General features: G+C 51.0%; 43 protein-coding genes and 2 pseudogenes (1 of these 45 running past the window's edge). 14 read left to right on the plus strand and 31 right to left on the minus strand.

Annotation, left to right across the window (positions count from 1 at the left end):
• The first annotated feature begins 222 nt into the window (after positions 1-222).
• Entirely contained in the window at positions 223-834 is a 612-nt protein-coding gene (locus tag JET16_RS20160; RefSeq protein ID WP_199619592.1) for a TetR/AcrR family transcriptional regulator, read from the plus strand.
• A 302-nt stretch (positions 835-1,136) separates the two neighbouring features.
• On the opposite strand, the gene JET16_RS20165 is transcribed toward JET16_RS20160, so the two are convergent.
• The 5 genes from JET16_RS20165 to JET16_RS20185 all read right to left on the minus strand — a co-directional run bounded on the left by JET16_RS20165 (position 1,137) and on the right by JET16_RS20185 (position 8,869).
• Positions 1,137-2,366 (minus strand): epoxide hydrolase family protein, encoded by a 1,230-nt coding sequence (locus JET16_RS20165; RefSeq protein WP_199619594.1) that lies wholly within the window; start codon positions 2,364-2,366, stop codon positions 1,137-1,139.
• Between the two features lie 98 nt (positions 2,367-2,464).
• Complete coding sequence (locus tag JET16_RS20170) at positions 2,465-2,911, minus strand: MarR family winged helix-turn-helix transcriptional regulator (protein WP_233531967.1); 447 nt, start codon at positions 2,909-2,911, stop codon at positions 2,465-2,467.
• Positions 2,912-3,407: 496 nt separating this feature from the next.
• On the minus strand, positions 3,408-3,623 hold the full coding sequence (locus JET16_RS20175) for a hypothetical protein (protein ID WP_199619603.1): 216 nt from the start codon (positions 3,621-3,623) through the stop codon (positions 3,408-3,410).
• A gap of 162 nt (positions 3,624-3,785) precedes the next feature.
• Positions 3,786-6,161: a glycoside hydrolase family 95 protein gene (locus JET16_RS20180; protein WP_199619605.1), complete on the minus strand. Its 2,376-nt coding sequence runs from the start codon at positions 6,159-6,161 to the stop codon at positions 3,786-3,788.
• Between the two features lie 41 nt (positions 6,162-6,202).
• A complete protein-coding gene (locus JET16_RS20185) occupies positions 6,203-8,869 on the minus strand; it encodes a glycoside hydrolase family 2 protein (protein ID WP_199619607.1) in 2,667 nt (888 codons plus the stop codon).
• A gap of 150 nt (positions 8,870-9,019) precedes the next feature.
• Between JET16_RS20185 and JET16_RS20190 the strand changes: the two genes are divergently transcribed.
• Positions 9,020-9,898: a helix-turn-helix transcriptional regulator gene (locus JET16_RS20190; RefSeq protein WP_199619610.1), complete on the plus strand. Its 879-nt coding sequence runs from the start codon at positions 9,020-9,022 to the stop codon at positions 9,896-9,898.
• A 9-nt stretch (positions 9,899-9,907) separates the two neighbouring features.
• On the opposite strand, the gene JET16_RS20195 is transcribed toward JET16_RS20190, so the two are convergent.
• The 10 genes from JET16_RS20195 to JET16_RS20240 all read right to left on the minus strand — a co-directional run bounded on the left by JET16_RS20195 (position 9,908) and on the right by JET16_RS20240 (position 26,930).
• Positions 9,908-12,775, minus strand: a complete 2,868-nt coding sequence (locus tag JET16_RS20195; RefSeq protein WP_199619613.1) for a type 1 glutamine amidotransferase family protein — start codon at positions 12,773-12,775, stop codon at positions 9,908-9,910.
• A gap of 91 nt (positions 12,776-12,866) precedes the next feature.
• Positions 12,867-14,354: an ABC transporter substrate-binding protein gene (locus JET16_RS20200; protein WP_199619622.1), complete on the minus strand. Its 1,488-nt coding sequence runs from the start codon at positions 14,352-14,354 to the stop codon at positions 12,867-12,869.
• Between the two features lie 150 nt (positions 14,355-14,504).
• Positions 14,505-15,527: a carbohydrate ABC transporter permease gene (locus JET16_RS20205; RefSeq protein ID WP_199619624.1), complete on the minus strand. Its 1,023-nt coding sequence runs from the start codon at positions 15,525-15,527 to the stop codon at positions 14,505-14,507.
• 8 nt (positions 15,528-15,535) lie between these two features.
• Positions 15,536-16,435, minus strand: coding sequence for a carbohydrate ABC transporter permease (locus tag JET16_RS20210; protein ID WP_199619626.1), 900 nt, complete (start codon positions 16,433-16,435; stop codon positions 15,536-15,538).
• Position 16,436: 1 nt separating this feature from the next.
• Complete coding sequence (locus tag JET16_RS20215; RefSeq protein WP_325176738.1) at positions 16,437-18,617, minus strand: DUF5696 domain-containing protein; 2,181 nt, start codon at positions 18,615-18,617, stop codon at positions 16,437-16,439.
• 21 nt (positions 18,618-18,638) lie between these two features.
• The gene (locus JET16_RS20220) at positions 18,639-20,711 is read right to left on the minus strand and encodes a YIP1 family protein (RefSeq protein ID WP_199619630.1); all 2,073 of its coding nucleotides are present in this window, start codon (positions 20,709-20,711) and stop codon (positions 18,639-18,641) included.
• Between the two features lie 35 nt (positions 20,712-20,746).
• Positions 20,747-21,619 (minus strand): carbohydrate ABC transporter permease, encoded by an 873-nt coding sequence (locus JET16_RS20225; protein ID WP_199619632.1) that lies wholly within the window; start codon positions 21,617-21,619, stop codon positions 20,747-20,749.
• Positions 21,620-21,652: 33 nt separating this feature from the next.
• Complete coding sequence (locus JET16_RS20230; RefSeq protein ID WP_325176739.1) at positions 21,653-22,606, minus strand: carbohydrate ABC transporter permease; 954 nt, start codon at positions 22,604-22,606, stop codon at positions 21,653-21,655.
• 44 nt (positions 22,607-22,650) lie between these two features.
• Complete coding sequence (locus JET16_RS20235; RefSeq protein ID WP_199619634.1) at positions 22,651-25,587, minus strand: extracellular solute-binding protein; 2,937 nt, start codon at positions 25,585-25,587, stop codon at positions 22,651-22,653.
• Positions 25,588-26,012: 425 nt separating this feature from the next.
• Positions 26,013-26,930: a LysR family transcriptional regulator gene (locus tag JET16_RS20240; protein WP_199619636.1), complete on the minus strand. Its 918-nt coding sequence runs from the start codon at positions 26,928-26,930 to the stop codon at positions 26,013-26,015.
• Positions 26,931-27,189: 259 nt separating this feature from the next.
• On the opposite strand from JET16_RS20240, the gene JET16_RS20245 reads away from it, so the two are divergent.
• A complete protein-coding gene (locus JET16_RS20245) occupies positions 27,190-28,341 on the plus strand; it encodes an MFS transporter (protein WP_199619638.1) in 1,152 nt (383 codons plus the stop codon).
• Entirely contained in the window at positions 28,332-28,823 is a 492-nt protein-coding gene (locus JET16_RS20250) for a GNAT family N-acetyltransferase (protein ID WP_199619640.1), read from the plus strand. The genes JET16_RS20245 and JET16_RS20250 overlap by 10 nt, the downstream gene beginning before the upstream one ends.
• Positions 28,824-29,062: 239 nt before the next feature.
• Here the strand turns inward: JET16_RS20250 and JET16_RS20255 are convergent.
• A pseudogene (locus JET16_RS20255) lies at positions 29,063-30,613 on the minus strand (TSCPD domain-containing protein); the annotation flags it as partial.
• Between the two features lie 254 nt (positions 30,614-30,867).
• Positions 30,868-31,923: pseudogene (locus JET16_RS20260) on the minus strand (ribonucleotide reductase N-terminal alpha domain-containing protein); the annotation flags it as partial.
• A 442-nt stretch (positions 31,924-32,365) separates the two neighbouring features.
• On the opposite strand from JET16_RS20260, the gene dat reads away from it, so the two are divergent.
• Positions 32,366-33,208 carry a D-amino-acid transaminase gene (gene dat, locus JET16_RS20265; protein ID WP_199619642.1) on the plus strand — a complete coding sequence of 281 codons (843 nt, stop codon included), beginning with the start codon at positions 32,366-32,368 and terminating at the stop codon, positions 33,206-33,208.
• Positions 33,209-33,399: 191 nt separating this feature from the next.
• Here the strand turns inward: dat and JET16_RS20270 are convergent, their stop codons facing one another.
• Both JET16_RS20270 and JET16_RS20275 read right to left on the minus strand, forming a co-directional pair.
• Positions 33,400-34,296, minus strand: coding sequence for a glycine-rich domain-containing protein (locus JET16_RS20270; RefSeq protein ID WP_199619644.1), 897 nt, complete (start codon positions 34,294-34,296; stop codon positions 33,400-33,402).
• An 83-nt stretch (positions 34,297-34,379) separates the two neighbouring features.
• Complete coding sequence (locus tag JET16_RS20275; RefSeq protein WP_199619896.1) at positions 34,380-35,222, minus strand: lipoate--protein ligase family protein; 843 nt, start codon at positions 35,220-35,222, stop codon at positions 34,380-34,382.
• Between the two features lie 567 nt (positions 35,223-35,789).
• Between JET16_RS20275 and JET16_RS20280 the strand changes: the two genes are divergently transcribed.
• From JET16_RS20280 to JET16_RS20290, 3 genes are all read left to right on the plus strand, one after another.
• The gene (locus tag JET16_RS20280) at positions 35,790-37,616 is read left to right on the plus strand and encodes a DEAD/DEAH box helicase (RefSeq protein WP_199619646.1); all 1,827 of its coding nucleotides are present in this window, start codon (positions 35,790-35,792) and stop codon (positions 37,614-37,616) included.
• Between the two features lie 4 nt (positions 37,617-37,620).
• Complete coding sequence (locus tag JET16_RS20285) at positions 37,621-38,607, plus strand: YqhG family protein (protein ID WP_199619649.1); 987 nt, start codon at positions 37,621-37,623, stop codon at positions 38,605-38,607.
• Between the two features lie 118 nt (positions 38,608-38,725).
• The gene (locus tag JET16_RS20290) at positions 38,726-39,634 is read left to right on the plus strand and encodes a hypothetical protein (RefSeq protein WP_199619651.1); all 909 of its coding nucleotides are present in this window, start codon (positions 38,726-38,728) and stop codon (positions 39,632-39,634) included.
• Between the two features lie 58 nt (positions 39,635-39,692).
• Here JET16_RS20290 and JET16_RS20295 read toward each other — a convergent pair whose 3' ends face one another.
• The 4 genes from JET16_RS20295 to JET16_RS20310 form a co-directional block, all read right to left on the minus strand.
• Entirely contained in the window at positions 39,693-39,905 is a 213-nt protein-coding gene (locus JET16_RS20295; RefSeq protein WP_199619653.1) for a YqzE family protein, read from the minus strand.
• Positions 39,906-39,951: 46 nt separating this feature from the next.
• A complete protein-coding gene (locus JET16_RS20300) occupies positions 39,952-40,215 on the minus strand; it encodes a hypothetical protein (protein ID WP_325176740.1) in 264 nt (87 codons plus the stop codon).
• Positions 40,216-40,285: 70 nt separating this feature from the next.
• On the minus strand, positions 40,286-40,618 hold the full coding sequence (locus JET16_RS20305) for a hypothetical protein (RefSeq protein WP_199619655.1): 333 nt from the start codon (positions 40,616-40,618) through the stop codon (positions 40,286-40,288).
• 117 nt (positions 40,619-40,735) lie between these two features.
• Complete coding sequence (locus JET16_RS20310; protein WP_199619664.1) at positions 40,736-41,311, minus strand: xanthine phosphoribosyltransferase; 576 nt, start codon at positions 41,309-41,311, stop codon at positions 40,736-40,738.
• Between the two features lie 307 nt (positions 41,312-41,618).
• On the opposite strand from JET16_RS20310, the gene JET16_RS20315 reads away from it, so the two are divergent.
• The 3 genes from JET16_RS20315 (at position 41,619) to JET16_RS20325 (ending at position 44,738) form a co-directional block, all read left to right on the plus strand.
• Positions 41,619-42,392, plus strand: coding sequence for a hypothetical protein (locus JET16_RS20315; protein WP_199619667.1), 774 nt, complete (start codon positions 41,619-41,621; stop codon positions 42,390-42,392).
• Positions 42,393-42,513: 121 nt separating this feature from the next.
• Positions 42,514-43,557: a YkvI family membrane protein gene (locus JET16_RS20320; RefSeq protein WP_199619670.1), complete on the plus strand. Its 1,044-nt coding sequence runs from the start codon at positions 42,514-42,516 to the stop codon at positions 43,555-43,557.
• Positions 43,558-43,976: 419 nt separating this feature from the next.
• Entirely contained in the window at positions 43,977-44,738 is a 762-nt protein-coding gene (locus JET16_RS20325) for a glucose 1-dehydrogenase (RefSeq protein WP_199619899.1), read from the plus strand.
• 11 nt (positions 44,739-44,749) lie between these two features.
• Here the strand turns inward: JET16_RS20325 and JET16_RS20330 are convergent, their stop codons facing one another.
• Positions 44,750-45,955, minus strand: a complete 1,206-nt coding sequence (locus JET16_RS20330) for a glycosyltransferase family 4 protein (RefSeq protein ID WP_199619672.1) — start codon at positions 45,953-45,955, stop codon at positions 44,750-44,752.
• Positions 45,956-46,207: 252 nt separating this feature from the next.
• On the opposite strand from JET16_RS20330, the gene JET16_RS20335 reads away from it, so the two are divergent.
• From JET16_RS20335 to JET16_RS20345, 3 genes are all read left to right on the plus strand, one after another.
• Positions 46,208-47,404 carry a GGDEF domain-containing protein gene (locus tag JET16_RS20335; protein ID WP_199619675.1) on the plus strand — a complete coding sequence of 399 codons (1,197 nt, stop codon included), beginning with the start codon at positions 46,208-46,210 and terminating at the stop codon, positions 47,402-47,404.
• Positions 47,405-47,760: 356 nt separating this feature from the next.
• On the plus strand, positions 47,761-48,291 hold the full coding sequence (locus JET16_RS20340; protein WP_199619678.1) for a hypothetical protein: 531 nt from the start codon (positions 47,761-47,763) through the stop codon (positions 48,289-48,291).
• A gap of 68 nt (positions 48,292-48,359) precedes the next feature.
• Positions 48,360-48,518 (plus strand): hypothetical protein, encoded by a 159-nt coding sequence (locus tag JET16_RS20345; protein ID WP_199619681.1) that lies wholly within the window; start codon positions 48,360-48,362, stop codon positions 48,516-48,518.
• Between the two features lie 416 nt (positions 48,519-48,934).
• Here JET16_RS20345 and JET16_RS20350 read toward each other — a convergent pair whose 3' ends face one another.
• The 7 genes from JET16_RS20350 to JET16_RS20380 all read right to left on the minus strand — a co-directional run.
• Positions 48,935-50,251, minus strand: coding sequence for a S8 family peptidase (locus JET16_RS20350; RefSeq protein ID WP_199619683.1), 1,317 nt, complete (start codon positions 50,249-50,251; stop codon positions 48,935-48,937).
• Positions 50,252-50,352: 101 nt separating this feature from the next.
• Entirely contained in the window at positions 50,353-50,844 is a 492-nt protein-coding gene (locus JET16_RS20355) for an RNA polymerase sigma factor (protein WP_199619686.1), read from the minus strand.
• Positions 50,823-51,776, minus strand: a complete 954-nt coding sequence (locus JET16_RS20360; RefSeq protein ID WP_199619689.1) for an ABC transporter ATP-binding protein — start codon at positions 51,774-51,776, stop codon at positions 50,823-50,825. The genes JET16_RS20355 and JET16_RS20360 overlap by 22 nt, the downstream gene beginning before the upstream one ends.
• Positions 51,777-51,782: 6 nt before the next feature.
• The gene (locus JET16_RS20365; RefSeq protein WP_199619692.1) at positions 51,783-54,578 is read right to left on the minus strand and encodes an ABC transporter permease; all 2,796 of its coding nucleotides are present in this window, start codon (positions 54,576-54,578) and stop codon (positions 51,783-51,785) included.
• Complete coding sequence (locus JET16_RS20370; protein WP_199619695.1) at positions 54,578-55,639, minus strand: efflux RND transporter periplasmic adaptor subunit; 1,062 nt, start codon at positions 55,637-55,639, stop codon at positions 54,578-54,580. Before JET16_RS20370 ends, JET16_RS20365 begins: the two co-directional genes overlap by 1 nt.
• Positions 55,596-56,294 (minus strand): ABC transporter ATP-binding protein, encoded by a 699-nt coding sequence (locus JET16_RS20375; protein ID WP_199619697.1) that lies wholly within the window; start codon positions 56,292-56,294, stop codon positions 55,596-55,598. Before JET16_RS20375 ends, JET16_RS20370 begins: the two co-directional genes overlap by 44 nt.
• Positions 56,291-57,671 carry the 3' portion of an extracellular solute-binding protein gene (locus tag JET16_RS20380; protein WP_199619699.1) on the minus strand. It continues 71 nt past the right edge of the window, so 1,381 of the gene's 1,452 nt are visible here — the last part of the coding sequence; the start codon falls outside the window, past its right edge — the gene reads right to left on this strand; it ends in the stop codon at positions 56,291-56,293. The genes JET16_RS20375 and JET16_RS20380 overlap by 4 nt, the downstream gene beginning before the upstream one ends.

The following is a 57,671-nucleotide window of genomic DNA, read 5'->3' on the forward strand; positions in this document are numbered from 1 at the left end:
GTAAAACCGCTGCGCTCGAAAGTTGAGCTTGTGACTCCATGTAATTCGGACGGAGTTCCGGGGAACTTGACATTAAAAAGCCTCCTTATAATGTACCGAACGGTATGTTATTTTAAAACATATTTACTCATGAATATTCATTAATGTCAACACAACATTGACCTGTACGAAATGTTTCGGTATCATAATTATGTACTAAAAGGTATTTTATAGGGGGGCGTTATGTCTAGAATCCGCGAATTCGACGAACAAAAGGCATTAACAGAGGCTATGCATGTTTTTTGGGAAAAAGGGTACGAGGCTACTTCACTAAGTGACTTAACATCTCGCATGGGGAGTCAGAAACCTAGATTATATGCTGCATACGGCGACAAATTGTCTTTATTTGAATCGGCTCTTCGAAATTATAAACAATTACATGCTAACTCCGTTCGCTTGAAGCTAAACAAAATTACGAGTGTCAAGACTGCCTTCAGGCTCCTGTTTCTGGAGGGGGCGTTCCCTAACGGAACGCCTGAGCGGAGTGGCTGCTTTTGTATTAATACAATGGTGGAGCTGGCCCCGCACGACTCGAAGTTTGAAATTTTGACAAGAGAGCATCAACAATATTTGGCGGCGGTATTTGAAGAGACGCTTGAACGGGGTGTAACCTCAGGAGAGATCGATGGATCGGTCAACTGCCGGGCAATAGCTCAGTCCCTTGTGGTAGCTTTCATCGGTATAACCGTATTGAAGAAATCAAATCCTAATCGGGAATGGATCGATAATTGCATCGACTCAGCGCTGTCGTTACTCACAGCGCCCCCACGTACAGAACCTGAAGTGGCTGATTAAATGAAAGGAACACAGTTCATATTTGATCTGTGTTCCTTTGTTTTTGTAAATGTGTATTTCCTTTGACGTGATCCAATAAACCACTAAAGCTCTTTACAGAGAACATCCAACTATTGCTGCCCGTTCGTAGCTGTCAGTCTAATTCTTTATGATAATTATCAAGACCTAAACTTAAGAAAATCAAATAACATAAAGAGTTCCACATATTATGCATGACTACTATGTGGAACTCTTTATGTTTAATATCGTAAACGACCAAAGAACCGCGATCCTTTATTGAAAGCTTGATCCTGTTGAATCTCTTATCGACGTCCTCGGAAGGTGCGGCGCAAATCCTCAACCCACTTGTCCGGAATTTCCCAGGGGATGAAATGTCCACCATGTTCGTGGGCTGTGATGTTGACATGGTTATACCAAGGAGCGCGATCGCTGTCGAGAAAATTCCGTACGCGATTTTCAGTCGTAATACCCGGTGGATTTTCGTAGCCCACGAAGGTTATACCGGTTGGTGCCTCAATTACGGGCCAGCGATCATGAGCGGGTGTCCATGGATAACGGTTATTGTTCGCATAGACGCGCATCGAGGTTTCGATGGCGTTGTTTACCCAGAAGATTGTTGCGTGCGTAAGGATGTCGTCCTTTGTAAAGACATTCTCGACGTTGCCGTTATTGTCACTCCATTTGGCCCATCGTTCTAGGATCCATGCGAGCATTCCAACTGGCGAGTCGCTCAGTCCGAATGCGAGTGTGCTGGGATCAAGAACGTGTACGGCGAGATGCGATGCAAAGCGGCGATCAAGCTCCAAAATCTTCGATCGGATACTCTCGGGGATATTGTCGGGAAGAGGACGGCCTCCGGCAAGATCCCAGGCGCGATCCCCGTTAAAAAAGCTCAGTTTTAGAGCAGAGCCGATATGAATGGCGTAAAGCTCGTCACTATATTTGTGTCCCAGTTGACCGGTCACGAGAGCGCCTACATCGCATCCACCTGCCGCGTATTTATCATAGCGGAGTGTATCGGTCATAAGTGTATGCCAGAGATCGGCTATTTTCCAAAAGTTCATATCCGGGTTGTCTGCAAGTGGCGTAGAAAATCCGAAGCCAGGCAGTGAGGGCACGATGACGTCGAAGGCTTCAGCCGGATCGCCCCCGAATGCGCTAGGGTCCGCTAGTGGATCAATGACCTTGGACCAATGCCAGAATGTCCAAGGCCAACCATGGGACAGGATCAATGGTATAGGGTTCGGCCCCACGCCCGGTTTACGCATAAAATGCACAGGGACTCCGTCAACATGTACGTTATAATGTTCGTAGGCGTTGATCGCCTTCTCGGATTTGCGCCAGTCAAACTCATTAATCCAGTAGTCGACGAGCCCCTCAAGATAGCTCCGGTTAACTCCGTAAAACCAGTCATCATTACCGGCATCGAGAGGCCATCTAGTGGACTTTAGACGATGTTGAAGCTCAGCAAGCACCTCATCCGATACATGAATCGGACTGGGTTCAAGCACGAAAGGAACTGTTGTTGTCATAAGAGTGTCTCCTGTACGAATGGAATGTACTTCCTTGAATTCATTTGTTTCGTTCGACCACCCGGGTATGAACAACGGAAAAGGCAACCTCGGCGGAACTATGAATCATTTCCCAGTTCGACCAGACGCCTCAATGCGGGTATTGCGGATGCAATTGCTTGTTTTTCTTCCAGAGTGAGCCCTTCCATGAATTTCGAGAGTTGCGCAATGCGATCCAATCGACGCGAATCAATCACATTTGCACCCCGTGCGGTAATATGTACCTGAACCACTCGGCCATCATTCGGATCTGATCGGCGTTCGACGAGTCCGTCTCGTTCAAGTCGGGTCACCAACTGTGTGATTGCCGACTGCGTAATTTGCTCATTAGCTGTCAACTCCGTAAGCCGCATGGGGCTCTTGCGAGACAATGTGTGCAGGACGGAAAGCGTAGTGAAGCTGAGTTTTTCAATTGACGGCAACCGGATGATAATCCTAGTTAAATCTTCGAACACCATGGCGAAGTCGCTAACGTTCAACTCAGTCATGTTATTTTTAGGTTCCATGAATAAAACTATATCACAAACTTATATAAGTGTCTAATGTAAATTTAGTTGGCCAAGACTCCAAACCAACTTAATCCGCAGCAGCCCATCATATTTGGAAATGACGTCGCGGAAATCGAGGCATTCCAGCAATACGCAGCCAGGTTCAATGCAATGAATTCCTCCTTTAACCCGTTTTTTACAAAAAAAGGGCCGAGCTATCGGCTCAGACCCCTTGAATATTTATAAATAATAATGCATAAATCATTTTATGGTTTATGTGAAACAAAACCTACAACATATTGTGAAAAATTTACAAATTTTGATGAAAAATCACAAAGAGTGTGATGTTTCACGAAATATTATAAACCGGAGCCCAAAAAGTCGCGTGGCTCCGCAGTTGTTGTTTCAAAATTATGAAAGTGACCGGGATAGTCGTCTTCTCATTCGTCTTTGTTTCACCATATTTTACAGGTTATTTTTCGTATAGTTGGAACCATATTCAGGCGTTGTATAATTATTCACTGTCAAACCTCTCTTGCCCAACATTCAAACAGCGCTTGCCGCCCGGTAAGAAATGCAGTAGTTTTTTTCCAGCTTCGATCATTACCTCATAACAGCCGTCAGCACCTGCTTGTATCTCGCCTTCGTTGCAGACCGGGCGTTCCGCGCTGGCGAACGATAGAATACCTGTGCCCGAGGTGCTTTGGACACGAATCGCGGATAAGTCCATTTCGCGATCGATACTTCCTCGGCGTCACTCCAGCCTCTCCCGGTTACGGGACGTACCGGATCGCGCCGAACCTGCGCGCTTACAAAACTGGCGGCCAGTCCTTCCATTTTCTCATCAATTCAAAAGCGGTTGGACAGGAATGGCGCCTGCCCAACGCTTAGTTTAAACAACCGTTACGACGTAGCGTTTTCCGCTTTCTACATGGAATCCGACACGTCCGTTCTCCATATAAGACACATTCTCTTCATCACCGTCTTGGGTAACCCGGATCGTCTGCTTGGTAAAGACTTCGCAAGTCTGTGTCTTTGAAGCTGCGATGACTGCCTTGGACAATGCGCCGTTCGTCCACTCCAAATCGACTTCATACCCTCCTCTGCCGCGCAAGCCTTTGACATATCCGTCTTTCCAGGCATCGGGCAACGCCGGGAGGAGCTCCAAATATCCTTGATGCGATTGCAGCAGCATCTCTGCGATCCCCGCTGTGGCCGCGAAGTTGCCGTCGATCTGGAACGGGGGATGCGCATCAAACAGATTCGCGTATACTCCGCCTTTGTTATGATTTATCGGCTCGTCACCCCTTACGAGTGTCAACAAATTCGATATTAATCGCTCTGCACGGTTGCCGTCTTTGAATCTTGCCCAAAGGCCGATTTTCCAGCCGAGACTCCATCCCGTCCCCCCGTCTCCTCTTATTTCAAGCGATGTCTTCGCTGCATGGAAGAGGTTGGGAGCGGACTGCTCCGTAATGAGCTTCCCCGGATAAACTCCTACAAGATGGGAGACGTGACGGTGGTGGACATCCTCGCCTTCGAAATCCTCGGACCATTCTTGCAATTGACCGTGCTTGCCGATTTGGAGCGGCAGCAGCCTTTGTTTCGTCTCCGATAGTGTCTTCGCAAACTCTTGGTCGATCTTGAGCCGTTCCGCCGACATGATGCAGTTGTCGAACAATTCGCCGATCAAAGACAGATCCATGGTTGTCGCCGCGCTTACGGCGTGGCGCTTGTCGCCAATCATGAATTTATGCTCTGGGGAGGTCGAAGGCGAAGTAATGAAATAACCTTCCTTATTTTCTACTAGCCAATCCAAGCAAAATAACGCGGCTTCCTTCATGATAGGGTACGCCGTATTCCGCAAAAATACTTCGTCCCCGCTAAACGCGTAATGCTCCCACAGATGCTGAGTCAGCCATACGCCGCCCATCGGCCAAAATGCCCACACCGGGTCTCCGTCTCCAAAATCGCCCACCGGCGCCGTTTGCCCCCACAAATCGGCATTATGGTGCGCCACCCATCCTCTTGCGCCATAGTTCGTTTCCGCCGTCTTCTTTCCATTTTCCGCCAGTCTGCCGATGAAATCGATCAACGGCACGTGAAGTTCCGCCATATTGCAAGTTTCCGCAGGCCAATAGTTCATCTCCGCATTAATATTCAGCGTATAATTGCTGCTCCACGGCGCCCGCGTCTCTTCATTCCATATGCCTTGCAGATTGGCAGGCTGCGTTCCCGGGCGCGAGCTCGCAATTAACAGGTAGCGTCCATAATGAAACAAGAGCTCAACCAGCCCCGGATCGCTGCTTCCGTATTCGGCAATTCGCCGATCCGTAGGCATTTCCTGCGGCGCTTTGCTTTCTCCCAGATGCAGGGCAACCCTGCCGAATAGCCTGCTGTGATCCTCAAGATGACGTTGAAGAATAACCGTATACTCCATCTCACGTATGGCATTGATCGCCTCTGCGGTCATTTGTTCCGGATCGCGCTTGGAACCGCTCGCTCCAATGCTCGGGTCAAAGCTGGTCGCCGCGCTGAAGTACAAGATTGCGACGGTCGCTCCCATGACGTGCAAACCGTCCGCATCTGCCTTCACCGTTCCGCCTTCATGGACGACCGCCAGGCGTCCGTGGAATTTCAAGCCTCTGGACGATTCGGGATCGCCGTATCGCACAGGATTTTCCGCATCGCGGTAACTGGGCTCGACGTGCTCCGGCGCTGTGCCGGATATCGTGAAGTGGCCGTCAACCGCTTTCGTTGCATAGCGGAGCGGGCTATCCAGCTTGGCCCGGAAGCTGAGGAAGCCCCTCATGCTCGCCGTTAACCGCACAACAATCGCCTGATCGGGATGCGTTGCGAATATTTCGCGGGTGTACTGAACGCCGCCGACGCTATAGGCAACGGTCACGACGCCGGTCGATAGATCGAGCTTCCGGCTATACCCGCGGCGGCTTATCTGGCCGTGATTCATCACAATATGCAGATCGCCGAAAGGCAAATAGGATTGAGTATAAGGCCCCATCATTTCCTTACAGAGCCGATCCGCTTCCCCATACTTTTCTTGTGCGATTAGCTCCCTTATCCTTGGCAAGACTTCCTTCGCCCCCGGATTATTCCAATCCTTGGGGTACCCTGACCAAAGCGTATCTTCATTCAAAGCGATGCGTTCTTTCTCTACACCGCCAAAGACCATCGCGCCAAGTCTGCCGTTCCCGACAGGAAGGGCTTCCGTCCAATAGACGGCGGGGGACTGAAATTGTATATTCATTCTGATTTCCTGTCCTCTCTTCAATAGATATATTGACGGAGTCACTCGTTGTTAACGCCAAACAATCCGAACGATTTCAGATTGGCCGCTTCTCCTGCCGGCAAGACTGTGAAAACTATCTTCACATAACGGCTGGCATTCGGGGGGAGCAGCTCGTTAACGGAATCAATCTCTTCTCTGTTAAGATGATAATCAAGCAAGGTGCTCCACCTGTTTCCGTCACTGGATCCTTCAATGACAAACTGATAAGGTCCTTTGCAATCAAACTCAAGTTCGATCCGTTTCGGATACTTGATCCCTTCCAAATCGAGCATCCACCATTCACCGGAGATTGTGCTGCTTGCTCTCCACGAGGTGCTCCGATCGGCGTTATTAGCGTTGCTCTTGCCATATCCCTTGGCTTCGCTGCTGGCTCGGGTGGGCCTGTGAGTTGAGAGATCCAGCAATTCAGCACTGAACTCGGCGTCACGCGGGATGCTCGTCTGAATCCGAGGTATCGTCATGTCCGGTTCCTTATCGGTACCGTCACCAACCGTCTTGATGAGTAAGGCCGCTCCTTGCAAACCGGGCGAGTTCGCCGAAATGATCGTTTCGCCTGCATGGTAAGAACGGAATGTAATCGCCCCCAGTCCTTCAATGATGTCGAGTCCCGTCTCGGAGGTAATGCGTTTGGGATCGTAAGACGGGAATTGTCCGGGGCCGGATATGACCGACAGCGCCACATCTGCGGTCGCATCGACCCGATTCCCGTATTCATCTACAAGTTCTACAACAATTTGAATATCGTCGGTACCGTCGTTTTTGATCGTCGTTTTACTTCCGACGCCCGGATAAAGCTTGATCCGTACAGGCGTTCCCGGTTTCGGCCATTCAGGTTCAGAGCTGCCGGCAGCAGGCGGTCGGATGCCTAAATAACCAAGGTCGTCAACACTCGCGCCGGTTTGCTTGGCATAATAATTAAAACGGTACCAGTACCAACTGCGCAAAGGAAGACGATAGTAGTCGATGATCCCCATGTGTCCCATATCGTTGGCCAGACTGCCGTGATGGAATCCGCACCACACCGCTTGACCGCTGCGCCATGCGGGTGCGGCGAATCGATAAGGATCGGTTCGGCTTGCAGAGACGTGATCGTAATACGGCCGGTACTTCCCGGGCCGATCCATCACTTCGCTTCCATATTCGGAGATCAATTGCGGGCATCCCGGACGATCCGACTCCGGATCCTCGACTCGTTCATCGCCGTCCCACTTCAAATAGAAGCTTCCGCCGTCGCCGTTCAGACCCGCGACATCCGATATATCCGGCCGGTCCAAATTCCACCTTTGCGCGCCGCCGGCTGCCGCTTTGCGCGTCGGATCTTCTTCATGCGCTACTTCCACCATTTTCTTGATGAGCCCAATCGCCTTCTCCTTAACGGATTCATGGCTGAAGAACGGCTCGTTGCACATGCTCCAGACGATAATGCTCGGGCGGTTCCGATTGATGCGGATCATTTCGCGCAATTGCCGAATGGCGCTTCGTTCAAATCCGCTTTGATCCTCTTCCAATACCGGATATGCGCTGGCCCGCCAGTCTTTTCTCTCTCCCGTATCGCCCGCTCCGCCTCCCATTCCCCAGAATGTCGCTTCCGACCAGAACAGAATGCCATAATGATCGCAAGCGCGGGCGAAAGCGGGATGATGGGGGTAGTGGCTGCCCCGGATAAAGTTCATTCCCGCATCCTTGATCATTTTAACATCCCGGTAAATGGCCGCTTGGGTAACCGCATCTCCCCAGCCTGCTTGATCTTGATGAACGTTCGCTCCGTTTAAGTACACATGCTTTCCGTTCAAATAAAATCCTTCGTGCGCCGTCCATTCCATCCATCGGAATCCCATCGTATCTTCATAAACATCCGAAACGGCTCCGTCAGCAACGACTTCGGATGAAATGAGGTAAAGATAGGGATCTTCCGGGCACCAAAGCCGGGGATCGTCAATCGGTTCGCTTAAGGAATCAAACCGCCGCACCCCGCCTGCCGGCACGGTTTGCGTACTTTCCATTTCGGTTAGCACCTGACCTTGGCTGTCCGTAACGATTGTACGGACCGTTGCAATTTTGTCCGTACCCGAACGGTTGATGACTTCCGTTTGCATACGCACCTGCATTCGCACATGATCATCGGAAGATGCAAGCAGCGGTGTGGAAACAAAAGTTCCATTCCAGGCAATATGAAGAGGCTCCGTCATCGTCAAACTCACATCCCGATAAATGCCCCCGGAGAATGTATGCTCTCCTGAACGCGGCGCAATTTGACCGTTCCATTCATTATTCACCCGAACTGCAATGACATTGTCTCCCGGCCGCAAAAACTCGGAGATCGTTATACAAAAGCCGGTGTACCCTCCTTCATGGGTTCCGGCCAGATTTCCGTTTACATATAACTCAGCCACTTGGAATACGCCATCGAATTCCAAATGGACCATCTTGTCCATCCAACACGCTGGAACATCCAAATGTTTCCGATACCAACCATATCCGACGTACCACTCATTTTCCATAAAATAAGGGATGCTAAAAGAATGGGGCAATCCGACATGACTCCAATTGGAATCGTCGTAGTCCGCTTGCTCCGGACCGATATGGCTGAATCCTTGCCAGTCTCCGCGGATGAACCTCCATTCCCTGTTTACATTGATTTTTGCCCTAACTTCTTTGTGTCTCAATTTTCTCACTCATTCCCGGTTGATTAAAGTTCTTATACAATAAAACAAAACTAATTTTTCATGTTGAAATTATAGACCAAAAATACTATATTAAAAATAATAAATTACTACGGTATATATAACTAAACTACTTTTTGGAGCGAGATTCCAATGAACATCCGCAATTATTTTTTACCCCCGTTCGAAGAGCTCGACTTTTTCTGTTTTCCTCATTCCGTCGGGAGATTTACTCGCCCCAACTATATCCCCCCTAATAATCATGATGTCCACCGCGAAACAGGGGTAAGGGATTTCAGTTTGCATTTCGTAGTAGGCGGCAAGGGATATGTCGAGATGCACGATACGGTCTACACCGTAAAACAAGGGGATGCTTTTCTTCATCTGCCGAATCAGAGAATGCGCTACTATACTTCGGAAGATGACAGCTGGGACATCTATTGGATACAATTTAACGGAAGGAAGCTAGCGGACTTCTTATTGGAGAGAGGCTTCCACGAATCGTCGGTTTGGTTTATGAAAGAGATCGGGATGTTGGAGCAATCGTTTCTTGATTTGATGGATGAGATTGAAAGAAACAATATTTCGCGTCCGGGCAAAATTTCCACTCTAACCTATTCAGTGCTTATTGAATTTATGGGCAACGCCATTCCTTTCTCCAGCAGGAAGGGAAGGGAAAAAATCGACCGAATCATTCAGCTCCTTCCCGACATGCAGCAAAACTCGCATCTGCCCTTTGTCATGGAAGAGTGGGCGAATAAAGCGGAACTGACTCCGAATTATTTCAACAGTCTTTTCAAAAAGGTAACCAAGATGACTCCGCTTGCCTATATAACGAAATGCAGGATTCAAACGAGCAAACAAATGCTGCTTGGCAGTCCGTCTTTGCCTATTAATAAAGTTGCGATGGCATCGGGTTATCCCAGCGCAAGTTATTTCAACAAAGTATTTATGGAGTTGGAAGGCATCACGCCAAGCGAGTTTCGAAAGAATCATCTGTATGAAAAAATCACTGTTCCTACGGACGTATGATCCAGTAGTTCAAAGGCTGCGATACTTTTTTAGCAGTTTTACATCTCTATATACATGATCCCAACGATCATGCTTAACATCCAACACGACCGGTCCATCACATACTTCATTGAAAATATCCGCGAGATCCTGTTGTTTTTTATATGTTGCAAGGGGTGAATGAATACTCCAGAGCCGTCCGGCGATATCCCATTCAGGCGCTGCAACCAGCCACATTCCAACATGCGCTTTAATGCCTTTCAAAACTTCCGCAGCAGGTCTGCGGGCCGCCAGGGCAAGAGCGATGCTTGCCGCCAATGTAAGATTAGGTTTTGCCACACATTGAATGAAATGACATAGGGCATCGGGCGTCATATCATGAAAGTTGGAAGTGCCGCTTTCCGGATTCAGATTTACTGCGTTCGGATCTGCATATTGGGTCCTAAGGTATAGAGTAATTCCCTCTTTCCCTGCTATATCACATAACCGTTGAAGTGTGGCAATGAAAGATTCGCCGGTTTGCTTCGTTGTAAAATTATTCTCAGTGGCCCGATGCAGACATAAGATTAAATCTCTCGCCCCTAACAATGGCATTTTAGCGATTACGTCCTCAATGACCGCCATACTTTTCCCATATTCTTCGTCATCATTGTTTACTAGCCGTAAATCCGGGTAAAGATTGATGCCTGAAGACAGATCGACGATTATATTTAGCCCTTGCCGGCGAATCCATTGTCCTTCGGATGCAAGCCAATGTCTTTCGCTTCTATGGAGATATTGCCAATCAACAACCATGCTGTCGAAATGGTCAAAGAAAGTTGGTCTTGTAAGGATTTCTTTCTTGATGGAGTAAGTATCGCCAAGAGTCATCGCACGGTTCTTCTGTTTGGCAATAGGTATAATATGAGGAATTTCCTCAACGCCCTCCTCTGCCACTTCAACGGCAAATATACGTACGTCCCCTCCGGCAATTTTCTCGCCGTTACTTGCGCCCGTATCTTGATTCTCCAATCCCTCGGGCATGTAACCTTCGCATTCTTTGTCCGACCGGTCGATTGCCAGCTCCTGTACCGATTTGACTTGACCTATACGGGAAACGATCTTGTAAGGTCTTTCTTCCCAAGTATTATTGCATATTCCAAGGGTATATTGTCCTTTGCCTTTACGGCATACGATAAGGCTTAGGTCTTCACCAACCTCAAATAGTACCTGTGATCTAAAGATATGGTCCAGAACAACTCTCACATGCTTGAGAAGCGGATACGGTCTGGGAAGAGGACGGTCAATCTCGCATCGTATGGGGGTTTCCACTCCAGCTTCCCGGCTGATCCCATTAGGGCTTGCGAATAATGTTACGGTTCCTTTGCCATAAGCAAACCTGCAGACAGCCGGCATATCTCCGCATCTGGAAATGATGTCCGCATTGTCGGGCAGTCGCAAAGAATACAATTCAAAAGCGTAGTCTTCCGTCATATGTTCATCAAAAACATGCACGGTTGTTCCGGTTTCATAGCTGCTCTTTGCGGCTCCAACACGAACCCTGGCAAATCCATCCGGGAATTTCGCCACGGTTTCGGCAAAAAGCACCAAGTGTCCGCCTTGTCGGACATAATGTTCAAGTTTATCCGAAACTTCTGCGTCTTGGGACAATCCTCCGGCAACGACGAGTACAGGATATCGATCGATCAGCCGCTGCTCCGCATCGCATAACAGGCAATCTACCGTATCGCCGTAAGGGGTTGGAGAAATAAATCCCGACTCATCATGAAAAAAGGACGAATTCCGATATCCGGGATAGAACATGTCCAAAATATGATCGGTAACATAATCGTGTGCTTCATAGGGCCTGTTGCCCCATACGCGGTAAAGCTGAAAATTGTAGTTCGGGAACGTCCATCCGGAATAAAAATCATTCATGATTGCCACTTGCGTAAGCATAACGCCTGGTTGCCCATGGTCAGCCAACCACCTGCGGGCCGACTGTTGAATAACTCCAATGGGTGACAGGCGTTCTCCTTCGAACCACCCGCTCTCAAACCCCACCAGAACACAGTTGTAAAGTATGTGACTGTATAGAAGCCGCTTCAGAAGACTCAAGCTTGTCCCTTTCGTTGGGCCGTGATCGTCGGCATTGGCCTCTTCATTGGCTCTGATGCCATAAGTCTTATATCCCCACCGGTTATAAACAGAAGCATTACCGAACCATGGTACGCCATATTGCTTTCCGGCTCCTCGCAGATAGGCATAAAATACTTGGCCGTTCGGGTGCATTTGAGCGGTTTCCGCTCCAATCAGCGTATAACCGCCCTCTTTTACTTCATAATGTCCAAGAGTAATCGCGAGCAGCGTTACCATCTTATTCCCCAGTTGATCGCATATATTTTGTATATGTTTCCGGAAATTCAGGTATTGTTCCATTCGGTTTGCGGAAGGATGGACCATCTGCGAAACATAGGCAAGAACATATCTTCCGTCCTGTTCACCTACATCCATTCCAAGCCATCGTTCTCCTAATTTTTCTTCAAAACATTCAAACACGTTCTTATTTGGTTTAAATTGCTTCCAGTATCCCCCTTCCCCGGATCCCGGAACATATCCCCAAATATCGAACAGAAATATTTCTCTTTCCCGGAGTTCGTCAACCACTTCATTTACATTCTCTGCAAACAAGAAAGGATACGACGGCCAAATGACATCGCATAAACCATGTTTGTCAATATATTTTTCTAAAGACTTTTGGTAATCAATGATCTTTCCTTCTTCGATTTTAAACCCGCGCAGTGCGACAAAGCGTGTACGATTGTTAAATAAATCCCAGCCCGGCGGTTTTACGGGGTGCCTCTCGTAGTGAAGATACTCTTTAGGATTCAAAAGATGTGAATATACTTTTATTTTCATCTCCATATCCTTCCTTGCCCTTTGGCTTGTTCAAAAGTTCAGCCGGGTAACAGTGTAACATCACCCGGCCGACTGTAAGAATTATAGAATATTATTTCTTCAATGCTTCATCTGGCGAGAAAGGGGTAGTGATCTGCTTGATTTTCTCTTCAGTAGGTTGATAGATCTCATCCGCAAGGGTTGACCATGGTGTAGTCCAATATTTAGGCGTCTCGCCTTCTTCATTGAATTTAATGCCTACAAACCAACTTGTAATCAGTTTTGATGGAAGTTCTTGTGGAATGGAATATATAGCTTCCGCCGCTTCTTTGGTTCCGATACCAAACCCCATTAAATCTTGAACTGCCGCTTCTTTCGGATCTTTCGGCCTGTCGGGAGATACATTCAGTTTATCGTCATAAAACTTGGCGGTTATAAAAGCACCTGCGCCCTCTGGATTTTTGGCATTTTTCAAGACCCAATAGTGGTCGGCCAGGGCTGCCTGATACTGTTTATCCGCCTTTGGATACTTGGGATAAGGAACTACTCCCAATCCATCCGTCTTCCACATATCCTTGAAATGTACCCAGCCTTTCCAATCATTCGCATAGGTCATTGCCACTTTGCCGGCAGGGAAAGTTTCTTCATAGTTCTCTGTGCTAATAACGTTGGCGCCCTTCTCGCCAAGGCTGTAAAGGAAGTCCATTGCATCTTTAATCGCAGGACTTTTAAGGTTATTGACAAATTTGCCATTTTCGTAATTGACAAAGTCTTCTCCGGTTGAGATCACCGTTGCGGTTACAAAATCATTGCTTATACCTAATCCATAAACGTCGACTACGCCATCTTTATCATGATCTTGGGTCAATGTGACTGCATACTCCTTTAACGCATCCCAGGTCCATTGTCCCTTGGCCTGCAAGCTCATAGGATCTTCAAGCCCTGCTTCTTCAACCATTCGTTTATTGTAGAACATGACTCCAAGGTTATGAAACTTTGCCGTCAGATTGTAGAGTTGATTATCCCATCTCATAAAATCGTTGCTTGACCTTGAATCGTTCCAAATCGGATTATCGTAAGTTATATACGGATCCCAGGGCTGAACAATATCACGCATGATAAACGACGGGAAAGAAACGCTGTGAGCAAGTATCAAGTCCGGAGCGTCGCCGGAAGCAATTAAAGCAAACAGTCCGTCATAATAGTCGCCTTTAGATTGAACAACTTCCAATTCCCCGCCGTATACTTCTTTGAACCTGTTTTTTACCCATGGGTTTGCGGGATCTTCTTGGGCGCCAAATTTATCTCCCCAGAAATACATCTTTACTTTCTTATTTTTCAACGTAAACTGAGGCATCATTTCCTCGGTAATGACAGCGGCTCCGGCATTATCGGACCCGGAATTACTTTGCTCGGTATTATCTTGCTTTGCGTCGCTATCCTGATTTGTATTATCGACAGTACCTTCAGTGGTATTTTCGCTGCTGCTATTCGTCGGATTTTCGCCTTCAGCATTATTGCCGGAAGAACTGCTGCAAGCTGTAAATACAGTTATCGCCATAACAAGAAGTGCCAGTAACGCGATACTCGATCTTTTCATTGTAACCATCCCTTCATTAATTTCCCTTGATTTTTCTAGCTAAAAACGATGCAATGCAAAGAAATGATGAAGTATTTTCATTTCTCACCTCCCGATGCGATAAAGCATGCTGATCGGCTTATGGCCTATCTTTAAAGGCGCAAGCGCCAATTAGCCAACAATTCCGGACCTCTCAATACTTTCCGTAAAGTATTTTTGCAAAGACACATAAATAATAAGTAAAGGCAGAATGCCTAGAATTACCCCGGATTGCATCAACACGATTCCCTCGTAAGGATTGACCTGTTTCTCGTACTGCAAGATATATCCGATTCTTTGCGTGAGCAAGTGCAACTGATACATCACGGTTTTTGCGTTTGCCAGATACGTAGAGGTGTACACAAAGTCATTCCAATACCAAACGATAGAAAATAAGAAGCTTGTCAAAAATGCAGGACCAGCATTGGGGACCATCACCTTGAAATATGTCTTCAGTTGGCTGCAACCATCAATATAGGCCGCCTCTTCCAGGTCCTTGGGCATTCCTCTGAAAAACTGACGAAAGATAAAGATAAACAATCCCGAACGCAGCCCCATGCCAAACATGGCGGGCAAGTAAAACGACCAGTTGCTGTTGATTAAATTAAAGCTGACATCATGACCGGTAAAGAACCCGACCAGTTTACCGATACCAAATAAATCAAAATACCTGAAATTAATAAAATTAGGGATAATGATAGTTTGTGGAGGTACTATGATCGTGAGTATTACAAGTGAAAATACCAAACCTTTTCCCCTAAAGTTATATCGAGCCAAACCGTAGCCTATCAATGAACATACAATTAATTGAATGATTGTCGTAATCAAATTCAGCTTCACTGAATTCAACAGCGCTTGACCATAATCCAGATATTTCATCGTCTCCATCAAATTATCCAGAGTAAGCGATCTAGGCACATAAATCACCAAGGGGTCATATAGTTCATGTACAGGCCTGAAGGCTACACTGACTGAATACATCAGCGGATAGAGGATGATAACGCTTAATCCGAACAGCAGAAATGTCCTGTACATCTTCCATATGGCTAATACCGTCTTATTTGCAATTTTCCGCTTATTGATCGGGATCTGTTTGCCGTTGTTCAAGCCCCGTTGTAACTTGAAGGAATCCATTTTCAATATACTCTTCAACATGATCCCTCCTAGTTTTCAACGTAAATGATGCGTTTATTTATGAGCATGTATATAACGCCTACAATCACTGAAACGATAAGCAGATAAATCCATGACAGTCCGGCGCCATACTCAATCCTCATCTGGCTTACTTGATCCGCAATCATCTGGATTACCGGATTCGCATTATTTGTAAAATTATCAACAATGGTATAAATGATATTCATCAAAATAATTGGCGATATTAAAGGAAACGTTATCTTCCAGAACCTCTCCCATGCCGTTGCGCCCTCTACAATCGAACATTCATAAAGTGTGGAAGGTATGGTCTGCAGCCCTGCCAGAAACAACAGAATTTGTACTCCCGAGCTCCAGGTAAGATTAAACAAATCATTGATAAAAGGTACGATCAGAATGCTAATATTTACGGGAAGTCCAATGTCTATTAGCAGCCCCACAACATTAAGATTGGAAAACAACCCCTCTGTTCTTTCTCCGCTCATAATCATTTGCGCCAGGTAATCGCCTTTGATAATGTTGATCACAACACCGCTTATAATAATCACGGGCAGAAAAAATATGGCTCTTGCAATCACTCTTCCCCTAAAATTCTGATTGAGAATAATTGCAATAAAGAGACTTAATATGATGATAATCGGAACCTGATAGAGCATTGTCCGAATGGATGCAACGATCGTTCTTATATACTGAGGGTCGCTGAATAAAGCTTCCCTAAAGTTTTTCAAACCGGTATAATACACAACCACTCCATCTTCTTCCAACTTCAAGGTACTAAATGCGTATAAGATAGATTGAACAAGCGGTTTTGCAAAGAAAAGCAGAAAGCCGATTAAGAAGGGTAACACAAAGATAAATCCCGATAGTTCCTTTCTGCGGGTGTATGTCAATTTAAGAATACTGCCCCTCATTTCATTCACTCCCTTCAATAACAAGATAGCTGAGCGGTTTTATGGAAAATCCTTCATACAGGTAAGCCTCGTCCAAGTAATTTACAATTACCGATAACCCATTTTCATATCGTGTCACAAAAACCCCATCGGCGATCTTGCTGTGCGAATAAAGGCGGCTTCCTTTAACCTTCTCATAAACACTCTTCGCTTCCCGATATTGATTGATGATGTCTGTTTTCCAGGCATCAAAGTTCGAGCTATACAAACTGTCGAGCTCAGTATTTTTCAACATCGCCGGATTGCGGTTTATGAGAGAGTACTTTAACAGGCTGCCTGTCTCTATTGCCTTTAGAAACATTTTTGTCGGGCTCGCTTCCTGGTTTATGGCCGGAACCGTGAAGTAGGCAAGTCCGCTTAAAGCAATCTGATAAAACGGCACAGACTCGTCAAAAATAAGAAATTGACTTGATTTCACCGGTGCGTTGTTTATATACCGGGCATACGGGAGGGAATATGCAAACCCCCCATTGATCATGATTGGTTTATTGCCCGAATGAATCTGTTTCAATGCGTCTTCAAATAAATTTCTTGTCTCCTGCCGTCCTACCGGTTTTTTTCGATAGAAATCCGAATACAATTTGGAGCCGACATCTCCGACGCTGATCCCATAGATGTCTTGCTTGTTAAAGGAAGGCAGCAGCTTTGTAATCGTGTTGGCAAGTTTATTCGGCTTCAATAAATAGGATGTGGTTTTGCTTAAGTCTTTCTCATACGTCACCGGATGATAAAAATATTGAGCCGAAAGCTCTTGAGATAAAGATCTGACGGCATCCCTTTTGATGCTATGCCCGTTTCCGTTCTTAGCAAAGCTTATAAGGGACACGCTTCCAAAAAATTCAATATCGTTACTATCAAGATATTTTGTAAGCTTTTTCAATTCGTCCGATCCGCCAAGCTTGGACAGAGGCTCTATCTTGGCAGGAATCTTATTGCTTAACTGATTTTCCTCCCAGTTGATATAGTTAACTACCATATCATGAACTTCGGATTCCTTAAGTTCCTTGACCATCCGGGCACTCTGATTGTAAGTGGTCAGAGGCTCCGTTACATTAAACGGCAACCCTAAAATCGGTTTTGTTTTCAATACCGCACCATAGATGTCTAATATAATGGGACTCTTAGAATCCTCAAGCGGCGTTGCGCCCATTTCTTCAGTCAAACAATCCCTGTATCGCCGCGCCATTCCGCTATAATCGCTTTCATTTCCGGAAAGGGGGTAGAATTGTATCTCAATCCTGTCAACCGCCGGATCGGTTGTCTCGATTACCTTCTGCGAAACGGTGGAAGAAATATACTGTATATCCGTCGACCGTAACGTAAAGCTGCTATAAATATTGTTATAGGATGTTTCATACCCATTCGCCATTGCATTGATGCTGCCGATCGCATCCCCATCCTGAATAACGGCAAGAAAAGAATGATTTCCGTTTTTCAATCCATATACCGGCAAATATATATCGTTTTTATTTATTTTCATTGCATCGAAAACAAAGGCTTTATCGCGTCCGTATATCCTTTCATTGTACGAATACATGTATTTTCCATTATTGAAGTGAATCAAAGCTCCGGAACTATCAGGAACAAATAAATATCCTTCGTCATCAGGGCCGCCGGCCCCGAAATATGGCAATACATATACATCCAGTATTTTTTTACTCCCCTCCTCCCGGATGTCCTTTACGGGAATCGTAACCGACATATGGTCTTCGGCTATCACAATATCGAGAGGTATTGTGATTTTTTCCTCCGGAAAATGGAACACTTCTCTAATGCCATTCGGAATTTTCTGAACCTTAACGCTGCTGTGTTGACCGGTTTTATACGCTTCGTTGCCAAGCTCTTGATCGATGATCTTGATGAATAACAGTGAGTTTAATTTCATTTTTGACAGGCCTTTGGAAATCTTGTCCGCGTCGCGGTCGATGGGATTGCTCCACCATGTATAACCGGCGCCTTTATCCCTAAGCGCAAAATATCCGGTTGATCGATCGACATAAAGTTCAAGAGTATCTGTTTCTTCAACCTTTTGATACGAAGGCGGCATTGCATCCTCGGCCATTGCATGAACCGGGAATACCGCAACTATTATTGTTAAAAGACATACCATCATCAGCAGGTGTAACCTTTTCTTCAAATACATTGTAGGATGCCGACCTCCCCGCTACTGTCTTAAAGTCACTTCATTGAAAATAGTGACAAATATTTCGAATACTTTCTGATAAAGGACGAAGGCCATAAATAACAGGAAGATCATAATCGCAATTCCCGCAATCGTACCGGCTATGCTGCCGATCGTCTCTTTGAAAGAAAAGTCGTGTATGTGCAGCATGGCGCTAACCATAATCAATATGGAATAGGCCAATCCAATATAGCTAATCCAAGTAAGGAATATGCCTTCTTCCGCCACTAACACATTGCTGCCTATAAGGATCACTACCTGGGTAATCAAATAAGGAATCAATGCGTAAGTGCTCGCAACCCAAATAGCTTTATATGTACCTTTACCGTCAACCAGCGTACATACCGACCAGTTCGAAATCGTCCATAGTGCGAAAATTCCGACAGTTCCGGCCAATATAACCAATACATTAAAATCTTCGGTGCTGTTAAAATTGAAGATAAAGCCGGTGTAAAAAAACGACATGCTTTTCACAACGATCCACACAAACAATATGAAAGCAGAGAATCTTACGGAATAAGCCTTGTTTTGAACGATTTCATTCATTGCATCAAATGGATGCAGCAAAACTTGAAAATGATAGTTATAAGGCTTCAGAACTTTTCGCAACCGGAATATATCTTTCTTGACCGTTAAGTAGCAGATGCCGCAGGCGAACGCGATTCCAAGAACAATAAATAAAAAATTGCTCCTGATAACATCCTTTCGATACATTTGAAAAGCCTTGGAGTATTCCGGTCTATCGTTCCCCAGCTTGAAGTATTCCATTGCAGCTTTATACTCTGCTGTTTTAACGGATGCTTTCCCCAAGCCGACGTAAGCAGCTTCGTAAAGACTATTCCTCTTTAACACATCTTTCCAGGGTTGTTCCGCCTCTTTATACTGGCCGTCTTCATAAAGTTTGATGGCCATATGCACGGATCGGCCAAATTCGGTCAACCGGAATACTGTGATATTCCCTCTTTTGGTATCGAGCACCAAAATATCATTGCCATCGCTCTCTATAGCCGCCGGCTCCAGAAATGTACCCAACTGATCGCTGTTGCCACCAACTACAAACAATAGCGTGCCTGATTGATCGTATTGAAATATCCTTCTTTTCGCTGAATCAAGCATATTAATAAACCCGTCATCGTCTACATCGATATCTGTAAACAGAGATTCCTCAACTTTACCGTCAATGACGGCAAATTCCAGATCGCCAAACTTTGGTTTTTTGTCTTTTATTCTTTCCCACAGACCTACACCCGAAGGATTTATTTTGCGGGCTTTTTCAAATATGGATGAAACATCTTTGGAAACGGTATAAACAAAGTCCCTGGAATCAATATCAAAGTTCGAATACGCTACAGGCACTGAACGATCCATTTTTTGTCTTTGCTCCTTGCTGAGCAACCTTTTCCAAAAAGAATCCGCCAATTTTGTTAATGTCATTTCTACTTTGTTGCTTCCGTAAAAACCGGTAAATGTACCGTCATCAACAAAAACCACAGCTCCGTCGTAAAGACCGTCGACCAACACATATACATTTTTTGAACTGTCAACGACTACTTTTATTGGCTTGAACTCCACTTTGTTGTCATACGAAGAGGTCTCAGGCTTCGTATACGTTTTCAAAACAAATCCTTTATGATCTATCTTTAGGACTCTCTGGTTGCCGCTGTCGGCGATATAGATATGCCCGTCCTGCGAAACAAAAATTCCTGTCGGTTCCTTTAGCGCAGTTTCTCCATTTGGTGTTGTAAATGCATCGATGACTGCAAGCAATTTATTATTTTTAGGATCAATAACGACAATTCGATGATTACCGCTATCCAAAACATATAATTTTCCATCCTTATCCAAAAACATATCTTTGGGATTTTTAAAATTACTTACACCAAGCGTTGTTGCATTAATAACACTCAACGGCTCGTACCCTATAGGGGCGGGTTGTCCTTTGTCGTAATAATCGTAAGTGTATCCGTTATAAGGAATATCCTCTGCAAATGCATGAATCGGCATCAAGAAAAGGATAACGATGACCATTACGGGCGCCAATAATTTACACTTCATATTTATTCTCCCTGCCGGACTGATTTGAGAAGCAATTATTCCTTAATACCTGAATGGGCCATCGTTTGAAGAACATTGCTCTGTACCAATAAGAAAGTAATGACCGGCGGGATCAGCATAAATACTGCAGCTGCCGATCCTACATTGGCTCTTGCCATGCCGGCTCCTGCTATTTGACTAAGTACTGTCGGTAAAACCTTTAGCGATTCGCTATAAACGAATTCGGATCCATCGCCCCTCCACAACCCGACGAACGTAAAAATAATGAGTGTAAGCCATGCCGGTCTTACCATTGGCATTACCACCAACCAAAATGTTTTGAACATGTTGGCCCCATCGATTTTTGCCGCCTCAAGGACGGCATTGGGAATCATCTGAACCATAAACTGCCTCATCAAAAACAAACCAATAGGTAAGGAAAGCGCTGGAAGAAGCAATGCCCAATACGTGTTTATGATATTCGTTTTTGCAATAATGACATATTGTGCAACTTTTGTGACAGGACTGCTGAATAACAAAGCCAGAACAACCATTTCGAACATTACCTTGCTTCCCGGAAATTTCACTTTAGCCAGCGGAAACGCTGCCATAGAAGCGATCACGACATACACAACCGTTCCAGTCAAAGTAATAAACAGGCTATTGAAAAGATATCTTTCGAAAGGAATCCATAAATTATTGGTCAGTTGTAACAACAGTCTGAAATTTTCAAATGTTGGATTCTTGACAATTAATGTCGGCGGAAAAACAAATTGCTCCTCCAGCGGTTTTATCGATTGAGAAATGACATAAACAAAAGGAAACGCCATAAAAGCACTTGTAATAAAAAGGATGGCGAATATGAAAAAATTGCCTGATCTTGAGCGGTTAAGCTTTCCCTTGCCGATTTTGAGTTTTAATACTCGCATTAAACGATCTCCCTTACATCCGAATAAATGTATTTAATCAGAAAATTTACTTAATATTTTCCGGATTGCGGTGTTAAACAGGATCATCGTTGCAAATAGTACGACGGCGATAGCGGAAGCGTACCCCATTTCAAATCGAACGGTGCCAACATCCTGCATGTGTGTTGCTACGGTATGCGCTGCATAGTCCGTAGAAGGAAAACCAACCAGCGAGTTTGCGATGCCCCCTATAGCAAATGATGCGCCGATTTGCATAACAGCACCGAACATCAACTGGGGTCCCATGGACGGCAGCGTTACATACCACAATTCTTGCCATCTGTTCCGTACTCCATCAATGGCCGACGCCTCATACAGCTGTCTGTCTATTCCCTGCAACCCTGCAATAAACGAGAGAAATGCAGCGCCCAGGCCAAGCCAAAGTTGTACTACGATAATGACGCCCAGCATATATTTTGTATCCGTTAGCCATTGGATCGGCTCCAGCAATAATTCATTTTTAAGTAACCAACCATTGATTAACCCATACTGGTCCCCGCTAAAGATATAAGTCCATACGACAAATACATTGCCTGAAATGGAGGGGATATACAGCAAAAACGTAATTACCGCTCTGATTTTCGGTGACAATTCATTAACGAACCACGCGAAAAACAAACACGCAATGTAACTTGTCGGACCGGTAATAAACGCGAAAGTAAGCGTATTTTTTGCTGCTATCAAAAATACTTCGTCATCTAAAAACAAGCGCATGTAATTTTCCAACCCTACCCATTTCGGGGGCTGAAGCATGTTAAAGTAGGTAAAGCTCAATACCATAGAGGAAGCTACAGGAATGATCATAAAAAATGTGAATATCAATCCGAAAGGTGCGATCATCAAATAACTATCCGTGTTTTTCTTAATCTCTTGCCATACAAAGGATTTCGTTTTACGCTTCTGTAATGAAGGCGTTTTCTTATCAATAGCAAGCACGGTCTTGTCCACTCTGCCACTCCCCCTTACAGCATGATGTTGACTGCTAGTGATTTCTATTCAAGTCCAAACTCTTTCCTTTTCCTGTCGATCTCCAAATTCATTTCTAAATTGTAGTTATAAAGCGAATCTCTTGTATTCTCGCCTTTAATAACGACCCTACGAAAAACATGGTCAAGATTCCTTTCGACATAATAGTCTCCGGGGACCCGCGGTATTTCCTTCACATTTTCCCACTGATCTAGGAGCAGTTGTCTCTCTTTCTTCAGCCAAGGAAGTTTCTCGAACGCTTTCAAATTGGCGGTTGGATATCTTCCCGCCGGTCCAAGGAAAGCTTCTGTCTGTCTGCCAAAGCTTGCCTGGATATCTTCTGACGAAAACCATTCAACAAATTGCCATGCCGCCTCACGATCCGTAGCATCTCTTAGAATAATACTCCCCTGGCCTCCTGCAAGAACGGTATGGTCGATCGTGCCGTCTTCACGTTTGGTTCCAGGGACGGGAACCATTTCCCACAGATTTCTGATTTCAGGAGCCGCAGCCTGTAGTCTGTTGTATTCGGTAAATTCCGCTATACCCAAAGGCATTTCTCCACTTCTAAACCTGTTGTAGAAATCAAACATAAGCGGTAGTGAGTAATCGCTGAATAAACTCGTATATTGCCTGAATGCTTCCAATGCAACTTTCTTATCGAATTCGGTGCTTGACTTGTCGTCGTTATAGTATCTTCCTCCCCGTTGATAGAGTATCGTTCCAAAGATGTTGGTTTGAACAGGCGATTGCGAGAGTTGCTCTCCAGATAACGTGGAGTTCGAAATAGATGATCCGACATTCACATTGCTTGAAGGAGGTATTCCGACACTCATATTCTTCCTCTGTATAACCGGTATCACCCTAAACATTTCATCCCACGTTTGTGGAACCGAAAGATTTAACTCCTTAAAAATATCCTTTCTATAGAACATCATTGGAAATGTTTGCGTAAGCGGAATCCCATAATAATGCCCGTTAAACTCGTATGGCACCATCGCCTGTTGAATAAATCTCCCTGTCACTTCATTAAAACCGTCAAACTGATCTACATTCGCAATCGCGCCTCGCATGGCCAGATTCACCGCATCCCCGCTATTAACAAACAAAACCACATCCGGACCGCTTCCGGCAAGAACCGCTTCCATGATTCCTTGCTGGACCAGATTTACATTCACTTGAATACCAGTAGATGGCGTGAAATAATCGTCCACCAGTTGTTTCACGATCTGTACCTGATCGCGCCCCATCCCGACCCACACGGTTAACGCTTGATCAGTTTTCAAATCTCCGATAATGCCGTAATCTTCAGAAAACGATCCAATAAGAGCTTGAATCCGAAATACCATGTTCTCAAAAAATCCAGCATTAGCCTTGGGCGGCATTGTCCCTTCCGGAATAAACACGATATAATCAAGATCAAGAGGTTGTTGCTTAAGACTCAAAAGCCATGCCGCAAGTGCATCAACATTTCCTTTGTACTTGTCTAATCTTGCAGGTATTGTTTCAGGCTTATCGATAAATGTCGCCATCTGAAGACTCAATCTGTCAAGAATTGCCGTTTCATTTCCCGATGAGCCCGAGATATTCACAAGTCTTTCTTTTTCGCGCTTTATCAAGTCATTCACTCGGATTATTTCATCCATCAAGCCCGGAATTTCCGAATCGAGATTGTAATCCCGGTTAACGTCTATGGAAGTGCCTGTAATCGTAATAATTTCTCTATATATTTTGTTTAAATAATATAAAGCGTTTTCCAAAACGGTTATTGTTTCGCTGAACTCGCCCGGCACAACTTCCAACGTTATTTCATGCGCGCCTTCTTCAAGATAAAATTGATATGGGTTCTCGTCTCCAACAACTTTCATATACCAATTGGATTGGTACGGAAATTTAATAGCTGCCGCTTCTTGAAAAGGCATTTTTCCATCGATGTACAATCTTCGATTCGAAAAAAGACCGCTCTTATAATTCTGCCTCGCTTTAAATGCAATGCTGTACAAACCGCTTTCCTTGACATCGACTTTCCATTTTAACCACTGCCCCTGATACTGCCAGTTCTGTCCGCCCGCAATATTTATTAGCATTTTTGTCGGATGGGAAGGTTCAACCGCTTTGCCGCTTCGATCATATTGCGCTGTTAGTATGGAATCGGAGCGTCTGTATATATTCTCCGCTTGCACTTTAATCATGCCGCCGCCGGCAGCCTTATATCCCTTATTTTTGTATCCGCTTACAACCGATTGATACATTTCAATTTCCGGGTGATTATATATCTTTATATAATCTAAGATAAAATCCGATCGGTTTGCCGTTAGCTCGAGCGTATGTTTTCCTTTCTCGAAGTAAATTCTGAAAGGTTCATTATATAAACCCTCTCTATCTTTGAAATCGGCTTCAATCCATTCTTCGCTCATTTCTTGTCTCGGCCGGATACTATTTCCCCTCTGATCATACATCATATCAGAGGATGTATCTTTCCATGGTTTCTCAAGCGACAATCTCCCTGCTTCGTCGAATGGCAGACTGGAATCAACCTTCATCTGCAGTTCAATTTTTTCATTTCCCGAAGACAGCGGAAGATAACGGATCCCAATGTTATAAAACCCGGTTTCCTTGATATCAAGGCTCCACGTAAGCGTTCCCTCTTCACCTTTCCACGCCAATACATCATTCGTATCTTGAAATGAGCTTAATTTTTCAGTAGTTGCGCCTTCATTGTTTATATATGAAGTGCCCTTTATCACAATCTGATCTTGAGGCAATGGAGCATCCTTATACTTCGACAGATAGTTAAAATAACTATTCCGGTTGAAACTATTCAGTGTAATGTTATCTTTACTTGCGCCATCTGAGGTTGAATCACCTAAGGCCAGCGCTAAGTTAGTAACAGGAATACTATCGGCACCTAACAATAGAATGGCTGCTAACCATAACAGTTTTTTTAGTTTTACGTTTTTCATATCGTATCCCCCGTGTCGCTATGCCATAGTTCGAAAAAAACAGAAAAAATCACTATTAGAGATAGGATGAATTTATACTACTGTCTTAAATCAATATTAGCTATATTAAACTCAAGCATCAATAATAAAATACTACCGATCATGAAACTAAACTACGATTTAGGTCGCGGTATAGCGACTCCGCCATACCAGAGAATGCGAGTTTCAAAACAGTCATTCGTATGGAAAATTATGGGTTTTCGTCGAGTTCCAATGGTGGTATCACCTTTGCTGACGAGAGTAAGAAACCCAACCAATGTTTGACGTTGGTTGGGTTTCTTACTTTGCATAAATACGCATTTGGTTGTATATCGCAAATTATGAAACAAAATTTACAGCTTTATTATGAACCATTTACAGCTTTTGATGAAAATATATTAACGGATTCAACGCACTATATTTTCCGAACCCAGATACTTTTCCGCGTAACGCAAAAAAATCTCGGCAGCCGGCGAGAGATAACGTCCCTCGAAGAAAAAGACGGCAACCGAACGCGAAAGAGGAGGATCCAGGGGGATAATCGAAATTGACGGCCCTGGCGTCTCCGCCATCAGACGCGGAAGTATCGAAAACCCGAGTCCCTCTGCCACCAGTATCCGCGGAGAAGCGCACTCGTAGGTGATGATCGGCTCGAAACCCTCTTTGATGCACGCCGCAAATACAAGCGAACGGATACCCGATCCCTCTTTAAAGGATACGAACGATTCGTCCCTTATTTCCCGGATCGAAACCGCTATTCGTTTCTCCAGCGGATGTCCCTTGGCAACGGCAAGAACTAGCTCGTCATCATACAGCGATTTCGAACAAACCCCAGGCGGCGGAATTAAATGTTCCAAGTGCGGCAAATATTGATCGTCCCATTCGTGAGCAAGCGCAATATCCAATTCGCCCTTCTTAAGTGCCTCAAGAAGCGGGCCGGTCGTATTCTCCCTTATAAACACGTTAATCCCCGGATTCTCTTGCCCGAAGGTTGCCAGCATTCGCGGCAGTCTGGTTTGCACCAAGGATTCTAATGCCCCTACGGTTACCTTCCCTCTCGGCTGATTGTTGAATCCTTTGGCGGAATCTTTGGCCCTCTCCGCCTCTGCCAAAGTTTTTTCCGCACCGATAAAAAATATCTTTCCTGCCTCAGTAAGCGTTACACCGCGGCCAGAGCGGTTAAAAAGCCTGACGCCGAGTTCCCGTTCCAGGTTCCCGATCTGCTGCGAGAGCGCCGGTTGGGCGACATTCAGCCGTTCGGCCGCTCGCGTTAAATTGTTTAGTCTCGCGACCTCGACGAAGTAAGCTAATTGTCTAAGCTCCATATATTCCGAGACCACCTGATCTTCAAGGTATAAGTAAATCTTATTCCTACAATAACATAAATGTCTTTTTCTTATCAATTGAACTGTAGTAGTTTAATCATCAACGACACAGAGTTTGGTTTGTTAGCAAGGGAGGTTAAAAGGTGAAACCGGCAAATACGGGAAAGTGGTATTTTGGATGGAATATTGTCATTGTCACGTCAATGATTACGATGCTAACAGTAGGCACACGTCTTGAGCAGGACCCTTTTTCAATCCGATGTTGGACAGTCTGGGGATAAGTCGCACGCTTCTGTCTTCCATTTTTGCCATTAGTATGATCGTGTACGGGATTGGTATGCCTATAGCCGGTTATCTCGTCGGCCAACTCGGTACACGTTTTGTTTTGTTGGCAGGAGCAGCCATCATAGCCGTTTCCATGGTTTGGACGGTCTGTACGAATGAACCGGTCAGCTTTACGCTCGCTTATGGCATTTTACTGTCCTTCGGCCTTTCTTTCACAAGTCCGATCGCAGTAACTCCTATCGTAAGCAAGTGGTTTACAAGGCAGAGAGGAAAGGCGCTCTTTTATTTGTCTACCGGGTCGATGGGAGGGATCGCGACAATGACGCCTGCTTTTACATCCATGATTGAGTGGGTCGGATGGCGGGCAACGCTGCTACTGCTTGCAGTTTTATTTCTCGTATTGATTTTGCCCTCTGGATTGATTCTTAGTGATGATGCTCCCGTTAACACGGACCTGCTTCCCGGACAAATCATGACAAATCGGATCGATGTATCGGAGCCGATGATTTCGCTGGATAGATGGACGGATGCCCTCGTGACACGGCCTTTTTGGCAGATTACCTTCGGTCTTTTCGTGTGCGGTTTCAGTATGAATCTACTAGGTTCTCATGGCGTTCCGATGTTGACGGATCATGGCTTTCATGAGCAAACGGCTTCCTTCAGCGTCGGATTAATCGGGCTGGTTGCGATGATCAGCAGTGTTTTCTTAGGCGAGCTATCCGACCGTATTTCGAAAAGGTCGCTGCTTTCCGTCATTTACATCTTTCGCGGCGCCGAATTTCTTCTGATCGTGCTGACCATGTCAGCATGGCAATTGTACGCAGTGTCGGCCTTCGGGGGGCTTGTATGGGCAGGGAGCACGGCGCTTTCTTCCGCCATTCTCGGAACCTTATATGGTCTCCGATGGTTGGGTGTTTTATACGGTTGGAGCTATTTCATTCATCAGATCGGAGGGGCGGTTGGTGTCTTTGCTGCAGGATGGGGATATGAGGTATTTGGGACGCATTTCTTTTCCTTTGGGATCGCGTCCGGTTTATTGGCGCTTGCCAGTTTCGTATGTCTGCGGCTGCCTGATTGCGCAACCGGCAAAATTATAGAAAGAAGGGGAGCAATAAAATGGAATTGATCGTTCGGAAAGCAGTAGAAGCAGACGTGCCGTTCATGTTAACAATCTACAACGAGGTTGTCCGTAATTCGGCGGCGACTTTTGATTTAGAAGAGCAATCGCTTGAACAGAGACTGGGCTGGTTTTCCAAATTCGATGACCGTCACCCATTACTCGTCGCAGAGGTCGAAGGGAAAGTGGTTGGATATTGCGGAATCCTGCCATTTCGATCAAAACCCGCTTATTCACATACGGTAGAAGTATCCATTTATATCGATGAGCTCATGCAGGGGAAAGGAATTGGTCGGATCCTTCTCCATGAGATACTGGAACTGGCTAAATCTATAGGCCATCATGTCATCATTGCAGGAATTGTCGGCGAGAATAAGGGCAGCATTCGCTTGCATGAAAATCTGGGTTTTACCTTTGTCGGAACTTTTCGCGAAGTCGGATACAAATATGAACAGTGGCATGACATTTCATTTTTTCAGCGTATTTTATGACTTTGGAAGGGTCATCTTTTAGGGAGGACGCGGTTCATCCATGGCCCCACTACCGCGTTTAGGATGGATACGAGGACACCATTGTTAATTCAGTGCAAAACCCTATATTGTATATAATGAATAATTATTCATTATATTTTCTCATTAATTATGAAAACCCATTCTCACCAATTTTGAAAATATTCTCAATAATTCTGACATCACACAGATGAAGCCAGGGATCGCCCCTGGCTTCATTGTTAACTACACTTGCTATAGCCGCAGTTGGTGCATGTTTTGCAGCCTTCGGAGTTGACGAGCGAAGCGGTGCCGCAACCCGGGCACAAATCGGTTGAGATTGCCGTATCTTTGCTTCCTAAGGGTGCAGAGGATACGTCAGCATGCAACTCTTCGGTAGCGGTGACGAGGTGCTCCGCGCTTTCATAGGCATTGCGCTCTTGCGCGCCTTGAACGTGAATCTCTAGTGCTTTCGCGACGGCGTCGGCGATCGATTCGACGCGGTTCGGACCGAATCCGACTGCGCCGGAGCCGCCGATTCCCTTCAGGTGTTTAATGAGCAGCGCCGTCTTGCTTCCGTGATCGCCGTAGCGAAGGAACAAGGATATTACGCGGCCGAGCGCCTCGGACATCGCGAATACGTCGGAACCGGCTTTGCCCACGTTCAAGAAAATTTCGCTCGGCGCGCCGTTCGAGTCGTTAATTGTAATGTACGCGATACCGAACGGCGTGTTGAATTTATACGTAGCGCCTCGCAGCACTTGCGGACGGCTGCGGTATTGCTTGTCGAACACTTCCTTTTGCTGCGGAGTAGCGTTAACCGCAATCGCGGAGGAGATCGTCTCGAGCGCCTTCTCATCGGCGGACGCTTCCGGTTCTGCAGCCACCGGTGCCGCTGCCGGCTCTTCTTTCTTCTCATCGTCCTTCTTCGTACTCAACACCTGCACGTCGCGGCTTCCGTCTCGGTAGATCGTTACGCCTTTGCAGCCGAGCTCGAATGCAAGCTCGTACAGCCGCTTCGTCTCTTCCACCGTAAAGTCGGACGGGCAGTTCGCCGTCTTGGAGATGGAGCTGTCCACCCAACGTTGGATCGCCGCTTGCGCGCGGATATGGTCTTCCGCCGACAAATCCATGGCGGTGATGAACCAGTCCGGCAGCTCTTTGCCAGGGTTGTTGTCTTTCCATTCCTGTGCGATCGGCACCAGCTGCTTGTCGAAACCGAGACGGCTTTGGCGGTAATATTCGAAGGCGAAATACGGCTCGATGCCCGTGGAAGTGCCGACCATCGTACCGGTGCTGCCTGTCGGAGCCTGGGTTATGACGGTAACGTTGCGCATGCCGTTCTTCTTGATCGCCGCGCCAACTTCCGGATATTCGGACACTATGTTCTTCATGAAGCCGCTTTGCATGAATTTGTCATAGATGAAATGCTTGAACGAGCCTTTCTCGCCTGCGATTTCAGCGGACGAAATGTAAGCTTCTTTCGCCATAAATCCGTACAGTTTATCGAGAAATTCAAGCGATTCCGGGCTGCCGTAACGGATTTCCAGCTTGATCATCAGTTCGGCAAGTCCCATGGAGCCGAGGCCTACGCGGCGCTCGCCTTGTTGGTTCTCTTTGTTTTCCTCGAAATGATACGGCGTCTTATCGATAACGTTATCCAGAAAACGCACGGAATAACGAACCGTCTTGCCAAGTTCTTCCCAAGCCACGTCATGCTTCTCGGCGTCGTAGAACTTCGAAAGATTAACGGCGGACAAATTGCATACGCCCCATGCAGGCAAACCTTGTTCCAGTTATGTTATCCTACCGGCTTTTTATCCGGCAGTTCTAACGGTTCGTTGTTCCCGTTAGGTCGGCATATATTTTCATTGGGAAATCCAATGTCGCGGCCTCGTGGACGGATTATATTCTGCCTTCCGGCAGGTTCACCGTCTATGCTCTGCCCCTGACCGACGTTTTACCGTCAGCCTTCGGTTCGGATTAGCTTCTCAGCCTTCCCGCTTCATTCCGCGATGTTTAACGTGAGGCAAACTCAGGCTACCTTACCACACGGATTCGTACAAATAATCGGGTTGAAATACCACGAGTTGGACATTTCGTTGTAGTATTCCATGAACACGACGCCCGGTTCGGCCGATTTCCACGCCGACTCGATAATCGTATGCCATACGTCGCGGGCGCGAACGGTGCGATAGTGCTTCACAGGCTTGCCGGCCGCTTTCCACTTCGCCAGATCGCCATCCCACGTGGTGTCATAATCCGCATGCTTGGTGTCCGGGAACTCGAGTTCCCAGTCCAAATCTTCCTTCACGGCTTTCATGAACCCGTTGCTCACGCAAACCGACAAGTTCGCGTTCGTCACTTGGCCCATCGTCTGCTTTACAGTGATGAAATCCAGCACGTCGGGATGCCAGTCGTTAATCATCAGCATCAACGCGCCTCGTCGACTTCCACCCTGCTCAATCAATCCCGTCGTGTAGCTGAACAAGCCGCCCCACGATACCGCTCCGCTGGAGGAGCCGTTCACGCCTGCAACGATCGAACGGCGCGGACGGAGGGAAGACAAGTTGATGCCGACGCCGCCCCCGCGGGACATAATTTCGGTCATCTCGGACAACGTCTTCATGATGCCGCCGCGGCTGTCGTGCGGAGACGGAATGACGTAGCAGTTAAACAGCGTCAGCTCGTCGCTCGCTCCCGCTCCGGCGGCGATCCGCCCGCCGGGCACAAGCTTCCAGTCGTCAAGTATATATCTGAATTTTTCCGTCCATTCTTTGCGCTTCTCCGGTGCTTCTACGGAAGCCATCGCGGCCGCGAGGCGGTCCCACATCTCTTCCGGAGTTTTCTCGCGCGTAAGCGTGATCTTGTCGACGGTCGTCTCGACCGTAACGCCGGAACGAGTCAGCACAGTGACGTTCTTGCCGTCGCGGGCGATCACTTCGCCTACTTCTTTAGCCGGAAACTTCGGGTCGTCCTTCGTTAATGCGAGAACCACGTCGCCGACTTTGGTGTTGTTGTAATCGGCGTCTTTGCGGGCGTAGCGATCAAGAAAAATTTTCTCGCTTAAGCCTTCCAGTTTTGTTTTTTGCTTCGTTTTCAAGGAACACCCTCCTACGACAAAAATAAAATACACAATATATTGCGCATGCGGCGCATCGCCAACCTTCGACAAAGTCGGGTACGGCTGCATAACGGGTGCCAAAAACTGTTATGTATATACATTACTATATATTGTGTTAGGAGTCCATTATACAGCACAAGATGTTGTACTACTAGAGATAAATGTTGAGAAAAAGTAAAGACTTCCACCGTCAATCTCTTTTTTTCTCACAGTACCTCACTTTTTCGCCATGGCGTCCAAACTATTTTTCGACACATCTCGACACAACCAACCCGATCCAGCCGAGTGTGCGGCCTTCAGTATCAACTCTTTACTAGGCTACACTCCTTTGCTACGTTATATAGAAGTATTGTAACACAAAGCAAGTAATTTGGGAACATGTGTTCTTATTAAAAAATGACGCAAAAGGAGCGGCTGCATTATGGGAACGTACGTCTGGACCGGGGATGAACTGAAGCAGCGGGACGGCGCGGCGGTTGATGTGGAGGACCGCGGATATAACTTCGGAGACGGGATATATGAAGTGTTTCGCGTTTACGGCGGCCGGCTTTTTGAAGAAGAAGCGCACTGGGACCGCTTAATTAGAAGCGCTGCGGAAATCCGGATCGACCTGCCGTATACGGTTGAGGAGCTTTCATTCGGCATATCAAGTTTAATGAAGGCCGACCGGCTGACGGACGGCATCGTTTATTTACAAGTGTCCCGCGGCGCGGCGCCTCGGGGACACGCGTTTCCGCCGAGCGGCGTGCGCCCGACGGTTACCGCGTTTACAAAGGATATGGCGCGTCCCGAAGCCGCGCTACGCGACGGCGTCTCTGTCGTTACGCAACCGGATATACGCTGGCTGCGCTGCGATATCAAGAGCTTGAATCTGCTTCCGAACGTGCTGGCCAAGCAAGCCGCCTCCGAAGCAGGGGCATGGGAAGCGGTATTCCATCGCGGCGATACCGTTACGGAAGGAAGCTCATCCAACGTCGCCATCGTGCAGGACGGGACGCTTCGGACGCATCCGGCGAACAATCTTATTTTACACGGGATCACTCGAGCGGCGGCGCTTCGTATTGCCGGCAGCGTTGGTATCGCGGTGCGCGAAGAAGCGTTCACACTAGACGAGTTGTATGCGGCGGATGAAGCGATGCTGTTGGGCACGACGGTGGAAATTATGCCGATCGTACGCGTCGACGACCGGGCTGTCGGTCAAGGAACACCGGGACCGGTCACTCGGCAGCTGCACGCGGAATTCGTGAAGCTGATCAATCATTAGTTAATCAGGACAGTAAAAATAACGGTCCGGACTACCTTTAGTAAACGGCTGACGCATAAATCCAGCGTATGATGCCGTTATTAAAGAAAGATCGGACCGTTATTTTCATTAACTCGCAAGTGCTGTAACCGAATTTTTTTCGATTGCAGTGCCTATTACCGGTCAGACTCTGGTCAGCCTCAATTCGGACGTTAACTGCCCCCGCAGCCGCCTCCGCCGCAAGAAGCTCCTCCACAGGAGGAATCCCCGCCGCCGGAACCGGAATCGGCCGCCCCAATCATGCTGATATCGCCGCCGTCGCTCTTTTCTTCTGCAAAGTCATGCTCTATCATGCTGAAGATAAGCAGACTCGCGACGTAATGGCCGACAAAGCTCTGATCGCGAGCGCCGGCGCCCCGGTCCCTCTCCAAATGCTCGCGCGCCTCCGCGATTTGCGAATGCAGCTCCTCGGCCACATCCCGTGCGGCGCGGTTGACGGTTTCGTCCGCCGAGTCCGTCACGAAGAGCCGCGAACGGATCTCCTCCGCCGCACTGTCCTGCAGCCATCTCAACTCAGCAGCCGGAAGTATCTTTCTGCCGAATCCGCCCAACAGCCGCTCATTGACGTCCTGCACCGTAAACATCGTGAAATAAACGAGCTCAAACCACGCTCTCGCCGACGACGATTCCTGTTTGGACAGCTTCGCCGTGTGTGGCTCGTGATGAATCGTCCGTCCGGCGAACTCCCGGCAGAACGATTCGTACTCCCTCGTGAACAGGAGCATCTCATGCCATATGTCGTCCGCCTTCGAATTGTACATCGGCACGCTGCGCGCAATCGCCGTCATCAAGAAAAACCGCCGCAGCTCCAACCACAGCCAATCGTACTCTCTATCCGTCATCCCGGGGTGTTTCGCGAGCACGCGCATCTTGACATGCTCGAGACAACCGCCGCGGCACGCGCCGTTCAAACGAGCGTCCAACTCGCGAATCGCCTCGGACACAATGGACAGTCCGGACGTTTCGCGCAGCGGCGCGGGAAACTCGGGCAATTCCCGCCGACTTGCCAAACCAAACGCACCCGCCAACCTGCTGAGCCAACCGCTCATAAACGCCCGCCTCCTCTTCTTTTCGCATTCACATACTTCCATTGTATCTTATGCGGGAGAGCAGTGTCACCGGGCGCCGAAATCTACCGGCGCAAATTCCATTCGTCGCTGCCATACTTCCCTGCAGCGAGCCGCGCAGCCGCCGCTTCCTCGGCGGCGGTCAAATCCGCAGGCGCAAGCTCGACATCGAGCGCCTGCGCCCATCCCGAGGCGAACGCCTCCTCCGCCTCGGGCACCCCTACGGGCGGCAGCCCCCGGGCCGCCCGCAAACCGTTGATCGCCGCGGCCTTGCCGGCGAAATCAGCCGCGAGCCGCTCGCGCAGCCGCTCCGAACGAAATTGCAGCAGCTCGAACAGCAGCCCGACGTCAATGTCGAGCAGGATCGAGCCGTGCTGCAGCACCGCCCCGTGCTGGCGCACCTGGGCGCTGCCCGCCACCTTGCGTCCGTCCACGACAAGCTCGTACCACGAAGGCGAATCGAAGCAGGCGGCCGATCCTGCCGTTGCGTACTTCGCCTTCTCCTCCTCCGACGCCAACGACACCATTGACGCATCGAGCGACAGCGCCCTGAAGCCGTGCACAAGCCCTTCGCTCAACACGCGGTACGACTCCGTCACCGACGTCGGCAGCCCCGGATACCGTTCCGGCACGACGATCGAATACGTCAGCTCCGCATCGTGCAGCACCGCTCTCCCCCCGGTCGGGCGGCGTACGAAGCCGATGCCCCGCGCCTTCACCTCATCCAGCCGCACCTCATCCGCCGCCTTCTGGAAATAGCCGATCGACAACGTCGCCGGCGACCAGCCGAAGAAACGGAGCGTCGCCGGCGCCTCACCCGCTCCTACCGCCATCATGATCGCTTCATCCGCCGCCATATTATAAGCCGGAGAACACGCCCCCGACCGAACGTACCGCCATTTGCGCATCATTTTTTTCCTCCCCCGGTCCTTCACGCTCTATTCTTCCAACGATAATAGCACGGTCCGCTTCCGTTTACCAACGAACATGAATTGGAGCCGCATACGCGATCGGCAGCGCGCTGGCAGAAATCCTTCCGATTTCCCGGTCGACTCCCCCGCACTTCTGTCAGTACCTCGGACTCCCTTTCAATCTGTACCGGTACAGATTCGATTCAGCGGACATTTTGACCCCTAAAAAGACCATCTATTTCTCAAAAACCAGTACAGATGACCAGTACAGCATATAAAAATATTCAACTTTCACCCCGTCTGTACCGGTACAGTTTGAAAGGAGGCGAATGGAGAACCTGCATGGGGTCCGAAAATATGACTGAAAACGCAGAATCGACGACCTGATGATCCGGAAAAAGAGCAGAAATACGGATTCGCAACCCGAAAAACCGGCAAACGTGCAACCGCACATCGCCCCCACGCCTCGAAATTTCCATAAGTTATGAACAAAGCGCAAACCGAGCATACTAAAACGTATCGCGAGTTCAGGAACGGACGCAACAAAAAGAGGGGGCGATCAGCATGAGAAAGACCGTATTGCCGGAACCGACGCGAATGATTGGAGACCACTTGGCGCTTACCTTCGACCGCTCGTGGCTGGAAGAATTGGAATCGCGCATGGAGAAGAACGGTCCTTGGGATCATTTCACGCACTACCAACTCGCCTACGAAGCGGAACAAGCCGGACTCATTCAAAGTTTCGAAGAATTGCAGTGTCTCCGCCATCTGTCGAAGCTGCAGCCGCTGCCTCACCAGTTGGATGCCGCCCGCCGCGTGCTGCACGAAATGCGCGGACGCGCCATTCTTGCCGACGAAGTGGGCTTGGGCAAGACGATCGAAGCCGGGTTGATCCTTAAAGAATATTTGATTCGCGGTCTTGTGAAGAAGGCGCTCATTCTCGTCCCCGCGTCTCTCGTGCTGCAGTGGGTGCGCGAGCTGAACGGCAAATTCGGCATTCAGGCCGCCGCCCAGAAGAAGGAGCATATGTGGCAAAGCTGCGAGGTGGTGGTGGCGTCGATGGACACGGCCAAGCGCGACCCTCACCGGGACATCGTGCTCGGAATCGATTACGACATGCTCATCATCGACGAGGCGCACAAGCTGAAGAACAAGAAGACGACCAACTACCAATTCGTCAACCAAATCCGCAAGAAATACTGCCTTCTGCTCACGGCCACACCCGTGCAGAACGATCTCGGCGAGCTGTATAACTTGATCACGCTGCTCAAACCGGGCCAGCTCGGGGGACACGGAAGCTTTCTGGCGAACTATGTCGCGGAAAAAAGGATCCCCAAAAACGAAACGGCGCTCCAACAAGAATTGCAGAAGGTGATGATCCGAAACAGGCGCAGCGACGGCGGGGTCGAGTTCACGAAGCGCCACGTGAAGAACATTACGCTCAAGCTCTCGCCCGAGGAACAAGAGTTGTATGAAGGAGTGACCCGCTTTATAAAGCAGCGGTACGAAGACTCGGGAGGAGACATAAGCAGCGGATTGGCGCTCGTGACGCTGCAGCGGGAGGTGTGCTCTTCGCGCGATGCGGTATTTATATCGTTGGTGAACATCTTTAAGAAGCTTCCGGAAGATTCCCCTACAAGGCAGCGCGTATGGGATTTGGTGAACCTGATCCGCAACATTCAAGCGAACACGAAGGCGGAGAAGGCGATGGAGCTCATCCGGGAGATCAACGACAAGGTGCTCATTTTCACCGAATACCGCGCCTCTCAGGAATATTTGCTCAGCTTCCTGAAGCAGCATCATATTACGGCCGTCCCTTACCGGGGCGGCATGAACCGCGGCAAGAAGGATTGGATGATGGATTTGTTCCGTTCCCGCGCGCAGGTGATGGTGGCGACCGAGGCGGGCGGGGAGGGCATTAACCTTCAATTTTGCCATCACATCATTAACTTCGATTTGCCGTGGAATCCGATGCGCATCGAGCAGCGGATCGGCCGCGTCCACCGGCTCGGCCAGACGCAGGACGTGAAAATATACAATTTGTCGACGGCCGGCACGATCGAAGAGCATATACTGAATTTGCTGCACGAAAAGATCAACATGTTCGAGCTCGTCATCGGCGAAGTGGACACGATTGTCGAGCGGTTCGAACGGAAATCGAATTCGCTCGAGTCGAGCCTGCTCAAGATCGTGCTGGAATCGAAAGACGACAACGATCTGCGCGAGCGGATGAACCGCTTGAGCAGCTCGTTCCACAGCATGTCGGACGAGGAAGACGGGGACGAGCTCGACGCGGGGTCGGCCAAGGTTCAGCGCCGGGCGCGAATCGGAGCGATTATCGACGGCGTCTCCCGCACGGTCGGCACGGGTACCGGAGCGGAGGTGACATGAGGCTATGAACGCCAAACAGGTGCACAAATTCGTCTCCCGCTATTTGGAGGCCACGGAATCGCACATTGTCGAGAAATCGCCTGCGCATCTTACGGTGAGGCTGTCGCCCGAGGCGGATAAGGACTTGACCAACCGTCCGTATTATTGGAGCTTCGTGGAGCGGACCGGCGTCGAACCGCAAACGATGACGCTGACGTTCGTATTCGATCCGGAGAAGGCTCCGGCGCCAGCCAAGGGTCCCGTGGCCGGTGCCGCATCAGCCCAGCCGCAGGCGCAACCGCAGCCGCAGGCACAGGTACAGGGGCAGCCCGCTCAGGCTCAAGGGGACTCGATTTTAAGCCGTTACTTCGGATTCGCTCCCTCTCCTCCGGTCGTTGGCCGTATCACGCATGACGAAGTGACGTATGGGAGCCGGCGTCTTGAGCAGCTGTTCGGCATCGTGCGAAACAAAGGACGGTTCGTCCAGATGTACGAAGATGTGAAGAGCTCGCGGGGCGCGCCGGTCTACGTGTATCAGACGTGGCTCGCCGTCAACTATAAGCTCGAGTTTTGCTGCGACATGAAACGGGACGAGCTGCATTCCCTCGGAATCTCATTGCAGACGGGGGAAATCGTCGACGATTTTTACGAACGGTTGTCCCGTATGCAGCTTACTCCGCGTCTGCCCGCCAATACGCTGGTGCAGCGGCCGGCCTGGTCCGTAACAAGAGCCGCGGGAGCTTTGGAGCAATATTTGGAGCGTGAAATCCGCGGTTATAATCACAGCTGGGCGCACGAGGCACATGAGCGGCTGCGGGATGAATTGGCGAGAGTGGACGCGTATTATGCGGAAGTGCTGCAAAGCGTTGAGCCGGAAAACCGCCCGCTCGTGCAAGCTCAATACGAGCACCGGAAGCTCGAGATCGAATGGCAGTACCGGCCCCGTGTCGAAGCGTCGGTGTTGAACGCCGGCGTATTTCATATCGGTCACGGCTCGCTGGCAATGAATTGACGCCATTCGGCAAAAGTTCCGATATTTTTCGGACAAGAACGGACAAACTTTTTGCCAGCAATCCACTACACTTATAAAAAGGTTGTCGGGCTTGTCCTACAATAAGGAGGTGACCGCGATGCGGTTATTCCTGTTTATCGCTGTATTGGCGTTATGCACAGCCACAGCCGCGCCGCTCGCAGCCGGCGCCTTGCAAGGCGGCAAGCCGGCCGATACCGCAGCCGCCGCTCCTTCGGGAGCCGTATCCGAGGATGCGCAAATTTCCGAATGGATTGAGCGGCTGTCGAGCGAGCCGGGCTTCGAATCATGGAAACGGGCTTCGTGGACGAAATACCCGCTCGGCCCGGGCAAACGCGGCTGGGTGGTGATCGTGAAACAATCGGGTGCGGCCGGGACGGTTGAAGAGGCGGGCTACTTGGTCGTTGTCGAGATGCCCGGCGGGAAGCTGCAGTTGGAAGAATACGGTGTCGGAGAAGCTCCACTCTTCTCAATGAGGACGCTCGAACGGTCGTTGGCGTCGGAGGGGCTGGAGAACGTGAAGTTCACGGCGGAAGCGAAACGCGATCGCGTGTATTTCGACGCTCTGCACGCTTATTGGAAAGTGACTGAAGGCGGAAAGATACGTTTCGCGGACGCGAAAAGCGGAGAGTGGCTGCCGATCGAGGACAAAGACGTTCAACGCTTGAAAGCTGCAAACTCCGCCGCTGTCTCCGTTTCCAAGAAAACACATCTGATGTCGAAGAATGTTGCCGACCCGTACATGAGTATAGGCTGGATCACCGCGAAACCGCTTCCGGTCCGCGGATGGAACGATCTGCTGGCACTGTTGGGCGGAAATCAAGCGCAGCTCGTATATAGTGCGGATCTATACGAAGGGATGATGCTTTGGCCGTTCGGCGTCGCCGGGGTCCACGCATGGTCGCCGGACGGTACGGCAGCGCCGCGCGGTTATGTAGCGTTGGAGCACGAAGGTTTGAGATACGTTCCGTTCGACCGGCTGGCCGCCAACGGGACGTTCCGGCAATAATTCATTTTACCGGTTATTCTCCTCTTAACATATAAAGCCCTCGGAAGGGGACGGCGTCTTAATCGTCCTTGGCCGAGGGCGCTTTTTTGTTTCTGCGGCTGCCGAAAAACATCGATAACGCCATTGGAAGCATACCGAACAAGCGCGTTCCCCACGGCTCGCGGGTTTGCTTTCGTTCGAGCTTGCGGTGTTTCCGCTCCTCCGGCGGCATATCGATATACGATACTACTTTCTCCGTGACGTATTTAACGAGCTCTTCCCCTTTAGCCATATTGCGTTCGCCTCCTCATCCTTATTGTGGGCACGGGAGGCAGGCTTTAAACATCGTCTTCGTCCCCGGGCTCGTCTCCGCCGATCGCGTCGGCGACGGCCGGCGGCACCGCCCGCGGCTCCGAGTACGGCTGATACACGTACCGCCGGTCCAGCTTGACGAGCCGGCGCGTCCGTTTGCGGATCAGCACGCTCTTCTCGTCCCACGCCACGACAAATCCGCGCACATCGTTGTCCCGGTTCGCATCTCTCACGACGCGAAGCAATGTGCCTTCCACCCGGTATATATCCAGCTGCTCGTCCGATATCACGTCTCACGCCTCCTTTTTAAAAGAAAAAAGACCTACCGCCGAAACGTATAGGCCTTAACACCGCAAAAGCTTAACCGACATGCTCCTTGGAATCGTTCGGCTGGTTCTCATACCAGTGGTCGAGCACCTTCGCGGACATCACCCTCTGGCGCACATATTCGGCCTGCTGCCCGGTAAAATGCTTCTCCCACTCATAACCGCAATCTTGGCATATGTTAACAATGGTCAACAATTCCGACCAAGCGACGTATCGTTTGTACCAGAAAAATTGAGGATGTTCCACCATGTAAGGGTAGAGGTCATCAAACTCGGTGTGTTTGCAGTCGACTGTACGCTCGAAATGCGTCTTAGCCGCGTCAAGCTTCTTTGCTACATATTCGTCCGTCAACGGTTGATTCCCCATCGTGACGCCCTCCTCTCCGAAACTTACTCCCCATTATATCGGAATATCGGAAAGGAAGAAAGATAGGGACGAGTTGAAAAATGATGCTAATTTCGTTGGGTGAAACCGTGCTCGTCCTTATTCCCCCACGAACCGCACCTGTCCGCCGGAAAGAGATGCGATGCGGGCCAACGACTCCACGCGCACGCCTCTGTCCCGGAGCCATTGTCCTCCAGGCTGGAACGCTTTCTCAATCGCGATGCCCGCGCCGGCCAGCGTGGCGCCCGCCCGCTCGATAATGCGCAGCAAGCCTTTCGCCGCGTCGCCGTTGGCGATAAAGTCGTCGATGAACAATACTCTGTCGTTCGATGTGAGCAGCGTCTTCGCTACGATGATGTCGGTGACGATCCCTTTCGTGAACGAAGGCACCCGCTCAGCGTAATACTCGCCTTCATTCATAAGCGCCGTCCGGCGCCGGGCGTACACAAGCGGCACGCCGAGCTCGATCGCGGTCGCATAGGCGATCGCGATCCCGGACGATTCGATCGTGATCACGCGGGTCACTCCTGTCTCGCGGAACCGGTCCGCGAACGTCCTGCCCATCTCCGAAATCAGCTTCGGATCGACGCCGTGATTCAAAAACGCATTCACGTTCAGCACCTGTTCCGACAACACGCGTCCGTCTTCCCGTATACGCCGTTTCAACAACTCCATAAGGGGCCTCCCGCTTCTACATAATGTATAAAAATACCATACAAAAATTTGCGAATCAACCGATTTCGGGTGCAACTTTTCCCATTGAAATCCAGTCTATAGTATTAGGCGGAAATACAAAAACACGTGAAATGTTGCACCAGTGAACGTCACGCATCTTGTTGCGATACATTCGAAGCCTTTTCCCGTCAAAACGGTTCGAATTGGAAAAAAATCGTCTTTGAGAGGGAGCGCCATGAAGGAGTATAGTGTTTGTATATATAAAGAACCCAGTTCCAAGCATGGGTCGGATAGCGAGATGAGACATATGAGATACGGTAAAGGTTTGAGCGTTGCCGCGATATTGTTGGCGCTCGGCTTTGTAATGGCATGCAGTGATGATACGGCTGCAGTCGGAACCGAACCGGAGGCAAGCGGTACGGCACAAGGCGGGTCTGCAACAAATCCGGCGCCGGCGGCGGACTACCGCCCTGAAGGCGTCGATACAGCAATTCCGGCAAGCCCGGAAGCAACGATTCCGGCTGACGGCACCGCCAAGAAAGAAGAGATCGAGGTGGCTTCCCCGGACGCGAAAGCGGAAGACGCCGCTCCCAAGACGAAGCCCGAGACGGAAACCTCCTCCGGCGAACAAGATCGCGTGTCCCCTGCGGAGACCAGGCAAAGTTTCAACAAACGCAATTACGATGTGAACGAGACGTTCGACGCGAAGCGGTCGACCTTGATGGGACTCGACACGCAATCGGACTTGGATGCGGTACACACCAGGTTCGGCAAGCCGGCGGAGACATACTCCCTGCCGGACGACACTTCGAATGCCACCGTATACGCTTATCCCGGCTTTGCGATCGGCATAAGCAACGGAACCGTCCTCTTTGTGGAAGTAAACTCGTCTGCGATCAATCCCGGATTGAACGGGTTCCGCGTCGGCGGAACGGTTGACGAAGCGATTGCCGCGATCGGCAAACCGTCGTCCCAAACCGATTACGTTCTTGCTTACAACAACAACGGCGTCATCTTGAAACTGGATGTCGACCCCAAAAACAAACAAATCCAATCCGTTAAATTATTTCCGGAAGAATGACTCCGGATGCAAGGCCGCCCTCCCGGGCGGTCTTTTTTTTGCGTCCTACCCGGTTGTACTATCTGCCGGGTGCTCGTCATACCTTGTACTAATACAAACGTGTACAGGCAGGGGGAGCGCGATGAGACGAACGGCCGCCGTATGGCAAGTCGCTTTTACGTACATCGGCACCGTCGTGGGTGCAGGGTTTGCCACCGGTCAGGAAATATTGCAATTTTTCACGAAATACGGCGGCGTCGCATTGTTCACGATCTTAATATCGACGGCGCTTTTTATTTGGTTCGGAACGAAAATCATGCTGCTCGCAAATGAAATCGGGGCAAAATCTTATGAGGATTTGAACCGGCACTTGTTCGGCGGCAAGATCGGCGAATGGTTTTCCTTACTGCTCCTTATTGAACTGTTTTCGGTAGCGGTCGTCATGCTGGCGGGAGCCGGATCGGTGTTTCAAGAGCACCTGGGGCAGCCGTTCTTGCTGGGCGTAACCGTTACGCTGCTCCTTGGCTATTATGTAATTTCGAAGGGGATGAAAGGCATCGTTGCCGTAAATACGATCGTCGTTCCGCTCATGCTTGTGTTTACCGGGATCGTATTTTGGAACACCGTTCATCTCCCGGAATTCGCGGCGAGCGGCTGGGCTACCCGCGAAGATCCGTACCCTCCGGGGCGGGCCTGGATCGCGCCGCTCCTATATTCGGCGTTCAATCTCGCATCCGCGCAGGCGGTGCTTGTGCCTCTCGGGGCGTCGGTGAAAGACCGGAGCGCGATCGCGTGGGGCGGCTTGTTCGGCGGGCTCGGGTTGGGCCTATTGCTGCTAGCCGGCCATATTTCGCTATCCGTGCATGCGCCGGCGATCTTTCGCTACGAAATTCCGATGGGTTTGGTCGTGGCCGGGCTCGGACCGGCGATTCATTTGATTTATTTAGTGCTCATTTACGCTGAAATATTTACGACGTTCATCGCCGACGTATTCGGCTTGTCGCTCCAGATGGAGCAGCGCACCCGGTTGAAACGCAACGTTTTGATAGTCAGCACGCTGATCCTATGTTTTGCCGTCAGCTTTGTCGGATTCAAGGCGCTGCTGTCGACGCTCTATCCGTTCTTCGGCTTCTTAAGCCTCATCTGGTTCGGTATGGTCATTGCCCGCGGAAGAAGGACCGCCTGACTTCCGGCTGCCGAGCAACCGGACCGTCATCCCGAGGCGCACGAACAAAAACACGCCCGCCAAAGTATTGTACACGAATCCAGAAAGCATGTACCCGGTGTGGAAGTAAGGGTAGCGGCCGCCGCTCCCGTCGCGGAGCATGCCGATCAAATCGGCCAGCAGGAAGAGCGATCCTACCGCGTTCGTTCAGATGTATCGTGCCGGTTTTCCAACCGACCTTGTATGTGATTTTGCGGTCGCCGCCGCGATCCGCACGTTGATTGCTATTCCCGCCGGTCATGCTTTCTGTCTCCTCCTTGCTTACTAAGCCTAGTCTCGCGGACAACCTTCGGTTGCCTCCTCGCCTTTCTTGTGCCGGAAAGGCCGATTCGTTACAATTAGTACCAACATATGTTTCGACGCAAGGCGGTGGGTTATCCATGAAAGTAGCGGCGATTACAGGCGGCGCCCAAGGCATCGGAAGGGCGCTCGCGATGCGGTTTGCGGAACAAGGTTATGCCGTATCCATATGCGATGTCGACAAAGACGCCGGCTTTGAAGTCATTCGCGCCATCCGCCGGATGAACGGCAAAGCGATGTTCCTCGCCGCCGACGTGGCGAAGGAGGACGACGTCGAGCGCTGGATCCGGCTGACGGCCGAGGAGTTCGGCGGTCTGCACGCGCTCGTGAACAATGCGGGCATCGGCCGTTCGGGGCCGATGACGGAATTGCCGATGGCGGACTGGGACCGCGTCATCGGCGTAAACCTGCGCGGCACGTTCTTGTGCTCGCGAGTCGCGGCGCGCGAGATGGCGCGGGACGGCGGCGGCGCGATCGTGAACATCGCCTCGACGCGCGCTCTCATGTCCGAGCCGGATACGGAGGCGTACGCGGCTTCCAAGGGCGGAATACTCGCCCTGACGCATGCGATGGCGGTATCGCTCGGCCCGCAGCGGATCCGCGTCAACGCCGTGTCCCCCGGCTGGATCGAGGTGCGCGACTGGCAGTACGGCGAACGCGCGTCGATTCCGATCCACAGCGAACGGGACCGGCTTCAGCACCCCGTCGGCCGCGTCGGCCGGCCCGACGATATTGCCGAGGCTTGTCTATACCTCGCAAGCGAGAAGGCCGGCTTCATCACCGGCCAAAACTTAGTAATCGACGGCGGCATGACCGTCAAGATGATCTACGCGGAGGAGTAGCCGGCGGCGGGTTACTCCTCCTTGGCTTCCGCGGCGGCGGCGGCTTCGTCGCGACCGGACAAACCTCTGTCGATAACGGTGCCCTCCCCGGCAGCGGCTTCGGCTTCGGTGTAAACCCGCTTGAGCTGGCGGATCACCCGGTTGAGCGAGTACGTGCGCTTCGCTTTCTCCCACGCGGCGCGCGACAATTCATACCGGAACGCCGGATCGACAACGACTTGCTCCAATGCGTCCGCCAGCGCGCCCACATCGTCGACCGGCACGAGCAGCCCGTTCACGCCGTGTTCGATCTGCTCCGCAACGCCGCCAACGTTCGTGCCGATGAGCGCGAGCCAGCACAACGCCGCTTCCGCAAACACATTCCCGAACGCTTCGGCGCGCGACGGCAGCACGAACACGTCGAAGAACGGCATAAACTCCTCCGGATGGAGCATATATCCGTAAAAAATAATGTCGTCGTACACGCCGAGCTTCCGGGCCATTTCCTCCAGCTCCTCGCGCATCGGACCGTCGCCGATCATGTGGAGGACGAACGGAAGCCCGCGGCGCTTCAGCTCCGCGCAAGCGCGAATAAGTACGTCAAGTCCTTTCGCGGGCACCAGACGGCACATGGAGACGAGCTGGGGCACCGCGTTATCGTGAGCGATCGGCTTGAACCGCTTCTCATCGAAGCCGTTGCGGATGACCATAATGCGTTCCGGGTGATCGACATATTGACTCATATATCCTTTGAACGAATCGGACACCGTCATCAGCCGGTCCGCCGTCGCCTCCAGTTCACGGTACAAGGATGTCAGGAACCGCTCCTCCGGCCCGCCTTCCTTGATTCGCCCGTTCAGCAGCAGCTCCTTCTCGTAACTCGAGTGCACCGTCATCAGCACCGGCGTATCCGGAAACACCCGCTTCATCACGAGCCCCGCGATCGGGTGGTGCGCATGGATCAGATCGTATTTCTTGCTTACCCGCAGCTTTGTCCACCATACATAGTCCCGTATCGTCTGCATGTACTTCTCTATGATCGGCACGCCTTCGAACTCGCGCCAATCGAACGTTCGAAACTCGAACGGCTCGCTTCCCTTGCCCCTCACCCTCTTCGGGATCGAGAACAATTCCATATTCCAACCCATCCGGGCAAAACGTTCCTGCACATACGGCACCATCGACGAAACCCCGCCGGGTTGCTCAGGCGGAAAAAATAAAGCTTGCAATACGTTCACGGCCGTCTCCCCTTCAGGTTTTCTTCAATAGTTTAAGAATACAAAAAATCACTCCCCGGAACAACGGTAATGATAGGCGGAACTCTTTTCAACCTTTAGATTCGCCGGCAATATTCAGAATGCGGCTTTTCGCACACTACTAGCGTAAGCGCTTGCAACAAGTCCTATGACTGCGGGATTGTGAGTTATTTCACAGGACGAGCCTGCCTTTTTTTGTTACAATGATAAAGCTGGACGGAAGGAGGCGCATACATGACGGTTCGCGACTTGTTTATGGGGACGCAGGGCGGCACCGTGTCCGCTTTGCTCATATTGCTCATGCTCTTCCTGATGCTCACGATGTCGGTGCGGCTCATGATGTCGCGGAGGAAGAAGGCTTACTTTTCACTGACATTCTCGCTCCTGCTGATCGCCGCGCAGTATACGTTCATCGCCGTGCTGGGCGACGGCCACGGCTCGCGGGACGGAGGCGCGGACCATTATATCGTACAAGGTCTGCAGACGGTGTCGTTCATATTGACCAACGTCGGATTGTACCAACTGTATAACACGACGAAACGCAAGGCTTCTCTGCTGATGGGCTTAGGCGTGTTCGGCGCGTTCGCCATCATGGCGCTGCGCCATTACGCGGGCACCCGGATGCTTGCGAATGTTTCCGAGGCCGCAGCGGTGCAAACCAATGCGTTTCTTAACATTTGGATGGACTTTTATTTGTATTTGCTCATTCTGATTTGTTTTTACTTAATTACGCCTGCGGTAGGCCAAACCAAGAAGTATCAAATCGCATTGGTGGTGTACTTCCTCACCCACTCCGCTCATGTGCTCAATGAATATTTGTACGAGGGTACGTCCGCCGGGTTGACGTTTGCGGAACATTTTCTGCCTGTCGTGTACTTCTTCATGATCTTCCAGTTCATGTTCGAGCGAATGCTCGAGCTGATGCAGGCCGTATACCATTCGTCCATTACCGACGGGCTGACGGGGCTGTTCAACCGCCGGTATTTCACCCGCCGCCTGCAGCAATACGTGCAAAGCGGGGCGGCCGTCAGCGTTATATTTACCGATATCGACAATTTCAAGAAGCTCAATGATACGCAAGGGCACCAACGGGGGGACGAGGCGCTGCGCCACGTAGCGTCGATCGTGATGGAGGAGGCGGACGGCATCGGCATTCCGGGGCGGTTCGGCGGGGAAGAGATCGTCATGCTCATCACCGAGCCGGGCGAGGATCCCGCGAAAGTCGCCGAGAAGGTGCGAGCCCGCGTCGAAGCCGAGGCCGGCGTGACCGTCAGCGTCGGTTGGAGCAAATACCGCAAAGGCATCAGCGGAGACGGACTGCTGAAGCAAGCGGACGAGGCGATGTATTATTCGAAGAAAAGCGGCAAAAACCGCGTGACCGGGCACCGCCACATTCCCGCGCTGAAACGGGCGGATGCGATGAACGACTAGCGCCTAATATAGGCGAATCGCCCGGTCACATCGCCTACGGGACACATATACTGTATCGTTCATGATTCCTTATACATGGAGGAAAAACGGTATGTTTACGTATGTGGTTCAACCCGGTGATACGCTGTTTGGGACAACCGGGACAGCCTGGTCAACCGGAGATCGCTTAAACCGGCGGGTGCGCCGGTTGGAAGAACGATAAGCAGTCGTGCAACGAAACCTCCGGCCCCATCCCGCCTGAGGTTATTCGTCATACCGTCATTGCCGGGGAAATGTCCAAGTCTAGTCATGTTCAAACTTGGGAATAAGTGAAGATGACCGCATACGATAAAATGTCGCAAGGGAGGCATCGCATTTTGTTCGATCCTACCGCATTTGATAATTGGAAGGTCGTTGTCGAAGGGGCATTGTACGATTTGGACCGGGAAGGAGCGATAGCCGTCGTCGGAAGGGAGGATCTGGTCGATTTGGCGGGAATGTCGCGATCGTTTCGGATCAGCGCGTCGCTTCCGGGGGAGTCGGCCCGCGCCGAGCTGCTTCTGCATTCGGATATGGCGGATTTTGTAGGGGAACGGCACGACGTCCGGTTATCGGAGGGGCCTCCCGGCATTCGAATCGAAGTTCGTTTGGCCCTTCCCGGCGAGCGTATAAAGGACATACGGGCGCTGCACGGGAACCTCGAATCGCTCTGGCGGAACGATGCGCAAGTGCGCCATTCCGTAACCGTTGCGGTGGACCCGCACAACCCGCAATCGCCTGCCGCGGCAAGCGGGAGCGAGTACATCATTCATCTGGAGTTCCGGGACAAATGGGGAGAGGACCGCTTAGGCGACATCGACACCCTGCAGACACGCCTCTTGGAATCGCTCCGGCAGATTCAATCTTGATCGACTCATAAATTTGGGCGTTTCGGTAAAAATAACCTAGTCGACTACGACGGAATGGGGTGAATTACGTGGACAAGGAAACACAAGAAGGAATGAAGAACTTGGACATGACGGCCGAAGCCGGCGAACTGGTTAAAGCCGCTTCGACCAAGCACGATGCGGAGCTCGGCGAAGAGCAGCAAGAAGCGAAGGTAACCGGCACGCCGGAGTATAAGGAAAACCCCTGACGGTGTCGCAACATAAATGGGTGTGGCGGGATATACTCTGGTATATCCCACCCGTTTACCATTCTGTTTTGCGTAACCGGATTTTCTCCGGGTAGCAGCAAATAATTATCACCAACACTCCAGCGGCAACTTTTTCCTCTGTACAACTGTCCAACCGCCCTTTTTGCATATTCCACCGAATGTAGCGGTACTTATTGCCGCTGCATTTCATCCAATATTCGAACCCACTCTCTAGCGGAAACTTTTACCGCTGCAAATCACATCATATCCGCCAACAGCTCATACGCGATCGCGAACTAGATTCGAAATCATGCGTGATCGTAACAACGATCACTTCTTCTACGCCGTATTCATTATGGGGGCAACAAAAAAGGATCAAGCTCATTGCAATGAACTTGATCCCACACATAGCACGCTTACGATTGAGCCGCTTTCTCCGCGTCGAGGTAGCCCTCGCCTTGCACGACATTGGGAAGATTCCAATCTTCCGAGCCGTTGAGCAGCATTTGTTTAATTTGATCCGGGGAAGCCCCCTTATATTTCTCCAACAACAGCGCTGCCGCCCCGGCGCAGATCGGCGTCGACATCGAGGTGCCGGACATTGTAAAGTAGTATTCGTCCACACGGCTTGCTTTCGACATTTTATCCAAATAGGAATTTGGCGACCGCAACGAGATGATATTCACCCCGGGAGCGAGCAGGTCGGGTTTGATAATCCCGTCGATGGTAGGGCCGCGGCTGGAGAAATCGGCTGCTTCGTCATCGGAACGGTCGGGCGTGCTTTTGTCGTCCATCGCTCCCACCGTAATGACGACCGGACTGATTCCCGGACTTGCAATGGTGTTATAATCCGGCCCTTCATTGCCCGCCGCGACGCAGACGACTATACCCGCATCCCACGCCTTCTCCACGATTCTCACTACCGGATCCTCGGAAGCGGGCATTGTCGCCGTGCTGCCAAGCGACATCGATATTATATCGATGCCTAAACCATTTTTATTGTCGATACACCATTGAACGCCGGCTATCACCGTTGACAAAGAACCCGAACCCATCATGTCGAGCACCTTCACGCCGACAACATTCGCCTCCGGCGCCGGCGCACGGTATTTGCCTCCGGAAGCGTAACCGTTCCCCGCCGCATCGCCGGCGCAGTGGGTTCCGTGGCCGTTGTCGTCATACGGGGCGGCCTGGTTGCCGACGAAATCTTTGAAAGCGACGATTCTGTACTCGGGGTTGATAAGATCTTCATGCGGGTAAATGCCGGTATCAACGATCGCGATCGTCACTCCTTTTCCGGTAAGTCCGGATTCATGGAGCAAATCGGCGCGGATGGACGGGGTCGCGTTGTTCAATAGCGCCTTGACCTTCCGGTCGGCGTGCACCTTCTTGATATGTTGGCATGAATGCAGCAATTCCTCGAGTCCCGCGGCCGTAAATTCGGCCGAGCAGCAGGAGATGGACGGAAATTCATGTGTCACGCCGCACCTCCGGTGATGCCGCGCCGATGCGTGCACCTGATTCATGAGTTCGCCGTACGGTTTGTCACAATCGGCAAACTCTATAATGACGGGAAACTTTTTGCTAGATTTGTAAAACTTTTCTATCGAAGAATGCATAAAACAAGGAACCCACCGGAACGGACGGTACAATTCAAGCATCTGTTCCCGGAGTTGTTTGTCCAGCCGCTTTGAAAATTGCCTCACAAACTGAACCATGGAGAATCCATACATGTTGTTTCCCTCCTAATGATGTACCCACTGTCCATATTCATTCTATGAATTAGGCCGGACAACGGACACGATTAAGAGTCTACTAGGAGGAAAAATAGATGCTAGCGGATTTGACGGTTCGTCAACGACTTGGACAATTGAAACCTTCCGCGGCGGATGTAAGATTTGACGGTATTTTCAGGACAACCGAGCAGCTCGGCGATTTCGCCGTATGTGGATTGCTCGAAGATTCTTAGGTACAGTGCCGTGCGCGTTTGCGGATGGAGCCGCCGCAGCGAGCTCCGTACAAGGAGATCGAACTCGTTGTCGATTGCCTCCTGCTCCGGTGTGGCGCCGGACGGAATCGAATGGTCGAGCGGGATTAAGACGACGCGACGCTTGCGCCGCAACCTGTCGATGAAGAGCCGGTAGCCGGTTTTAAACAGCCACGATTTCGGACATTCCGGCAAGCTGTTCTGCTGGCATAGCCGGACAAAAATATCTTGCACGAGATCGGCCGCTTCATCGCGATTACAGGTAAGCTTCATCAAATAATTGTGCAAGAAGGCGCGATGAGCGCCGTAAAGATCGCTCACAGCGGTTTTCCTATCCATCCGGCGGATTGCACCTCCTTATCGGACTTCTCGCCGCCCGAAGCGGAAGCGCCGTCAGGAGGTCTGATTATAACGTTCCTTCCGTCGAACTCGAGGATCGCCTTGCTGCCGACATTCATTTCCTCGAGATAAGCCTTCGGGATTTGCAGCCGTCCCGCCCGGTCGATGACGACATATTCCTGATGCCGGTTGCCGAATCGCGCGGATCCGGGCGCCTCTTCCTCTTCCGCACCTGCCGGCCCGACGCGCTCTTTACGCTTGACCCATTCGGTGCTCGTCATGCCGTCCCGAATCGCGACTACGCGATCAACCTTGTCCGCAACGGACAAATCGTGCGTGACGATGACGACGGTGACGCCCATATCGCGGTTCAGACGTCGGAAAATACCGAGAATTTGCTCCGCGGTCGCGCTGTCGACCGAGCCGGTCGGTTCGTCGGCGAGCACGAGCGGCGGGCGGTTGGCCAGCGCAATCGCAATGGCCACCCTTTGCTGTTCGCCGCCGCTCAGTTGGGTGAGCCGGTTGCCCATCCGGTGCTCGAGGCCTACGGCCGCGAGCAATTGTTTGGCATACGCGCGGTCCGCTTTGCCCCGAACAACGAGCATAGGCAGTTCGACGTTTTCGAGTGCGGTAAGGTACGGCACCAGGTTGCGCGCGTTATTTTGCCAGATGAAGCCGACGGTTTTCCGCTTATACTCGATCAGCTGCTCATTCGTTATCTTCAGCAAGTTCCACGGCCCGACGATCGCCTGCCCCGCGGACGGCCGGTCGAGACCGCCGAGAATGTTGAGCAGCGTCGATTTGCCGCTGCCGCTGTTGCCGATAATCGCCATCATTTCTCCGTGTTCGACCGTCAAGTTCAACCCTTGCAAGGCGACGACCTCGATGTCGTCGGTTTTGAAAATTTTCACAAGACCCTCGCAATGAATCATTTCGTCTCACCGTTCCTCTCCCAGCTTGATCGCCTGGGTGATGCGCAGCCGCCTCAACTGCAGCAAAAGCAGGCATGCGCCGGCGGTGAGCATGACACCTACCGCGATATACAGCTTCAGCGCATCGTCCGCTTCAAACACGACGCGAAACGGCGGCACCTGCCGCGCTCCTCCCCCGTTTCCCTCCTGAAGAAACCGCAGGAACAGCCTGCTTGCGGCCGATCCGATCCCGATGCCGGCGGCAGCCGACAAGCCGGTCGTAAACAACTGCTCCAACAGCAGCATGCCGGCCAACTGTGCGCGGGACAGCCCCATCGCCCGCAAAATACCGAACCCGACGACCCGCTGCGACAGCGAGAAAAACCAGAAGATCAAATACCCGATCAGCGAAACGAGCAGCGAGATTAGAAATCCGAGGCTCAGAATGCCGAACACGCCGCCTTGGGACGGATGGTTCCGGCGCTCGATCAGCTCGCCACGCGCATCTTCTACTTGAGCCACCGCCGCACCGCGCTCCGCCAACGTTTCCAGCACAGGCGCGAGCTTGGCGCCGTCTTCCATATTAAGCCACACTTCATACGGAACGATCTCCATGTTCTGGTATATGTAATCGAGATTCGCCACGATGAACGGAGCCTCGTCCGGGTATAGGCTCGGCCAGTAAGGCACGATGCCGGCGACGACGAAATCTACCTCAGCCTTGTCGTATCCGAGGATAACGCGCAGCGGATCGCCCTCTTTCAAGCCGTGCCGTTCGGCGAACGAGCTTGACACGAGCGCGGCCTGTTCGGCAATGCCGAGCAGATCGAGGTACTTGTACGGATGGTGCGGAAATAAATCATTCCGAAACGTTGCCGTCTTGGCGAAATCGGCGTTATCGACGCCGACAACCTGGCCGCTTCCTGCCGATCTGCCGCTAATCTCGATGCTGCCTGCCGTCTTCAGCACGCGGGCGGCAGCCTCTACCCCTTCAAGATTCCGGTACGCCTCGAAGGAGGGCTCTGTATAATACACTTTATTTTCGTCGTTTTCGTCTTGGACGCCCTCCCACGCCTCTTTCAGCACGACGTCGCTGCCGTATTGGTACTGAATCCGGTCCGCGGCGTTCAAGTCGATCGTGCGGGCGGCGGACGAGGCGTAAACGCCGAGACCGATCGTAAGAATGAGCAAAATCATGAGCGGATAAAATGACCCCGCCGAACGCGACAGCTGCGTCAATGTGAGATACGCCGCGACCGGCATCCGCTGTTTGGCCACGGCGTTCCAAGCGCGAAGCAGCAGCGGGAATAACCGCAAACAAATTAATCCAGCCGCGAAGATGAACAGCGCCGGCACAATGAACAATGCCGGTTGGAGCTGCGCATCGCCGCTTCCGCCGCCGCCGGCGGCGGCGATTTGGCCGGTGCTCATCAGGTACCACCCGGCGCCGGCCAGCCCGAGCAGCGACACGTCGAGGTAAAGCCGCTGCCAAAGCGGCGGCCGGTTGACGCGCGCCTTCTTCTGCGTATGCTGCACGATCGACGCTCCGGCGTAGTTCGAAATCGGCGCCAAGGTGGCGGCAACCGCAAGCGCGGTGGCGGCAAAGCCGAACAGCCATACGGCGTTTGTCCAACCGACGGGAATCGACTTGCGTCCGACGAAGGCAAAGAAGCCGCTGGAGGAGCCGATCGCCTTGGCCATGAACCATGCCAAGGCCAGACCGAAAGCGAAGGCAACCGCCGCCAGCAGCGCGGACTCGACGGCGTACAGCGCGGCGATTTGCCGCGGCGTCGCGCCGCGGCTTTGCAGTACGGCGATGTCGCCCCGTTGGCGCGAAAGAGATTGCTGCGCGGTTATGGCGATGAAATACGTGACCATTGCCAACACCGGCGCGGCAAGGGAGAACAGCATCGCCTGCAGCAGCATGCTCTGCCGTTCAAAGCCGATAATCATGTCAAGGAACGTCAAGTTGACTTTCGTATGTTCTAGCAGCCGGTGCAGGTTGATGTCGAGCCGCTGCAGCTCGCCGATTAACCGCGGCAAGTCGCCGATGCGGATGTCGCCAAGATCGAACGCGTAGAACCAACCCGCCGAATCAAGCGACAGACCGTTCCGCTCAAGCAGCTCATCAGTCATCGTCTTTCGGCTGATCATAAACGACTCCGCCAGCTTCTCTTTCCCGTCGACCGCCCAGCTCATCTCCGTCTCGTCTTTCAGCTTGTAACTACCTGAGATGCGTACCGTCAACCGCTTCGTATCCCCGTCCACGTTCTTCGCATCGTAATAGAACGCGTCGCCGACGCTCCAGCCGAAACGGATCATCGTCTCATGCAGCACAATGGCTTCGACGGTTGAACCGGACTGCGCTCCGTCTTGCGGCATCTTTCCCTCTACGAGATCGATGCGCTCCGGAAATCCGCTTTGGGACGCCAGCTCCATGCGCACCAAGCGGTTGGCGCCGCCCGCGCCCGCTTGAGCGGAGCGCACGGTGGAAGGGTGCAGGCTCATCCGGTAAGAAGCCGCCTGCACCGGGAAGCCGATGCGGCCGGGAAGCTCATCGCGAATCCAGCCGTCAACCTCCGTCAGCCCGTCCAAATCCGTCTCTTCGCCGCCTGGCGATTGATACTTCATATACAGAGACGCCGCAGGCAGCCCTTTCGTCTGTTCCCGGAGCGAATCGGCCACAAGCCGCTTCAGCGTGCCGTCGGCATACATCGGAATGCTCATCGCGAAAGCCGCAGCCACTGTTAGACCGAGCAGCGTGCTGATATTGAACCATCGGTTCTGCCACAATTTCTTGAGGAGAAACACCGCGATTTGCATTATTTCCCCACAACCTTCTGGCCTTCCTCAAGCCCTTTAATGATTTCCACATCCGTCGCGGTCTGTACCCCGATCTCTACATCCATCTCTCCCTTGGTGCCGTCGGGATGCGACACGAGCACATAGCTGCGGCTGTTTTGCGTACGAAGCGCCGAGACGGGGATCGACAATACGTTCTCCCGGCTCTCGACGATGACGGAAGCGGATAGCGGAGTGCCGTGGCTGACGCCTTCCGGCAGCGGCACGTCGATCAGCAAGTAGGAGTCAAGCGAATCGTCCTCGCCGCCGGAAGCCGAATCGCTCACCGGCAGTCTTCTTACCGTACCGGAGCCGTCGCCCGCCGTATTGATACTGACCGTTGCCGCCATGCCCGGGGCAATGTCTGCCAAATCTCCCGCATTGAATTTCACGGCCGCGACGAGGTCGTTCATATCGGCGATTCGTCCCACTTTCTCATATGCCTTCGCCACATCGCCCTTCTCCGCGGAGAAGCTTACGATCGTTCCGTCGTACGGCGCGGTCAGCTTCGATCGCCGCAACCGCTCGCGCAAATCGGCAAGTTCTTCTTCCAGCAATGCGTAGTCGAGCTGCAGTTTCCTTAACGTGACGGAGTCCGCCTCAGCCGAATTCCGCATCGACTCCTTCAAGTCGAGACCGGCTTTCTCCAATTCGATTTCTTTCCTGCGAATTTGTCTCTCCGTATCTCCGTTGTCGAGCTCCGCCAACACTTGCCCTTTCTTCACTTCGTCCCCGGCTTTTACGTAAACGGCAACGATTCGGCGGTTGTCTTCGGTGAAAAACAAATTTTCCTCCCGCTCCGACATCAGCTTCCCAGACCCGGTCACTTTCACTTCCAGCGTGCCGCGCTTCACCGGGTACTCCGGTTTTTGCGATATTTTCGGCGTTCGGATCTCCGGGAGGTTCTCCAACTCTTCTTCCTGGGGCAGCAAGGAGCAGCCTGCCAACGAAAACAGGCACACCGCCGCAATCAGCGCCCGGGCTGCGAGTCTTCTTCTTCTATTCCTCCGTGATCCGGCCGTCGGCCATTCGGTAAACAACATCCGCCGCCTCCCATAGCGTAGAATCGTGCGTCGTCATGCATATCGCGATCCGCTCGGACTCGATGATGTCGCGGAACACGGCAACGATGCGCGCAGCCATCACCGAATCGAGCTCCGCCGTCGGTTCGTCCGCCAACAGGAGGAGCGGCCGGTGAGCGATCGCTTTGGCGATCGCCACCCGCTGCTGCTCTCCCCCGGACAATTCAAACGGCCGGTGGTGCGCCCGTCTCGTCAAGCCTACAAGATCAAGGCAGCGTGACGTCCGTTCTTTCCATTCGGTTCGCGGAACACCCGCCATGCGCAAAGACAATTCCACGTTCTCCCAAGCGGTGAGCAGAGGCAGCAGCGCGAACGATTGGAATATAAACCCGATCTCCTTGCGCCTCACGATGGTCAGCTGCTTGTCGTTCCACGCGTGCAGAGGGCGCCCCCGGAAACTCACTTCGCCGGAGGACGGCTTGTCAAGACCTCCCAACAAATTGAGCAGCGTCGTCTTTCCCGACCCGGACCGCCCCCGCAGCATCGTCAGCATCCCGGAGCGGATCGACAGATCGATCCCCTTCAGCACCTCGATCCGGCGGTTTCCGGACGAGAAGCTTTTGCGCACGTCAAGCACCTGCAGCAGCGTGTCCTCCGCGTACCCGTGCGCTATCACTCTTGATCGGTCTCCGCTTTCGCTTTCGTAAGCAAATCCTGTCCTTGCGACTGGATCGCTGCAAGCGCTTCGTCAACCGTCTGCGTCCCGTCGACCGCCTTCTTGATTTGCTCGGACGCCATCTGCGCGAACGATTCGGCAAACCCTTCCGGCAGCGTCTGCAGCAGGCTTTGCACATTCGCATTGAGCGCATAGAACGCGTCGATATTTTTGCCGTCCGCTTCCGGTTTATAAGCGGTTCTTGACGACAGCACCGGAGACGATTTGGCGTTCGTCTTCGCCAGCTGTTCGCCCGCCGCGTATTTCAAAAACTCCCACGCCGCAGGCAAATTCTCGGAAGCCGCATTGATGGAAAATATATCGGTCAAGCTGATGGTTCCGGTCACGTCGGGCTGTGACGGATCGACCGGCACGGTCACGACGTCCCATTCGAAATCCTTGAAGGGATTCGCAGGTCCGCCTTCCTTGCCGCCTTCTTGTTTGACGCTTAGCCCAAATTCGGACTTCTCGCCTCTTCCCATCATGTTCATCAGCATCGGATCGTCGATCGCCATCGCCGCCTGTCCGGTCATAAAGCTCACCATATCCGGACCGATCCGGACTGCCATCCTGCCTCCGAAGCTGCGCATCATGCCCATTCCGCCGTCCGCAGCCGAAGGCATCGATATGCCGCCCGATTTATATCCGTCGATCACCGACCGGAAAATCTCCTTCCACTCCGGCGTATCGATCGATACCTTGCCTGAATCCGCATCGGCGTAAAGCAGCCCCTTCGCTTCGCCGATCATACGGATGAGTTCGAACGGATCGGTCGTCTGGAACAGGCCGAGGAGTGCGTCGTCGCCGTCTTTCTTTACGGGAAAACGCGACGCGAGCTGCAGCACTTCCTCCCAGCTCATGCCGTCCGTCGGATACGGAACGCCGTGAGCGTCGAACAAATTTTTGTTGTAGTAGAGCGCCATACTGGAGAAACTCGGGCTCAACCCGTACAATTTGCCTCCGCCGTGAGCTTTCAGCAGCTCGATGACGGAAGAATGGAAGCCGTCGATGTCGAACTCGTCTTGCTTGACGGCCGCTTCCAGATCGTATAATTGTCCCTTCTTCGCGAGCGCCGAATACTGCTCTTCCGTCAAATAAATGACATCAGGTTTCTGCTCCTCGACCAACTTCTCCATTTCTGCGACCGGGTCGTCCGACTCAAACACGGAATCGATCGGCACGACCTCCAGCTCCACATTGGGAAACATCGCCTGAAAAGCGTTGCCGTATTGCATAAGAAACGGCTGCTCGTCAAAATAAGCGACTTTCAGCGACCCGGAATCCTCCCGGTCCAAACCGGAGACGGCATTGTCCGCCGTTCCCCCTGGCGCCGCGCAT

The organism is Paenibacillus alkalitolerans (assembly GCF_016482785.1).
Classification (GTDB): domain Bacteria; phylum Bacillota; class Bacilli; order Paenibacillales; family YIM-B00363; genus Paenibacillus_AE; species Paenibacillus_AE alkalitolerans.

What these genes read in the sequence shown, in the direction of transcription:
- JET16_RS20355 (WP_199619686.1), bottom strand. Translation starts at nt 50,844, where the DNA reads ATGGATAGGAAAACCGCTGTGAGCGATCTTTACGGCGCTCATCGCGCC.
- JET16_RS20235 (WP_199619634.1), bottom strand. Translation starts at nt 25,587, where the DNA reads ATGAAAAACGTAAAACTAAAAAAACTGTTATGGTTAGCAGCCATTCTA.
- JET16_RS20285 (WP_199619649.1), top strand. Translation starts at nt 37,621, where the DNA reads ATGAACGCCAAACAGGTGCACAAATTCGTCTCCCGCTATTTGGAGGCC.
- JET16_RS20370 (WP_199619695.1), bottom strand. Translation starts at nt 55,639, where the DNA reads ATGTTGTTTACCGAATGGCCGACGGCCGGATCACGGAGGAATAGAAGA.
- JET16_RS20325 (WP_199619899.1), top strand. Translation starts at nt 43,977, where the DNA reads ATGAAAGTAGCGGCGATTACAGGCGGCGCCCAAGGCATCGGAAGGGCG.
- JET16_RS20295 (WP_199619653.1), bottom strand. Translation starts at nt 39,905, where the DNA reads ATGGCTAAAGGGGAAGAGCTCGTTAAATACGTCACGGAGAAAGTAGTA.
- JET16_RS20245 (WP_199619638.1), top strand. Translation starts at nt 27,190, where the DNA reads ATGTTGGACAGTCTGGGGATAAGTCGCACGCTTCTGTCTTCCATTTTT.
- JET16_RS20250 (WP_199619640.1), top strand. Translation starts at nt 28,332, where the DNA reads ATGGAATTGATCGTTCGGAAAGCAGTAGAAGCAGACGTGCCGTTCATG.
- JET16_RS20350 (WP_199619683.1), bottom strand. Translation starts at nt 50,251, where the DNA reads ATGTATGGATTCTCCATGGTTCAGTTTGTGAGGCAATTTTCAAAGCGG.
- JET16_RS20305 (WP_199619655.1), bottom strand. Translation starts at nt 40,618, where the DNA reads ATGGGGAATCAACCGTTGACGGACGAATATGTAGCAAAGAAGCTTGAC.
- JET16_RS20190 (WP_199619610.1), top strand. Translation starts at nt 9,020, where the DNA reads ATGAACATCCGCAATTATTTTTTACCCCCGTTCGAAGAGCTCGACTTT.
- JET16_RS20210 (WP_199619626.1), bottom strand. Translation starts at nt 16,435, where the DNA reads ATGAGGGGCAGTATTCTTAAATTGACATACACCCGCAGAAAGGAACTA.
- JET16_RS20225 (WP_199619632.1), bottom strand. Translation starts at nt 21,619, where the DNA reads ATGCGAGTATTAAAACTCAAAATCGGCAAGGGAAAGCTTAACCGCTCA.
- JET16_RS20160 (WP_199619592.1), top strand. Translation starts at nt 223, where the DNA reads ATGTCTAGAATCCGCGAATTCGACGAACAAAAGGCATTAACAGAGGCT.
- JET16_RS20170 (WP_233531967.1), bottom strand. Translation starts at nt 2,911, where the DNA reads ATGGAACCTAAAAATAACATGACTGAGTTGAACGTTAGCGACTTCGCC.
- JET16_RS20290 (WP_199619651.1), top strand. Translation starts at nt 38,726, where the DNA reads ATGCGGTTATTCCTGTTTATCGCTGTATTGGCGTTATGCACAGCCACA.
- JET16_RS20275 (WP_199619896.1), bottom strand. Translation starts at nt 35,222, where the DNA reads ATGCGCAAATGGCGGTACGTTCGGTCGGGGGCGTGTTCTCCGGCTTAT.
- JET16_RS20270 (WP_199619644.1), bottom strand. Translation starts at nt 34,296, where the DNA reads ATGAGCGGTTGGCTCAGCAGGTTGGCGGGTGCGTTTGGTTTGGCAAGT.
- JET16_RS20205 (WP_199619624.1), bottom strand. Translation starts at nt 15,527, where the DNA reads ATGTTGAAGAGTATATTGAAAATGGATTCCTTCAAGTTACAACGGGGC.
- JET16_RS20280 (WP_199619646.1), top strand. Translation starts at nt 35,790, where the DNA reads ATGAGAAAGACCGTATTGCCGGAACCGACGCGAATGATTGGAGACCAC.
- JET16_RS20220 (WP_199619630.1), bottom strand. Translation starts at nt 20,711, where the DNA reads ATGAAGTGTAAATTATTGGCGCCCGTAATGGTCATCGTTATCCTTTTC.
- JET16_RS20180 (WP_199619605.1), bottom strand. Translation starts at nt 6,161, where the DNA reads ATGAATATACAATTTCAGTCCCCCGCCGTCTATTGGACGGAAGCCCTT.
- JET16_RS20195 (WP_199619613.1), bottom strand. Translation starts at nt 12,775, where the DNA reads ATGAAAATAAAAGTATATTCACATCTTTTGAATCCTAAAGAGTATCTT.
- JET16_RS20175 (WP_199619603.1), bottom strand. Translation starts at nt 3,623, where the DNA reads ATGGACTTATCCGCGATTCGTGTCCAAAGCACCTCGGGCACAGGTATT.
- JET16_RS20200 (WP_199619622.1), bottom strand. Translation starts at nt 14,354, where the DNA reads ATGAAAAGATCGAGTATCGCGTTACTGGCACTTCTTGTTATGGCGATA.
- JET16_RS20165 (WP_199619594.1), bottom strand. Translation starts at nt 2,366, where the DNA reads ATGACAACAACAGTTCCTTTCGTGCTTGAACCCAGTCCGATTCATGTA.
- JET16_RS20215 (WP_325176738.1), bottom strand. Translation starts at nt 18,617, where the DNA reads ATGTATTTGAAGAAAAGGTTACACCTGCTGATGATGGTATGTCTTTTA.
- JET16_RS20315 (WP_199619667.1), top strand. Translation starts at nt 41,619, where the DNA reads ATGAGATACGGTAAAGGTTTGAGCGTTGCCGCGATATTGTTGGCGCTC.
- JET16_RS20310 (WP_199619664.1), bottom strand. Translation starts at nt 41,311, where the DNA reads ATGGAGTTGTTGAAACGGCGTATACGGGAAGACGGACGCGTGTTGTCG.
- JET16_RS20365 (WP_199619692.1), bottom strand. Translation starts at nt 54,578, where the DNA reads ATGCAAATCGCGGTGTTTCTCCTCAAGAAATTGTGGCAGAACCGATGG.
- dat (WP_199619642.1), top strand. Translation starts at nt 32,366, where the DNA reads ATGGGAACGTACGTCTGGACCGGGGATGAACTGAAGCAGCGGGACGGC.
- JET16_RS20320 (WP_199619670.1), top strand. Translation starts at nt 42,514, where the DNA reads ATGAGACGAACGGCCGCCGTATGGCAAGTCGCTTTTACGTACATCGGC.
- JET16_RS20335 (WP_199619675.1), top strand. Translation starts at nt 46,208, where the DNA reads ATGACGGTTCGCGACTTGTTTATGGGGACGCAGGGCGGCACCGTGTCC.
- JET16_RS20240 (WP_199619636.1), bottom strand. Translation starts at nt 26,930, where the DNA reads ATGGAGCTTAGACAATTAGCTTACTTCGTCGAGGTCGCGAGACTAAAC.
- JET16_RS20360 (WP_199619689.1), bottom strand. Translation starts at nt 51,776, where the DNA reads ATGATTCATTGCGAGGGTCTTGTGAAAATTTTCAAAACCGACGACATC.